Below are 55,144 nucleotides of genomic sequence, written 5' to 3'. Positions count from 1 at the left end.
CCAGAAACACACCTCCGATCTTCAACGACCAGCTGACCGGCGGGCGAGCATGGGCAGGAATGCCTTCGCCGAGCGCCGATTCCGCGTCGGCGACCTGCTTGCCGCCGACCTTGCCATGGCCGTTGCCCGCCATGAACGCTGCCAGCCCGGCCCGCCCGCCGACGTACCCGATCACTCCGGCCGTCAGGACAATGAGCGGGAACGGGAGATGGAACAGGAAGAGCCCGATAAAGGCGGCGGCGGCGAGGCCTATCATGACCTTGTTCTTGAGCGCTCGCTTGCCGACCCGGATAACCGCCTCGAGCACGATGGCGAGGACGGCGGCCTTCAGACCGAAGAAAAGCGCCTGCACCGCGCCGACATTGCCAAAGATTGCATAGATCCAGCTCAGCGCCATGATGGCGAGGACGCCGGGCAGTACGAACAGCGTGCCGGCCACGAGCCCGCCTCGGGTTTTATGCAGGAGCCACCCGATGTAGACGGCGAGCTGCTGGGCCTCCGGTCCTGGCAGCAGCATGCAGTAGTTCAGCGCATGCAGGAACCGCGTCTCGCCGATCCAGCGCTTCTCCTCAACGAGGATGCGATGCATTACCGCGATCTGGCCGGCCGGGCCACCAAAACTCAACGCAGCGACTCGCGCCCAGACCCGCACTGCTTCGCGGAAGGGGATGCCATGCGAAGGTTCATCCCCCAGCGCATTCGGATGGACGGCATGGACGCTGGTCATTGGTTCCCCTCACCCGCGCTTCTGGCGGAAATACTGGTAGAGATTGTCGAAGACCGGGCCGCCCTGCCCGATCCGCTGCTCGTCGCCCTTATTCGTCATGGCGATGCCCGCGATTAGGCTGGCAATGCCCGTCGTCTCGTCGCGCCCGAACTTGCCGTCCTTGAGGTCGATATCATGGACGATCTCGGCGATGGCCTGCAGCGCCGGGTCGTCAAGCCCGGCCCGGGTGAGCAGCACCTCGAAGCTGCAGCGGTCGCCCTCATGGGTGATCTCACCGTCAAACATATCAAAGCGCAGCTCTCCCGGTTTTGCCGCATAGCTCTTGCCCGGGACGAAGCGGATGACGGCGTCTGGATCAATGAAGCGGCGGATTAGCCAGCTGCAGGCCATCCGGTCGACGTGCACGTCGCGGCGTGTCACCCAGATCCGGCCCTTGAGGTCAGTAATCGGCTCAGTCGCCTTTGACTCCTCGGTCATGGGCCGGTCCTCCACGAGATGCGTCTCCAGCTCGGCGAGCAAAGCCTCGACCGCGAGGCGACCCGTGGCGCCGAAGAAGTCGATCGTGTCCACCTCGGCGAGCCGCTTGCGTATTCGGCCGAGCTGCGACCGTGTCTCCGCACGCTTTTCCGGCGTGGCGTTCGCGCCGATCTCGGCGGCGAGACCACGCGCTTCCTTGGCGACCTCCGCATAGTCGGCATCACGCGCCGCATCGAACAGCGCTTGGACCTCGGCATCCGACAATCCGTCGACGAGACGCGCCTCGCACACCATCGCCTCGCCACCACCCGCGACGATCTCCTTCAGGAGCCACTCGAAATCCTCCTGCGTCTCGGCATTGGCCGGCAGTGCATAGACGGTGCTTTTCACCGCGACCGCGCCGATGCCTTGCAGCCGCCGCCAGATCTTCACCCGGAAATAGGCCGGCTTGCTCGGCAGCCGATGGATAAGGAGCAGCCAGCGCTGTTCCGTCGTTTCCCCCTCACTCATAAGTGAACCGTATCACGTGCACAAATAAATGCAACACTTGTATCATTTCACATTCGGGCGTAGCGTTGACCTCCTTATGGCAGTGGGCCTTGTGGGCTTGTTGCCGAATCAAGGGAGACAAGGTCATGAAATGGGTTACCCGCGAACGTCCGGTCATCGACCGTATTGCTTGTCCCTGGCTGATCGCCCGCTTCATCGACAAGGAGCCAGAATTCCTGTTCGTGCCGCCGGATCGGGTGATCCCGGTTGCCCAGGAGACGGGCGCTACACCGTATGACGTGCCCGGTGTCGAGTTCACGCATGTGGGTGACGGCTGCAGTTTCGATACCTTCGTCTCGAAATACGGCCTCGAGCGCGATCCGGCGATCGTGACGATCGCCTCGATCGTGCGCGGCGCCGACACCGATCGGCACGATTTGACGCCACAGTCTGCGGGGCTGCTTGCGATCTCGATGGGGCTCAGGGACGTGACGCCCGACGACCAGGAAGTGCTGAAGCACGGCTTCGTCATCTACGACGCGCTCTATGCCTGGGCTTCGCGCCGCAAGGCGGAGACGCACAGCTGGCCACCTGCCATGAAACCAGCTGTGGCTTGACCGGTGGGCGATTGGGGGCAGAGAACTCCCATGCAAGCAAAACTCATGAGCGGCGCAATGCTGATTGCGGTCTCGGCGCTGCTCGAACCGGCATCGGCTGCACCCAATTGGCAAATAGTCGCGCAGACACTCGGCAAATCCGGAACGGAAATGCCTGGCGGCGTTTACAGGGTGGGCTTGCCACGAACCGACCTGAAAGTATCCCTCGATGGGATATCCCTGAAGCCAGGATTTGCGCTCGGAGGCTGGATCGCGTTCGAGCCAATGGTGAACCAGGCGATGGTCATGGGCGACATCGTTCTGACGCAGGACGAGGTGAACCCGGTCATGAAGAAGCTACAAGAAGGTGGGATCGAGATCACTGCAGTGCACAACCACCTGCTGCGCGCGGAGCCGATGACGCTCTACATGCACGTGTTCGGCCAGGGTGATCCCGTCACGCTCGCCACTGCGCTTCATGCCGGATTGGCGTTGACAAAGACCCCGATGGAGAATGCCGCGTCCGGTGCCTCGCAATCGGAAGCATCCACCCAGCCGATCGACACGGCGGCCGTCGACAAGGCCATTGGCTACAAAGGTAAGGTCAATGGCGGCGTCTACCAGTTCAGTATCCCGCGCGCCGAACCGGTCAAGGAAAATGGTATGGACGTGCCGGCCGCCCTGGGCTCGGCCTTAGCGATCAACTTCCAGTCGACGGGCGGTGGCAAAGCAGCGATCACGGGTGATTTTGTGCTGACCGCCAAGGAGGTCAATCCGGTTCTCAAGGCAATGCAGGATAACGGCATCGAGATTACCGCGCTGCATAGCCACATGCTCGATGAAGAGCCGCGGCTCTTCTTCATGCATTTCTGGGCGAATGACGACGCGCAGAAGCTGGCAAAAGGCCTGCGCGCGGCCCTCGATAAAGTCGCCGTCAAGAAGAGCTAGATATTGGGCCTCCGCGCGATCGCACGCCGGGAGGGAATCAGCCGATGTTGATGCGAAGCCGGATGTCTGACAAGGCGCAAATCGCTACACGGCAAGAGGGAGGATATGCCCTTCAGGTCGGTGCGTTGACCAAGCGCTATGGCGAGCAAACCGCGTTGGCGGATGTTGCCTTCAACGTGGAGGCCGGCGAAGTTCTCGGTCTTATCGGGCCGAACGGCGCCGGCAAGACTACGCTGTTGGAAGCGATCGCCGGCCTTCTTCCGGCCGACTCGGGAACGATTCTCCGGCACGGCGCCTCTCTGCCGCCTGCATCGCGCCGCAGGTCGATCTTCTTCCTTCCCGACGGCCTGCGGCCCTGGCGCGACCAGTACGTCGAACATGTTCTTGCGTTCTTCGCTGATGTCTACCGGACATCGCACCTCGACGTCGCGGAGACAGTCGGGGCCGTCGGACTTGCACCGGTGTTAATCAAGCGCGTGTCTGAATTGTCCAAGGGGTATGCCCGTCGACTGATGCTGGCGCTTGCCCTGATCACGCCGCATCCCTTGCTGCTGATGGACGAGCCCTTTGACGGCTTCGACTTACGACAGACCCGCGAGATCATGAGCGTGCTTCGCAAGGTCGCGGCGCAGGGGCGCAGCCTCGTCCTCGCGATACACCAACTGCTCGATGCCGAGCGCCTATGCGACCGTTTCGTCTTGCTCGCGGACGGCCGCGTACGCGGCATCGGATCCCTGAGCGACCTGCGGGCGCGTGCGGGAATTTCGTCCGGTGGGTTGGAGGAGGTTTTCCTTGCGCTCACCTGAGGCAGCCGTACCGCTCGGCGCTCCCTTCGGCCCCTTGCTGGCCAAGGAGCTGCGGGAAATGGCGAGCGGCCGGCCGCTCTGGATAATGCTGCTGATACTCTGCCCTCTCATCGGCTTCAGCTTCTTTCAGGCCGTATCGCTCTACAGCAACGCGAGCGCCACGGCGCTCGACGCGTCGGGGCTCGCGAGCGCGCTATCACCGCTTGACGGCGTGTTGGTCCCGACGTTCGGCGGCTTCTACGTCGCCGTCACACTGCTGTTTCCCTTTGTTGCCATACGCGTGCTCGGCAACGAAAAGGAGTCCGGCGCCTTGCGGCTCCTGATCCAACTGCCCTATCGAACGCCGACCTTGATTGGCGCGAAGCTGGTTGCCGTCTTCGCGGCCTGGCTCATTGCCGCGGTGCCTGCGATCTCTGCGCTCGCGATTTGGGCATTCATGGGCGGACATCTGTTCGTCGCCGAGACCTTGAATCTTGTTCTCGGACATCTGCTCTACGGGGTGCTGGTCGGCGCCATCGCTTTGTTCGCCGCTGCGCTTGCCGAGAGCGCGGCAACCGCCGCGATCGTCACGCTCGGTTTCACGATTGGATCGTGGGTCATCGACTTCGCGGCGGCCAGCCAACCCGACCTCCTTGGCTGGTCGTCGCGGCTGTCGCTCACGCAAACGCTGCACACGTTTGAGCTCGGATTGCTCTCGATCAGTCTTGTCGTCGGGGTGCCCGCTGCGATTCTTGGTTTTGCTGCGCTCGCTACCATTTGGCTCCCGACGGGCGTTGCCCTGCGCACCAAGGTTGCACGTTCGGTCGTCTGCATCGCCGCGACCTGCATTGTGCTGGCCGCTGCAGCCCAGATCAGATGGTCGGTGGATTCGACCGAGGACCGGCGGAACTCTTTCTCGCTAGCCGACGAGCAGGCGCTGGCGCAGCTCAGCAAGCAGCTGACCATCACCGTTCACTTGGTACCTGAAGACCCCCGGTATGCGGATTTGCAGACCAGCATCCTGTCGAAGCTCGAGCGGATCATTCCCCGGATTGTCATCCGTCCTGCAGGCGACCAGCAGAGCGCTGTCGGCAGCGCAAGCGACGAGTCGTATGGTGAAGTGGAGTACAGCTACGGCGGCCGGTCGGCTGTCAGCCGATCGACGGGCACCGAGGAAATTCTGCCGCTCCTCTACGGGCTCGCAAACGTACCCCTGCTCGCACCGGTCACAGGAACCGACGACTATCCAGGTTATCCGCTCGTCGCCGCGCCCTGGATCGCGCTTCCCTGGTTCCTTGGCGGCCTGCCGCTGCTCATCGGGGTCGCCTGGTGGCGGTGCCGCCGGGTACCGACCATCGAATACGCTTCAAGCCAGAAGGAGATCAGCCGTGAAAATCTCACATAGCCTCGTGACAGTCGCCGTAGCTGCCGGCCTGGTGGCCTTGCTGCTGCCAGCTTCTGCCGGCCAGCGCAGCATCGTGAACTTTTCGGACGAGGAAGTTGGCGCAGATTCGAAGGCTATGCCCGGCGTGGTGGGCATTTGGCGGATTGAAACTGAAGGCGACAACAAGGTGTTGGCCGTCGATGGCCGCCAATGGAAGGAGGGGCAGACCTCCGCCGGCCTCGCCGACAAGGCACGGGCGCTCTATGGCGAGCGGTATGCCGAGTTTCTCGACCGCGTCCAGGCTTATGCATACTTCCCCTACGCAGTCTTTGAACGCACGCCAGATTTCCGCGATGGAGAGATCAGCGTCCGCTTCGAAGGCATCAGCGGCCGCATCGACCAGGGTGCAGGGATATTGTTCAACCTTAAGCCCAATGGCGACTATCTCACGATTCGCGCCAACCCTCTGGAGAACAATCTTGTCTTGTGGAGGTTCGAAAAGGGGAAACGCTCGTCGGTGACCTGGGTCAAGAACACCCCAACCTCAACCCATGAATGGCACGACCTGAAGGTGCGCATCGCCGGCACCAAGGTCGAAGGCTATGTCGACGGCAAGCTCTACCTGCAGGACACGCTGCCTGAGCCCGTGACCGGGCGTGTTGGCTTGTGGTCGAAGGCCGACAGTCACGTGTATTTTGATGACTTCACCGTAACTCCGGCTGGTTAGGCGGTACGCTTTCAACCAGCTTTCAAAGCTATCGGCGGTGCGGTGCGCCGGAGTCCGGTCTTCCGGGCGCCCGCGTTTGGCCCGGTAACGGGTGATTATTTCCATCGCAGACGAGACTCAAAAGGCGGGCCGGGCTTTTGCGAACCGACGCGTTCGGAACGATCAAAGGTCCGCTTCGTTCTGATCGGATGGACTGGATTAGACTAGGCCTCCTGGCGTTGGCGGGGTTCCTCACCTGGACACTGAACACCCTCTCGGCCGGAGGCGGAGGTCTATTGCTGATCCCCGCCGTGACTTTCATCACAGGGAGCGCGGCGGTTGCGCCGGTCATCACCTTGACCGAGCTCATCGGCAATCCCATCCGCGCCCTGGCCTTCCGGCGCGACATCGATTGGAGCCTGGTCCGTTGGTACCTGCCCGGCGCCATCGCCGGTGCCGCTGCGGGCTCCTGGCTCTTCGCCAACAGTCGGGCGGAATGGCTCCAGATACTCATAGGGATCTATCTGATCAGTGCAGTCTGGGAATTTCGCGGCGGCGCGCGCGAGCGGAGCTACCGAGCCCGCCGCTGGTGGTTCCTCCCGGCCGGCCTGATCGTCGCGCTGTTGTCGGCGCTGATGGGCACGGTGGGACCCGTCTTGAATTCGCTCTATCTGAACTACGGTTCGGAGAAGGAGACGTTGGTCGCCACGAAATCGGTGAACTCGTTTGTGACCGATGTCGTCAAGATCGCGGTATTCACCGGACTCGGCGCGCTCGGTGGTCAGGCGGCCATGTACGGCGCAGCCGCGGGTTTGGGCGCTGCGCTTGCCAATCTGCTGGCCAAGCGCTGGCTCGAACGCCTGAGTGGACGACAATTCCGCGGCCTTGTGGTCGCGCTCATGGCTGTGAGTGGAGCGCTGATGATCTGGAACCAGCACAGCTTCGTTATGCAGGCCTGGCGCGCGGCCACGGGAATGTCTTAACAATGTCGCTGTTGGCTGGAGCGCTGCGCCGTAGCTTGGTTGGCCGGTCGCGCGATGCGCAGAAGCTGGCGAAAGGCCTGCGCGCAGCCCTCGACAAGGTCGCCGTCAAAAAGAGCTAGCGCTTCCCGTCCGCGCGCATCATACAGGGCTCTTCGAACCAGCCGACCTAACCAGCTCAGCTTCGAGAAGCTTCGTGAGATTAGATCACGCTCAGGGTCACGGCGGCAAGAACCAGATAGCGGCCGACCTTGGCGGCAGTGACCAGCAAAAGGAAAACCCGAAAAGGCTCGCGCAGGACGCCCGCGACGACGGTTAGCTTCGCGAATCGTTCAGGCGCAGAAACGACATTTTTCAGATAATCGGGCGGCGGCCGCTATCGGCCAGATGACAGGCTGCAACGCCGCCATGCGGCACCGATCGCAGCATCGGTTCCTCGACCCGGCAGACATCGATCGCCACCGGACAGCGCGTGTTGAACCGGCACCCCGGAGGCGGCGCGCTGGGACTTGGCGGATCGCCGGCGAGAATGATCCGGCGGCGCCCGGCTTCGATGCGAGGATCGGGAGAAGGAACAGCCGACAGCAGCGCCTGGCTGTAGGGATGGGCCGGCTCGCGAAACAGCGGGCGGGTCAGGCCGGCTTCCGAGATGCGGCCGAGATACATCACCGTCACGTTCGAGCAGACCTCGCGCACGATCGCCAGATCATGCGCGACAATGACAATGGTCAGGCCAAGCTGTTTCTGCAGCGACGTGAACAGGTTGACGATCTGCGCCCGGATCGAAACGTCGAGCGCGCTAAGTGGCTCATCGCAGACCAGTATGGACGGCTTCAGCGCGAGCGCGCGCGCAATCGAAACGCGCTGCCGCTGGCCACCGGAGAGCGACCTTGGCAAACGGTCGAGCACCGTCTCAGGCAGCGCAACCAGATCCAGAAGCTCGGCGATGCGGCGCCGGCGCTCGACTGATGAACCGAAGCGATGGATCTGCAGCGGCTCCTCCAGTGTCTGGTAGACGGACTGGCGGCGGCTCATCGACCCCAACGGATCCTGGAAGACGAACTGGACTTCGCGGCTGAACGACTTCCTGTCCGATTTCAGCCATTCGGTGCGATCCCTTCCCCCAATCAGGACAGTGCCTTCGCTCTCCTTCTGCAAACCGACGATGGTGCGCGCCAGCGTGGTCTTGCCGCAGCCGGACTCGCCGACGATGCCGTGGAACGCGCCGCGCGCGACCGTCAGGTCTATGCCATCGACCGCCCGCACCGCGCCGGTGCCCGAACGGTTGGCAAAATGCACCTTCAATCCCTTGACCTCGATCGCCGCGGCATCAGACATGGAGGGCGATCCCCTCTCGTTTCAGCACGACCGGGCAAGCCACACGGTGCGGGCTTGTCGACGCGGATATCGTCTGCAACGGCGGCCGGTGCTGCCGGCAACCGGCTTCGACCAATTCGCAGCGCTCGGCAAACCGGCAACCCGGTTCCAGCCGGATCTGGTTTGGCGGCAGGCCCGGTATCTCGCGGGTCGCCGCGCGTTCGTCGGCGCGAAAATCCGGCACCGATGCGAGCAGTCCGCGCGTATAGGGATGGACCGGCCGGGTCAGCACATCCATCGCCGTCCCCTCCTCCGCCACCTGGCCGGCGTAAAGCACGATGACGCGGTCGGCGACGGAAGCGACCACGCCGATATCGTGCGTGATCAGCACGACCGCGATGCCATCCTCCCGCTGGATCTGACGGATGAGCTCCAGGATTTGCGCCTGGACCGTGGCGTCCAGCGCCGTGGTCGGCTCGTCTGCGATCAGCACGCGCGGCCGGGCCGCCAGCGCCAGCGCGATCATCGCGCGTTGCAGCATGCCGCCCGACATTTCGTGCGGATAGCGGTTGTAGCGATCCTCGGGGTCCGGAATGCCGGAGCGTGCCAGAAGCGAGACCGCTTCCTTGCGCGCGGCCTCATGCGATAGGCCGGCGAAGCGGCGCGCCTGGCGGGCCAGCTGCGGGCCGATTTTCAGCATCGGGTTCAACGCGCTCATCGGGTCCTGGAAAATCACGCCGAAATAGCGCCCGCGCAGGTCCGACAATTGCCGTGAACCGATGCTGAGCAGTTCGCTTCCGTCGGCTCGCGCCGATCCCTTCATGTCCACGGTCACGCCCTCGGGCAGCAGGCCGAGCGGACCGAGCGTCATTACGGTCTTTCCCGAACCGCTTTCGCCGACGACCGCGACCGTTTCTCCGGGATGGACGTTGAACGACACCCCGTCCACCGCCCGCACCGAAACGGTGGTGGCGTAGAGGTCGATGACCAAATCTTCGATCGAATAGATCGGCTGAGCGTCGCTCATGCTGAAGTCGTTCCCGTTTCGACGGCGTTACGCTCGGCTTCTTCGCGAGCGCGCGCCTTTCGGCGTCTGCGCAAGGTCGCGCCGCGAACCGGCCGCGGCACCTTTTGCAATGCGAAGGCTTCGCCCAGAAGGTTAAAGCTGACCACGACCAGCGTCAGCGCCAGACCGGGCAGCACGACGAGGCGCGGCACCTCCTCGATGTAGCTCATCCCGTCGACCAGCATCTGACCCCATTCCGGTGTCGGCGGTGCGACGCCAAGTCCGAGAAAGCTGAGCGTGGCGATGGCCAGCACAAGCGCGCCGGCGTCGGCGCTTGCATAGACGACGACGAGGGCAAGCACATGCGGCAGGATATGGCGGCCAAATATCCACAGATGGCCGGCGCCCATCACGCGGGCCGCCTCGATATAGGGCTGCTGCAGCTCGGCGGTGACGACGGCGCGGCTCATGCGGGCATAGTTCGCCCACCACGCCAGGGTGAGCGCCGTTATCATCGACCAGTAGCCGGTGCCCAGAATGCCGATCAACGCCAGCGCGATCACCAGGCTGGGAAGTGCCAGCGCAATATCGATGATGCTGATAAGGACGAGCTCGACACGGCCGCCGACATAGCCGGCGAAGGAGCCGATCGTGACCCCGATCGCCAGCGCGGCGACAAGCACGATCACCATCGCCACCAAGGAAATGCGGGCGCCACCGACGATGCGGCTGAAGACGTCTCGGCCGAGATAGTCGGTGCCGAGCCAGTGGTTCCAGCTCATGCCCTCCAGTGTCGCCGAATAGTCCTGCCCACTTGGATTGTAAGGCATGATAGCAGGAGCGAAGATGCCGATCAGCACAAAGCCGATTACGGGGAGCAGCACCGGCCACGGCCAGTCCTTGATGTCCCTGATAGCGGAAATGTTCATCGCCTCATGCTCCCCGCGCCCGGCGCATTCGCGGATCCGCGACGATGCAAATCATGTCGACGATGAAATTGACCATGACGAAGAAGACGACAAACAGCAGCAGCACCGACTGCATGCCGATGAAGTCGCGGAAGCGGATCGCCTCGATGAAAAAGGCACCGACGCCGCGCAATGCAAATACCGTCTCGACGACGATCGACCCGATGATCATCAGCGTGAATTGCGCGCCGAATGTCGTCAGGAACGGAATGGCGATGTTGGGCAGCGCCTCGCGCAGCAGCACCTGCGTTCTGGTATAGCCCTTGGCGAAGCCGGTTGTCGCAAACGGCCGCGACATCGCTTCCTGGAGGTTGACCCGAACGACGCGGCTGAGAACGGAGGCCGGGAACAGCGCGATCGTCACCCACGGCAGAAGCCATGAGGTGAAGCCGCTGGTCCCGAAGGTGGGTACCCAGCCGAGCATCACCGAAAACACGATGACCAGCAGCGCCGCCACGAAGAAGTTCGGGGTCGACGCGCCGATCAGCGAAAATGCATGGAGGAACCTGTCCATGAAGCCGCCATTGCTGACGGCGCCGGCAATGCCGAGCGTGATCGAGAGAATGAAGGCGAGAATGCCGCCGCCGGCAAGCAGAGCCGCCGTCATCGGGATGCGGGCGGCAAACTCCGACGAGATCGGCTTTCCCGTTCGCAGTGAGATGCCGAAATCGCCGGCCAACGCGCCGGAAAGCCAGCGTCCGTAGCGGATCGGCAACGGGTCGTAGAGACCGAGCTCGTTGCCGATCTTGGCGATCATTTGCGCGTCAGCGCCGGGACCTGCCGCACGCTCGGCAATGAGCGCCGCAACATTGCCCGGAGCCGCCGCAACCAGGGCGAATGTCAGCGCGGATGCCGCCAGGATCAAAAGGCAGGCAAGCAGCATCCGTCGCAGGATCGTGCTTTTCATCGTCAGGCCTCGCTTGGGCTCGAAGTCTTCAGGCCTTCAGCGTTATCGCCTTGAACGGCAGGTCATAGTCGGTCGCCGGAAGCGAGAAATTCTCCGCGCGCGGATTGTGGGCCCACAGCCGCTGGCTGACGACGAGCGGACAGATGGCGGTGTTGTCGTAGAGCCAGTCGTAGAGGGCCTGCATCTTCAGGTCGCGTTCGGCGCCGCTCGCCTCGAGCGCAGCCTTGACCACGCCGTCGAGCGCGTCCGAGACATAGATCTTGCCGTCAGGCCCGCTGTCCGCCGTCGAGACGAAAGCATTGCCAAGGGTCCCGTGAGGGTCATAGGGAGCGCCATAGGTGGTGAAGAAAGCGAGATCATAGTCGAAGGCGGGGCGTCGTTCATGCATGGTGGCGTTGTCGACAGAAGACACCTGGACCTGGAAACCGACCTCGGACAACTGGCCTTGAATCATTTCGGCGATGCGCCGCGATCCCGGTAGGGACTCTTCGGAAACCAGAAAGTCGATGGTCAGAGGAGAGCCAGCCTTGGTCCAGGCACCGCCGCTGTCGACCCAGCCGCCATCGGCGAGGATCTTCTTGGCCGCCGCCACATCACGCACCGGCACGTCATGCCGCTTGCCCGACGAGGGCACATTCGCTGGGAACAGATCGGCGGCCGGGTCGGCAAAGCCCTCGAACAGGACCTTGGCGATCGCCGCCCGGTCGACCGATGCGTAGACGGCATCGCGAACGGCCTTGTCGGCGATGATCTTCGACTTCGGCGAATAGCCGAGCAGCATCGTCGCGGTGCCCGGCTCGGCAACAACCTTCATGCCGTCGCTTTCCAGCGCGCGAGCGCGGCGCGGCGACAGCGTCGCCACCCAGTCGCCGCCGATGACATCGAGGTCGCCTGAACGAAGGCCATTGGCGCGGGCGAGTTCATCTGGAACCACCTTCAATTCCATGCGGCTGAAGAGCGGCTTTTCGCCCCAGTATTTGTCGTTGCGAACGAGGCTGGTGCCGCTCGAATCATATTTTTCGACGATCCACGGACCGGTTCCGATCGGCGCCGTCTGCTTGCCATCCTTGTCGACTGCCTTGGGCGACAGGAAACGAACTGGGCGGACGATGGTGAGTTCAAGCAATGCGGCCGGCACCGGCCGCTTCAGCTTGACCGTCAGTTTGTTCGGCCCATCGGTGACGATGCTGTCGTACGCATCGGAGACGCCAATCCAGGAGAAGTCGCTCACCCCCATCCATCGCTTGAGGTTCCATTCGGCTGCGGTGGAATCGAACGGCGTGCCGTCGCTGAAGGTCACGCCTTCACGCAGATCGAAGGCGATCGAAAGCTGATCGTCGGCAATGGTCCATTTGGTAGCAAGTCCCGGCTCAAGCGCGCCGTTCTGGCCGTGGTGGATCAGCGCATCGAAGACGATGGTGTAGGTGCTCAGCGTTGAAACATTCTGCAGCAGCTCGAGATCACCGGTCTCCGCGGCGATGGCAATCTTCAGCGTGTCGTTGGTTTCGGAAAAGGCGCTGCGCGGAAAGGCGGCAACGAAGGCAAGGCCAGCGGTGGAGGCCAGAAAATTGCGGCGGTCGAGAGTGATCATTTCAGTTCCCCTTTTTTGATTGTTGGTAGCGATTGTACACATGCATTCCCATTTGTATAGACATATGCGACGCAAATCCAAGTTGGCGCGCAGCGTTGCGGCCGGCAAAGGAAAGCGCCGTCTCGCGTAATGTCGCCGTGCCGGCGCGGGTCTCGACAAGCGCTAAATCCAGCTCAGCGTCATCGCCGCCAGCGCGAGGTAGCGGCCGACCTTCGCGATCGTGACGATCGCAAGGAAGCTCCAGAATGGCTCCCGCAGCGCTCCCGCCACAACCGTCAGCGGATCGCCGACGAGAGGCAACCAGCTCAACAGCAGCGACCATCGTCCATAGCGCTGATACCATCGCATCGCGCGCGTCAACGCGGAGGGCTTTACCGGGAACCATTTGCGGTCGCGAAAGCGATCGATCCCCCGGCCGAGCCACCAGTTGACGATCGAACCGAGCACATTGCCTGCGCTTGCGGAGGCGATGAGCAGAGCCGGAGCATAGCTTTCCGTCAGAAGCAGTCCCGCAAGGGCTGCTTCCGATTGCATCGGCAGAATGGTCGCCGCGGCAAACGCGGTCAGGAAAAGACCGCCATAGATGGCGAGCTCGCCAGGCATTTCGAGCTCTCAGCTTGCCCTGGGCCATTTCGGGTGCCGATCATCGACGACATAGCCATGCGAATGCTCATAGCCCGCTTCCGACCATACTGCGTCGCCGATATGCCGGTCGTCCTCAGGCAGATCGACATGCGTATGTACAAGCACGTCGGGATCGTGTTTCGGCCAGAGCCAGATCGCGGCAAGCAGGGCTGCGGCGCCAATGATGCCGAGCAGAATGAAGGTGAAGGGCAATCCCATCGCCGCACCGACGCGGCCGGCAATGGGATAGGTGATCAACCAGCAGGCATGCGAAAGCGCGAATTGGGCAGCAAACAGAGCGGGCCGGTCGACGGCATCGGCGGAACGCCTGATCAATCGGCCCGAAGGCGTCTGCGCTAGCGAATAGCCGAGCCCCAGCACGAACCAGAGCGGCAGCAGCAGATAGTAGCTGCCGGCGAGCGGTCCCACCAGCACGCCCGCGACCAGGATCGCGGCGCCCGAGAGCATCGCAACCCGGTCCGGGACGTTCTCCAGCAGCCGCGGCAGGGCAAGGGCTGCAATCATCGATCCGCCGCCGAAGGCTGCGAGCGCCAGCGCCGTGTCGCTTTGCGAGAGGCCGAACTGCGCCTGCACCAGGACGACCGTGTTGACGATCACCATCGCGCTTGCCGCCGCGACGGCAACGTTAAGGGCCAGCAGCCCGCGCAATCGCGGCGTCGCCAGATAGATGCGGATTCCGCGCGTCGTGCGCTCATAAATGCCGCGCGGCTCCGAGGCTTGCGGGCTGGGCAGCACCACGGAGACGACCAGCGCCGCGGACGCCAGGAAGCCGACAACCGTACCGGCGAACAGGCCGTGGAAGCTGATGACGGAAAGCAGCGCCGCCGCCAGCATGGGACTGACGACGCTTTCCAGGTCGTAGGCCAGTCGCGACAGCGACAGGGCCCGCGTGTAGTCCTTCTCCTCGGGCAGCACGTCAGGGATCGAGGCCTGGAAGGCCGGAGTGAAGCCTGCCGACGCCGACTGCAGGACGAAGATGAGAAGATATACCTGCCAGACTTCGGTAACGAAGGGCAGGAACACCGCGACCGCAGCCCGGATGAGGTCGAGCGAAACCAGCATGGTGCGGCGTGGCAGCCGCTCGGCGAACGCAGCGGCGACAGGCGCCACGCCGACATAGGCGATCATCTTGATGGCGAGCGCCGTGCCGAGCACCGCGCCGGCATCGGCGCCGGCAAGATCATAGGCCAGCAGCCCGAGCGCCACGGTGGCAAGGCCGGTGCCGATCAGGGCGATGACCTGGGCCAGGAAGAGATGACGGTATGTGCGATTGGCCAGGACCTGAAGCATATTTGTCTTCTTGCAGCGGATGACGGTTCGTCGAGAACTGGCGCGAACGGCCTGCCTGTCTCAGTGATGGTGACCTTCCGGCTCGACCATCTTGAACGGCAGCACCTGCTCGCGACCTTTCGCGGCCAGGACCAACCTCGCCTGGAACTCATGCGGCTCGGCAGGGGCGACGGTGCTCTCAAGCCGATGATGGTTGTCGGCGGCGGGCTCGAGGCGAAGCGTCTCTGGCCCTTCGGGTCGATCGATGATCACCGTCGCCGTCAGATCGTCAGCGTGCCGATCGATAGTCAGCCGCATCCGCTCGCCGGCCGGCGTGTCGACGATTTCCAATGTCCCTTCAGCCAGATCGCAGGCGACCTTGAAGGGCTCCGGCGCATGATGGTGAGCATGAAATGTTTCTGCGCCAGTGACGGCCGGCCCGGCCGGGCTCACCAGGCGGACATTGGCTTCCGCCAACGCCGGCAAGTGGGCGAACAGCTCCTGCTTGAGGGCTTCGGTTACGCCCAGTACGTCCTTGGCCGTCGCCGTCTCCGGTACACTGACGGCGACATCGGCATGCAGACGATGTCCGATCCAGCGCGCCTGCACGCTTTCAACGCGCCCAATGCCGGACACGTGTTCGGCGGCATGATGGATTTCATCGATGATGCCGGGCTCGACACCATCGAGCATGCGGGTCAACACGGCTTTCGACGACTGCCAGACGATGGCGAAGATCGCCACGGTGATCAGCAGCCCGACGATCGGATCGGCAAGCGGAAAGCCCAGCCAGACGCCGATAGCGCCCAGGACAACCGCCAGGCTGGTAAAGCCATCGGTGCGTGCATGGTAGCCGTCCGCGATCAGCGCCGCGCTGTTGATCTCGCGGCCGACGCGGATACGAAATACGGCGACCGCTTCGTTGCCGATGAAACCTATGAGGCCGGCGATGGCGACCCAGCCAAGAAATGCGATGGGCCGCGGATTGATCAGGCGGTCGATCGCCTCGTAGCCAGCGACGATGGCGCTGAAAAGAATGATGAGAACGATGACGATCCCGGCCAGATCCTCGACGCGGCCCAGGCCGTAGGTGAACGTCTTGCTCGGTTTGCGGCGGACCAGCATGAAGGCGATCCACAGCGGGACGGCAGTGACCGCGTCGCCGACATTGTGGATCGTGTCGGCCAGCAGCGCCACGCTGCTGGAGAGGAACACGACCACGAGCTGAAGCGCTGCCGTAATGGCCAGAACGACGAATGACCATTTGATCGCCCAGATGCCGCGCGTCGTCGTGGCGATTGTCGGATCGATGACGCCGTGCGTGTGGCCATGGCCGCCCTCGCCATGGTCATGTCCGTGGCCGCCCATGCCTTGCGTCATCGGGCCGAAGCCTGACCAGTCGCGTATTCTATCCATCATGGCGTTTCTCACAGGTACTTGGTGATATCCTTGAACTCGTCGATCGATCTGCGCTGCTCGCGCGCCAGCGGCCCGACGACGTCTTCAAGACAGTGGTTGAGATGATCCTGGATCAGGGTTTTCTTGGCTTGCGAAATGGCCTTCTCGACAGCATGAAGCTGCTGGGCGAGGTCGAGGCAGGACCGGCCCGCCTCGATCATTTCGATGACGCCCTTGAGATGTCCGCCGGCCCGTTTCAGGCGTTTGACGATATCGGGATGGGTTTCGTGGATGTGAGGTTGCTCGCCCATGTTTCGATACTATCCTCCCGGAGTGGATATGCAAGTCTCAAAGAGGCCTCGATTCTAATGTAGCAAAAACCATTCGTTAAGATTTTAGAGAATAATCGCCGTTCATGCCGAATCGGATCCACAGCACAGCTTTTTGTCTGGTCATCGTCTTGGCGATGATGTTCGGCGTGCTCCGTCCTTTCGGCTATTCGACCTCACACGATCCGATCGCGGTTGCCGCGGTTGAACGTCACGGCGGAGCCGCCGCGCAGATCGAAGATCATGGCCATCCACACGATGATTGGGTTTCGGGCGAGCAGAGCTCTGACCATTTTCACGGGCACAATGCGGCAGACCACTCGCACGAGACGGCGAGTAGACCCTCCGACTTCGCACCGACCGTTCCACAGGTCGAGCGCAGCTGGCTGAATTCTTCGCCGACCTTCATTGATCCTGGCACGGTATTTCCGCTCGAGCGCCCGCCGAGGCCATTCCTCGCCGCATGATCGATGTCGCTCACGCGACAAACCCTCAACGACGAAGATTGGAAATTCTATGCAAGGACCCTTCGACCGGGGTCGGTCACGCTCGCGCCGCGCGCGTTGGCAACCCACCCTGCCGCTGCTTATCGCTCTCATGACCCTGCCGCTCCTGGGCGGGGCTGCCTTCGCCCACGCCGTGGCCGAGGGCGACAAGGGCTATATCCAGGAAATCTCGGGCATCAACGTGCTGCCCTTCATCTATCTCGGCGCCAAGCACATGGTGACCGGATACGACCACATCCTGTTCCTGTTCGGCGTGATCTTCTTCCTCTACCGGATGAAGCACATCGGCATCTATGTCAGCCTGTTCGCGCTCGGCCACTCCACGACCATGCTGCTTGGCATCTACTTCAACGTCGGCATCAACAGCTACATCATCGACGCGATCATCGGCCTGTCCGTGGTCTACAAGGCGCTCGACAATATGGGCGCTTTCCAGCGATGGCTCGGCTTCCAGCCGAACACCAAGGTCGCGACGCTGGTCTTCGGTTTCTTCCATGGTTTCGGCCTGTCGACGAAGATCATCGAATACAACATCTCGCCGGACGGCCTGGTGCCGAACCTTTTGGCCTTCAATGTCGGCGTCGAGATCGGGCAGCTCCTGGCCCTTGGCGCCATCCTGATCGTGATGGGCTACTGGCGCCGGACACGAAGCTTCTGGCGCCACGCCTATACCGCAAACGTCATCATGATGACGGCTGGATTCGTGCTGGTCGGATATCAGCTCACCGGCCTGTTCGTCGCCGCATAAGGAACCGCAATCATGTACAACACCGACCTTCCCAGCCGCGCCGATTTGCCGACGTCAGCGCAGCTGAAGCGCTCCACCTTCATTGCCGCGCTGACGGCGTTCGCCTTGCTCATCACGGTCGTCATGCCGTCCGAGTATGCGATTGACCCGACTGGAGCAGGCAGATTGCTCGGCCTCACCAGAATGGGCGAAATCAAGACACAGCTGGCAGCCGAGGCGGCAGCCGACGAAATGGCCAGCACGAAGGCACCAACCGAGCGGATGACGCAAATGGTCCCTCCGGCCGAATTGATGGCGCGCATGGACCGAATTGAAAACCTCCTCGTCGCCCTGACCGCCGAACGGCCTGCTTTGCAGCCGTCGCCAACTGGGGAGGCCGTATCCCAAGACAATGTGACAGTTGGAGAGATCGCTCCTGCCGAGGCTCCGGCCATTGCTACAGCGCCTGCCACCGAAGCAACCTCGGAAGGCCCGATCCAGCCAGATGGAAGGCAAGACGAGCTATCCTTCACGTTGGCGCCAGGCCAGGGTGCCGAAGTCAAGCTCGTGATGCGGCAGGGCGCCAAGGCAAACTTTTCCTGGACAGCTGACGGTGGCGTGGTGAATTTCGAGACGCACGGCGATGGCGGCGGTCAGTCCATAAGCTACGAAAAGGGTCGCAGCGTTCCAGCTGACGAAGGTGCCATTGAAGCCGCCTTCGATGGAAATCACGGTTGGTTCTGGCGCAACCGCGGTGGCAGCGACGTGACCCTGACGATCCAGACTGAAGGCGACTACATCGACATCAAGCGTATGATCTAGCGCATACAGGGTCGCCCGGCGCCACTTCGAGCGTCGGGCGTCACCTATCCGTCTGTTCCACCGACGAGCGCAGATGCACGTCGAAGGTTTGCGCCGCGACGAAGACACGGCTGACCTTCAGGTAAACGGGTCTTGATCCACCGCTCGATCTGGTTCACGGCATTTCAGCCCGACGTGATCTGCCAAACGGCTACGCCGGCAAGAGCCAAGCCGGCAGCGCCCTCAATGGCTCGGGAAATGGCATCGAACAGGCGTGGCCGGCTATCGAAAAAATGCACCAGACGTTCACGAAACAGGATCGACAGCACCGCAACGCAAGACAGCGTCAGCGCCACGCCAGCCATCATGGTGATTGCGAAAAGAATGCCGGCGACCGGAACGCCTCTGGATATCGCAAAGGTCATCACGAAAAGCGTCAGCGGGCATGGGATCAGGCCGGCCATGACGCCGACGGCCTCGCCCTCATGCTTGTGGTGATGGCCGTGGCTCAATGCGCGCCAGAGCATCCAAATGCCGATCAGGCCAAGCAGGCCCCGACTGACGTCTTCCAGCAGCGGGGCGCGGCCAACACTGCCCAGGGCAATCGATACCAACGGCAACGAGAGCGCCGCGATCAGCACGGCAATCGTTACATGCGTGAAGGAAAGTGTCAGCGACACCAGAAGCCCACGCCGGACGCTGGCATCCGATCCGGCGAGATAAGTGGCCAGCACGGCTTTGCTATGGCCCGGCGTCAGCGCATGCGCCGCGCCAAACAGAATGCCCATGGGCAGAAAGGCCGTGAAGGCCAGCCAACCGCCGCCGGCCGCAAGCAGTTTGATCTGCTCGGCCAGTGCCAAGTAGATCGTGCGTTGGAACTCGACCAGCGTCTGGAACATGGCCATCGAACCGGCTCCGGGTCAGCCGCACGTCAATTCGAGGCGCGTCGCGAAAATCTTGCCGAGATCGGTCCCCGTCGGATCACTGAAGAACGCGTCTGTCAGGCTCTTCTGGTTCTGCGCGATGGCCGTGTCCGGATCTGGACGGACGACGGAACGTGAGCAGCCTTGCGGCAGACCGGCCACCGCAAGCTTGTCGTCGTCGGTAAAATCGATTGCCGTGTAGAAGGTCGGATCGTAGACACCGATACTGACTTTTCCAGCAAGGGCCAACGGGTCCTTCGGCTGCGTTTCGAACTGGACGACGAGTTGATCGTTTTCATAGCTGACGCTGAACTTCGGCGGTGGCGCCATCGTCACGTCCTTGCCGTTCAAGGTCACCATCTGAAAGTAGTTGTACTCGGCCAACGACGCATGGACGGTGAGAGCGACTTCATCGAGTTCCTTCGCATCAAGGACAAGGTCGGAATTCTTGTCGAATTCCATCAGCACAGTGCTGGAAAAGAGGTCGTCGAAACGCCAGAGATGCCGAAGCGACTTGACCGTCCTGTCTGGACCGACGGTGAGGTCCAGCTTCGCTTCGGCAAAGACATGCGGATGGGCGTTCGCTGCCGCGGTGGAAGCGAGCAACAGCGCCGCGCCGGATACCATGCCTGTCAGTTGCATTTTTCGCTCACATTTCCCTCGTCGATTCCGAATCAGGCAGGACACCTGCCATTGCAAGCAGGCCGAAATGGGACGGGCCAAAGCCCATACCACCTTGATCGATCAGGGCTGTGTTGTTTCACTTAAGGAGGCAGCTACCCAAGGTCGCCCTTCAGCCAATGTTTGAGCATGATCACCGCGATACCAGCAAGGATTGCCAGCACTATCATCCAGATGATCTTTTGCCGATCGCTCAATTTCCCGCTCCTGATCGATTCAGAGCATTCCTATCGCGAGTTCCTTGCAAACGCAAAAAGCCCCGCGTCCCGTGCAGATAACACCAGCTGATCCGCCCTAGTCGTCGGCGATCGAGCTTGCAATGACCGTGTTCGATGTGATCCGGGACCTCGGGAACGTCAAATGGACAAGCTGCTTGCGATTGCCGGCTGTCAATATGTAGAGTTTGGAAACTTGCATTCCGTTTCTGTCCTCGCCGATTGTTTCGGCATCCGTCCGGGCGAAGAAACGCTCCTCGAATGGCGCGCGCTCGACATCGAATAGCTTTATGGAGCAAGTTTGCACGGACTTGCCATTCAAGTGGCTTTTGTCACCGCGATCATGGTTTTGGCCGGGAGGTCGTCACCGGTCGCCTCCCAGCCCTGGAAGGCGTCTACGTCACCGACGGGGGCAAGTGCTGCGTCGCCGGACAACGGAGTTCATCCGCGTCTTCTGGCCGCAGCGACGGTTCGTTCGAAGTCAGGTCCATGGGCAAGACAAATACCGTGAAAAGCTTCCAACGCCAGATCGACACTATCGGCACGCACCAGCGGCGATCTCAGGCATATAGCAGCGAACGCCGGGATAAAGAGGGGCTTCGACATCAGCACACCGCAGGGTCAAAAAATGGACCCTCTGGCACGTTAGTCAAGAGTGCCATTTAGCGGGCCCAGCGGCTGCGACGAGATCGACCTGCATCCGACTGTCGGCGGCTGCGCCGTCGCCCCGTAGTATCATTCGCCAGTTATTCTCCGACGCGGTCCGCATTGAAGACCCGCGATAGCCGTCGAACTTGTATGTCCATTCCCTCGGCCCTCGGGAGGCTTCTCCACCAGGGTGGGGATCAAAGGAGCGATGAACGCTAGCCGGCTGGGGCTGGCAGTTACTCGTTTACGCATGGAATCGTGTCTAGGTCGCAGGCATATATCCGCGCTCCACACGTCCTAACGTTGGTTGAGATCGGCAGCCAGACCGGCCAGCCACTCTGTGCGCCAAGCGGATAGAGGTGAGTGTCGATCGCGAATTGCAGAAACGGTTGCCAGCCGATAATTGCAAAGTCAGCGCGTCACGCGTACGGATCCATAAGCCCCAGCGCGCTTACATCCATAAGCACCCCAAACCCAATGATCTGCTCCAGCGCAACGTTGCGAGACAATGTTCCCAAACTTTTGGCCGGTTCGGACTTCATGCGGCTGACCAGGGCGTATCGATTGTAGACCGCCAAACCGACCATCGCGACGAATAGGCTGATCTTGAACAGGAGAATTCGACCGTAGCTGTTGCGCGGATCGGGGAACGAGCCAAGCATTAGCCAAGTGGTCATAGCGCCCGTAAAAAAAATGAGCGCAACCGCCACCATACCAAAGCGGGAGAAGCGCCACAGGACGGTTTCCACGCCTGCGACTTCGGATGGATGCCGCTGCGCTGCCGCGATTAGCAGGCCGAGGGGCAGGAGGCCACCTATCCACGCCCCGGCACTTGCAACATGGAGAGCTTGAGTCAGTGAGGCTAGAAGGCCCAACGCCGCCGCGTGGCCCTGCCAACCCTCACAGGTCAGTAGCAAGAAAGCCGGCCCGACGACCAATTCGGGCCGCCCCGAGAAGCTGATCACCAGGAGCAGGAGAACGAGCGAAAGGCGAACAAACCAAACAGTTCCGAAGTCGCTTTCCATGAGAACGCCGTGCAAGGTGTCAACCATACCCTCGCGTCCGGAGAGCCCGGCCGTAAAGCACAGCAGCCAAATTGCCGCGAAGATTGCGGCCGCAAGTGCGAGGGCAGGATTGATGTTACGGGGTAGAGGCGCAAGCGCGGGAGCCGCGGTTCTGTCTAGCGCATAGAAAGGGAAGAGTGCCGACCCGAATAGAATCATCACTGAGAGGAAGTAGACCCACCGGGCGAAGGCCAGAGTGCCATCAACGTCCATTTCTACGGTCTGACTTCAAATTTGAAATTGCCCTTCACCTTGTGCCCGTCTGCTGACAGCACGTGCCAATCAACTTGATAAACACCCGGCGCAAGGGACCTTGATACAGGTGCCACCATGTCCTTATCCTGCACCGCGATCTCCGTGGTGATCTTCGCACCATCCGGCCCCGACAGATCGATGCCCGAGAATCGAGCCTCAATGGGTTCGCTAAAGCGCAGTCGAATCTCAGTGGGCGGAGCGGCAATGGTGCTATTGATCTCTGGAGTAGCCTCGACCAATCGAGCATGCGCAAGCGCCTGGCCGGATAATGGCACGCTCCACAGCGCAACTGTGGCGATCATTCGGATAGTTCGGTTCAAGGCGAACTCCTCCCGCGACGACGGTCATCAAAGACTATGCACTTTCTGACGAGTATACGAATTTGTTCGTGTTGCAGGGCCGCCACCGTTCGAGCTGTCACGAAATTTTCCGTTTGCCGGAAAAGTGATGGGAGATCAGGCCAACACGTTACCGACCGCCGAGACTCTCGATTGAAGGTCACGGACGCCGCAAGCGTTTGTAATTATCAGGACAAGCGCGGGCCAAACAAGCGTTTGCGCCCGCGTGACTCCGTTTCAGCTACTTAACCGGGATCATGAGATGTGCGTATGGAGTGCCCGGCCACATCACATAGGGCTTGGATGTGTCAGGCTTGGGGTCCGTCGGATAGCCCTGCATCATGTCCATTGCGTTGACGATCATCACATGCGGGCCGGTCTCTATCCAATTGTTGCCTTCCTCGGGCTTCGTCGCATAGGGATCGGTGTTGCTGCCATCGGTACCGCCGGACAGCATGTACATGAAGCCGACCTTGCCCTTGGGCGGTTCCTTCTTTTCCATCCATGCCATCGCCCATTCCATCGCGTTGGCATCGCCGCACATTGGGTCCGGGCCGGGCGTGGACGGGCTGTCTGGCATGCACCAGAAGCCGTTCTTGCCCTCGCGCAGGGTGCGCATGGCGCCCTTTTCATCCGCGGCGTAGACCGCAGCGCCGCTTGCCACGGCAGGGGGTGCAGCAGATTCAGCGCTCTTGATCATCGCAGCGTCGTCGGCGGCTGCGCCTTGCATCGTAACCAAACTGCCTGCCGCCAAAAGGGCAGCGACCGTCAGAAGCCGTTTCATGGCCGTTCTCCGGTTTGAGTTGATCTTGTGCATGACGTCCGACGCACGGCTTTCCAGAGCCGTTTGTCGGTGATCAAACAGTAGCAGATTACATGCCTCCGGACAATTTACGTTTTAGCGCTGTCTAATGTCTTTGCAGGGGGCGTGCTATTAAACCTTCAAATCGGTCACGAAACTCCTGAGGGTTCACTAACCAAGATGGTGCTGTTCAGCGGCCAAATTTGCGCGGTTTCCCAGCAACCTTGCTTGCGTCGTCAAATCGCCACCTGCCCTAACCCTAGATTAGCCCGCGCATCGTCAGTTCAGCCTTCAGATAGGCATAATAGATCGGCGCGGCGACAAGACCCGGCATACCGAACCAGGCTTCCATGAAAACCATCGCCAGAAGAAGCTCCCAGGCACGCGCATTGATCCGCGAACCGATGATCTTGGCGTTTACGAAGTATTCGAGCTTGTGAATGATGATGAGAAAAGCAAGCGAGCCGAGCGCTGCAAGGAAGGAGATGCTGAGGCTGACAACCACGATCACCGTGTTGGAGATCAGATTGCCGATGACCGGCAGAAGGCCGGCGACGAAAGTCAGCGCTATCATTGTCCTGATGAATGGCAGATCGATGCCGAAGGACGGCAGAACAGCGACGAGATAGACCGCCGTCAGAAACGTATTCAACGCCGAAATCCGGATTTGCGAGAACACGATGTTGCGAAAGGCCTTGCTCAGAATGTTGACACGATCCGCCAGCGCGACCGCCAGTGGGCCGGGCTCGCGCGATGGCGCCGCCGAGCTCACCGCGATCAAGCCGCCGATCACCATGCCGACGACAATGTGGACCACCAGGACGCCAACATCCCGCCCAACGAGTTGAAGCTGGCCGGCATGTTCGCGGAGCCACCGGGCCGCGAAGACTTCCAGTTCCTCGATGTTTGATGGAAAATAGGCCATCGCCCAGGTCGGGAGATGGACGCGCGCGGTATCGATGATCTCGGCCATCTTCTTGAGGAGCGTCACGACGTTCTCCGAACCGCCAGTCAATTGCGACATGCCGCTAAAGATAGCGGCGGCTATCAGGAGCGTGAAGATCAATGTCACCAAGGTCAGCGCAAGGCTTTTCGTCAGGCTGTTGGAGACGCCGATTCGATGGAGCATCGGTGCGGCGAAATGAACGATGTTGAACACGAGAAGGCCCGAAAGCAGTGCCGGAAGCAGTCCGAGTTCGAGAACGGCGACGAGCGCTATAAGCGCAAGCAGGCACGACGCGAGATAGAACCATGAGAAAGTCAGCACTTTTCACCTGCAGAAGCAGCCAAGTCCTCTCCGGGTTTCATTAGCTTTGATACCCGGTGATGCGCAAGCGAACACGCGTTCAACACGTGTGTAAGGCTAACCGCCTCGCAGATCCCATGCTTGCGCGCCAGGTCGCCCGTTTTTGCCCCGCCTCATGCTCACGCAGGACCGCGATGATCAGCTCTTCCGTAAACCGCATTCTCTTCATCAGTCCGCCCTTCAATCGAGGCCGGACTTTAATCTCAGATGGAGGAAATTGCCCGTGGCAGGTCAGCCGCTCGAGGATGTTTATGCCGTTGGCAAGAATGATCCTCTTCGTGGTGAAGCCGAAGTTCATTCCGCCGCGAAGACCATCAGATCCTCGAAGGGGAACTCGACATAGTATTGGCCGGACGGAAGGGCGTCCCGGGAATAGGTCCGGATGGTCAGGTCATTGCTTTCGAAAATGACTTCATGCCGATCGCCAAGGAAAAGGCTCTCGACGCAGGTCATGGCGATACGTCCAGGGCCGTCCTCCCCGGACCACGTCACCCGCTCAAGCCGGACGAGTGCGGTGACTTTGGCGCCGACGGTCAGCTCCTGCTGGGCGCTGCCCACAAGATGGATGCCGTTGGCGACAATTTCCGCACGGTTGCCGTTGATGGCGGTGACCACGCCGTCAAGGCGATTGCTGGCACCCATGAACTCTGCTGCAAACAGGCTCTCCGGCTTGTTGTAGATTTGCTTGGGTGTTCCGTCCTGTTCGATCTGGCCGCCGTTGAGCAGCAGGATGCGGTCGGCGAGCGCCATCGCTTCCACCTGATCATGGGTGACGCACAGCGCCGATAGCCCGAGATTGGTGATGAGGCGGCGCAGCCAGATCCGCGCTTCTTCGCGTAGCTTGGCGACCAGATTTGAGAGCGGCTCATCGAGCAGAATCACGTTCGGCTCGTAGACCAGCGCACGGGCCAACGCCACGCGCTGCTGCTGTCCGCCGGAGAGCTGATGCGGATAGCGCTCGCCCAGTTTGCCGAGGCCGATGCTGTCCAAAGCCTTCTGGACGCGGCTCGCAACATCTGCCTGGGATACTTTGCGCAGCTTCAGGGGATAACCCACATTCTCGGACACCGTCCGATGCGGCCACAGCGCATAGGACTGGAATACCAGCCCGAGACCGCGCGTTTCCGGCGCCAGATTGATGTTCTGCCCGGCATCGAAAAGCGGCTTGTCACCGAGCAGTATCTTGCCGCTGTTGGGTGTCTCCAGACCGGCGACCGCTCGCAAGAGCGTCGTCTTGCCGGACCCGGACGCGCCGAGCAAGGCGACGATCTGACCCGGTTCGACCGAGAAGGACACACCTTTCAGGATTTCAAGGTTGCCGTAACTGAGGCGCAGGCCGTCTATGACGATGTCAGTCATTGAGGCGGACTCCAAAGCGCATCGCGAGGGCAAGACCGGTCACGATGATGACGGTGTTGATGACGGCGAGAGCCGAGACCAGATCGATCGCGCCGGTGCCCCAAAGGGAAACCATGAGCGAGCCGATCACTTCGGTTCCCGGTCCGAGCAGATAGACGCCCGTCGAATATTCACGGGCGAAGATCAGGAAGATCAACAGCCAGGCCGAGAACATGCCGCCGCGGATGAGCGGCAGGGTGATGTCCCTGGCAACCTGGCCCTCGCTGGCACCAACTGATCGGCCGGCTTCCTCGAGCTCCTTGCCGATCTGCAGGAGCGTTCCGGAAATCAGCCGCATGCCATAGGCGAACCAGACAATGGTATAGGCGAGCCATACCGAGATCATCGTGGCGCGCAGGGGTGCGATCGGCTTGAAGAACAGAAATATCCACAGCATGGCGAGGCCAGCCACAATGCCCGGCATCGCCCGCGGTATCATGGCCACGTAGTCGACGACTTTGGTCAGGGGTGCGCTCGAGCGATGACCGGCGAGTGCCACGGCAGTATAGGCCGCGATCGAAGCCGCGCCGCCGACCACCGCGACGCCGACCGTGTTGACAATGGCGCTGACGACATTCGGATAGTCAGCGAGATCGCGATAGTGATCCAACGTCAGCACCTGGAAGATATTCACCCCGACGCCCCAGCTTGTCACCAGTGAACGAATTGCGACGCCGCCCACCGGTATGATCACGGTGGCCGCGAACCAGGCCACCACAAGCGCGAAGGCCGGCCAGCGAAGAGCGCCCAGCCGGATGGGGTTGTGCCGACTGCCCTTGCCTTTGACGGACACATAGCGGCTGGCGTTGCGCAGCATGTAGCGCTGCAGCACCACCAGCGGCAGCGCGATCATGATGATCGCCACCACCACTACGGCCATCAACTGATAGGAAGGAACACCGAGCTTGTTGGTGAGCTTGTAGAGATAGGTGGCGAGAACCAGCACGCCTTCCGGATCGCCAAGCACCAGCGGCAGGCCGAAAAGTTCGAAACCGAGGAAGAACACCAGAACCGCCGCATAGAGCACCACCGGCATCACCATGGGCAGCGACACACTGGCGGCGACGCGCCAAGGGCCAGCGCCGGCGGTGCGTGCCGCCTCTTCGAGGTCGGCGCCAACGTTGCGGAGCGCCGCCGATGCATAGAGATAGACATGTGGGACATGGGTGAGCCCGGCAATGATCGCGATCGATGTCACCGAATAGACATTCCAGGGCACGTAGCCGATCATCGACTTGACCGCCAGCGAGACGAAGCCGACTGGTCCCAGTGTCATCACATAGCCGAAGGCCAGCACCACCGCCGACATGAAAACCGGGATCAGGATGATCGGCTCCAGCCAGCGCTTGCCCGGCACGTCGGTGCGCACGATGATGAACGCCAGCAGGATTCCCACCGGAACTGCGATCACCGTCATGCCCACCGCGAGCTTGAGCGAAGTCGTCAGCGCTAGCCAGAAATCCGCGTCCGCGAGGATGAAGCTGTAGGCGTTCAGCGACAGATGCGCGGTTTTCTGGAAGAAAGGCGCGGACAGAAAACTCTGATAAATGATCAGGGTGACCGGTGCCAGCACCACCAGGATGGCGAGGAGGTTGGTGCTGACACGAAAGACACGGAAGGGCATGATCGCCTCGAACAAAGCCGGGGGCCGTCCGCTAGCAAGAGCGCAAGCGCGCCGTTCCGATGGTTCTCAATAGCAAGAAGGGTGAGAGAGCCGACTGTGGAGGCACTCCCGATCAAGCGATTACTCGCCCTTCATGGCTTTCTGCCACTCGTTGAGGAACGCCAGCCGTGTCGTCTCGTCGAGACCTTCGAGCAGCTCGTCGTCGAGCGCGATCGGGTGAACGTTTTCACCGGCGGCGGCCTTTATGGACGCCAGCGTGGTTGCCCCTTCAACGTCATCACGAACGGCATAGAGCTTGATGTCGTCGGCGATCAGCTTCTGCGCGCGCGCCGACAGCAGATAGTCTACGAATAGCTTCGCAGCATTGGGATCCTGGGCTTCCGCCGGAATGACGGTGGCGCGGGTGGTCACCAGGACATAGTCCTTCGGGATTATCACACCGAGGTTCTCGTCCTTGGCCTGCTTGGCGAGGCCATATGAGCCGAAGATGCCATAGGCGATGGAATGTTCGCCAGACGTGACCTTCTCGATCATCGAGCCGGCGGAGCTGTAGAGCTTGATATGGGCCTTGCCAAAAGCCTTGTTAAGCGCCCAGGAATCGGTCCAGTTCTTGGCGTCCTGGTTGTAGAAATAGAAGCCGACACCGGATTTTTCCGGATCGTAGGACGCGATCTTGCCATCATATTCTGCGGTTTTCCCGGTCATCAGCTTGAGAAGATCGGCGTGGGTTGCGGGAACATCGCCTTCAGGCACGAGACGCTTGTTGTAGACGAAAGTCACCGGGTCGGCGGTGGTACCATAGACCATGTCCTTGTAGGACGCCCAGGCCGGAAGGTGGGCCGCCTCCACGGATTTGTATTCCTGCGCATAGCCGTCTGAGGCAAGTTTGATCTGCAGATCCGGAGCCGAAGACCATGCGACATCTGCCGTGCCTTGGCCCGAAGCGGTTTCGGCAATGACGCGATTGTAGAGTTCGGTGGAATTGAGGTCGGAATATTCGACGGCGATGCCGGGGAACGCTGCTTCGAAGTCCTTGAGCAAGGGCTGGACCAGCGCCGCATCGGTCGTTGAATAGATGCTTAGGTGTCCTTCCGCGGTGGCGGCGGCCACCAGATCCTTGTAGTCGTCCGGATACCCGGCGGGGATCTCGGCAGCGGCGGCAAGCGTCGCGAAAGCGGCTGACAGCGAAAACGCGGCCATCATCGTCGCAAGACGATTTTTCATTAGGGTCTCCTCCAAGTTCGCCTAAATCGTACTCCTCCAGGCACAAAGGCGAGTATCATCCTGACCTGTCACCAACCTGTCACGGCGATGTCGAGGTTTGCTCAGCCGACTAGGCCCGATGGGTCGTGATCAGATTGTCGACGACAGCCGGATCGGCCACATCGACGTATTGCCGAATTTTTGAAATCTTGGGACGGCATCCTACGCGTCACGGTCGCTGGCCCTGCGCATCGATCATGGACTTGCTCCAATCCTCGATGAAGCGGCGGCGCAACGCCTCGTCCTGTACGGCAAGTAACGCAGGGCCGATGCGTATGGCGCGCGCGATACCAGACTCCCCAAGTTTTTCCGGGCCGTCCGCTCCCTCAGGCAATTGCCCGTTCTCGGCAAAGAAGAAGGCGCTATCCCTGGCAACCTTCTGTCCTCGGGCTGACAGAAGGTAGTCGAGAAATCGTTTGGCAACGCCCATATTCGGCGCCGTCTTCGGAATGAGCGCGCCACGACTGAGTATCAGCGCATAGTCCCGCGGGACAACGACCCTCAAATCGGAATTGCCCCTGGCCGCGGCGTAGGCATATGACCCGATCATATTGTAGCCTATATACAGGCTCCCGTTTGCAACGTCCTGAAGGGTCTCCGCGGTGCAACAACGCACCACAGTTTCCGCTCGGCTCATGCTTTCCAGAAGCCGACCGTAGACCGCCGTCGTCTGCCGCGCATCACTGAACGCCAATAGGTAGCCGATGCCCGAAAGTCGGATGTCGAACGTTCCGACCCGTCCGCGATAAAAATCGATCCGCCGCCTGAGAAGATCGGCGAGTTCGATGTGGGTGCGCGGTACGTCGCCGGACGGCACGAGGCGGGCATTATAGACGAAGACGGCCGGTTCGTAGGTAAAGCCGAATACCTCGTCGCGCCAGTTTGCCCAATTGGCGACATGCGCGGTTTCGGCCGACACGTGCGGCGCCGCGCAGCCGTCATTGGCGAGCTTCACGAGTTGGTCGACCGACGGAGACAACAAGATGTCGCCCAGCACCGCGTCCGTCCGACAGGCTTCACTGGCACTCCTTTGCAAGTCGTTGGTGACATATTCAACATACTCGACGGCCACGTTGGGGAAAACGGACTGAAAATCCCGGATCAGTGGTTCCATAGCCGCCAGATCGGTCGCGGCGTGGATCGACAGTCGGTCCTTCTCCGGCTGAGACGAAGGGAAAAATGCGCTGCTTCCTTCAGCAGCTCTTGCCGCGTGACCGATGCATAGGAGGACGGCAGCCATCAAACCGAATGTCGGCAATGTTCCCGTTATCATCCGGTCTTCTCCGTGGCGATGGGCAACGTCAAGGTGACGGTGAACCCTTGCGTGCCCTTCCCGCCATCCTTGCTTGTCTCGCGAAAGGTCAGCGCGCCACCGTGAGCCGCCGCAACCTCCGACGCGATGGCGAAACCAAGACCTGCGCTGCCGTCATGAGATTTGGACGTTTCGAAGCGCTGCGTGACCCGCTCCCACTCGCCCGGCGGAATGCCCGGTCCGTCATCTTCGACCTCGAGATGGGCACGCGTACCGTCCCTGCGTACTCTGACCTCAAGGCGCGACACCACTCCATGACGCAAGGCATTGTCGATGATATTGACGATCGCTTCGCGAAGGCTGACGGCGTCCGCAAGCACGACCGGCTCGTCGTCAGGCGCCTCGAAGGAGACGATAATGTCCGGATCGATAGTTATCGGAACCGCCGCACGGAAAGCGCGCCGTGCGACATCTGCCAGACCGTGCGGCTGAAGCTGCACGGAATCGGCACGATGGATGACCATGGCGTGGCTGAGCAACTGGTTGGTCAGGCGCGCAAGTTCGCTGGCGCGCTGCTGTACGCGATCGAGATGCTGGCGGCTCGACTTGTCCAGCTTGGCTTGACTCAACAGATCGAGCTGCGCCGTTAGCGCTGTCAGCGGCGTTCTGATCTGGTGCGCCGCGTCGGCGATGAAGCGCTGCAGGAGTTTCACGCGCTCGTCGAGCCGACTCATGAAATAATTGATGGAAGTAACGAAGGGCCGCAATTCTCTCGGTACGACGACCGTTACCGGCGTCAGGTCTTGTGGATCGCGACGGCGGAGCGTCGCTCCGAGATGCTTGACCGGTTGCAGAGAATAGCGAATAGCAATCATCGCTCCAGCCAATGCCAATATGCTCATGACCGCCAGGAGGACGGTCGCCCTGAGAGTCAATTCACCCGCGAGCGCGCGGCGGGCTTCCGTGGTCTGCCCAACGATGACATGCGCCCAACCGGATACGGCTGGATCGGACAGTGCGCGCGCCACCACCGCAATCCGAACCGGTTCGCCGCGATAATGCGCCGATTCCAATACCGGGACATCGTGTATTGCGGCCAGATCAACTTCTGTTTGCAGATCGGCATAACCTGTCAGCGTCGCGCCGGAAGGGCCGATCACGCGATAGAAGATGCGATCGCGGCTGGCGAGGCCCAGAAGTTCAAAAGCTGATACCGGCAGGTTGATGATGAGCGAACCGGATTCAACCGTAAGGCTGTCTGCCATCTGGATGGCCGCACCAAGCAGAAGCCGGTCATAGGCGTCATCGGCGGCGGTACGTGCGTAGTACGACGCCGCACTCACCAGAAGAGCCGCACCCAGGCCCAGCACCAGCGAGATGCGGACCGCCAGGCGCGTGAAAAGGGAAGGCTCAGCCGGTATCATCGGAAGCCAGCTGATATCCCACGCCCCGCACGGTAACGATCTGCGCCTTGGCGCCTTCCAGCTTCTTGCGCAGCCGCCCGACATAAAGTTCGATCGCGTTCTGATTGGCCGGCTCGTCAAACCCGAAAAGCTGATCGATAAGTTCATCTTTGCTGAAGACGCGGCCTGGCCGCGACGCCAGTATCTCAAGCAACGTCATCTCGCGTCGTTTCAATTGCACCTCGCGCCTGCCTACTCGCACTGAGCGGCTGCCGCGGTCGAGCACGACATCGCCACACTGTACGATGTTGGTCGCCTCGCCGCTTTTCCGCCGGAGCAGAACACGGGCGCGCGCTTCCAATTCCCGGAAATCGAACGGTTTGACCAGATAGTCGTCGGCGCCGAGATCAAGCGCGCCAACGCGGTCCTCTATCTCGGAACGGGCCGTCAACATCAGAACCGGGGTCGTATTCCTTGCCTGCCGGAGCCGTCGAACGATTTCGAACCCGTCGAGGCTGGGCAGCATGACGTCGAGGATGACGAGATCGTAGCAGGTGAAATCGAGGATCTCTGCGGCAGCACGGCCGTCCGTCTCCCAATCGACTGCGTGGCCGATCGTTTCGAAGCGGCGGCTGATAGCCTCGCCAACGTCGCGCGTGTCTTCGACGAGGAGAATTCGCATGCCGGAGCATTTGCACGGAAGCAGCCGCCTATCAAGCGTCACCTCTTTGCGGAGAGGCGCTTGACATCATCTGCAGATCACGCGTTGGCTTCAGCCCTGTTACCGTCAGCAGTTCAAGCTATCCAATCATTTGAGCTTTATCGACGGGCTGCGTGATGGCGTCTGCCTTCATGTGATCTGCGCATCCACGCCAAGAACGCGGCGCGTCGGTACATGACCCGCGCTGCAAGCCACGGCTGGACCACGCACTTTGCCGCATTCAACGTATTCGACCGCACCGTGATCAGTCGCTAGTAGATGCACCACCATCGCCATCAGGGGATTATGCTTCTGGCGATCGTGATGCTGATAGCGATTGCGCAATGCCATCATTTGCGCTTCAGAGACGTATCCAATTGCGTCATTAAGAGGATATCATGCCGACAGGCGATGGCAGTTTGAGCGACATTCTTGGTATCTTATCGGTTCTCCTACTCGTGGCCGCAAACGGCTTCTTTGTCGCCGCCGAGTTTTCCCTGGTCGCCGTGCGCCGAAGCCGAGTTGCCGAACTCGCTGCGGCTGGGCGGCTGAACGCGGCAGCGCTCCAGCGGGCCGTCGACAATCTCGATGCCAATCTGGCGGCGACCCAGCTCGGCATCACCATTTCATCGCTCGCGCTCGGCTGGATCGGCGAACCTGCTCTCGCGCATCTCGTCGAGCCTCTCTTGATCGGGCTGCTCGGGTCGTTGGCGACTGCGGGCTCACACACTGTCGCCGTCGCGATCGCTTTCATCATCATCACCGCGCTTCACATCGTGCTTGGCGAGCTCGCACCAAAGAGTCTGGCGCTCCAGCGCAGCGAAGACACTGCGCTCTGGGTCGTGCGTCCGCTCGGTCTGTTCCTCTTTCTGCTCAGGCCGGCGATTCTAATGCTGAATGGTCTCGGCAACCTCGTTCTGCGACTCTGCGGCCTGCGCCCGGGAACCGGTGAGGATTCATTGCACTCGCCAGACGAGCTGAAGCTTCTGATCTCGGCCAGTCAGGAAGGCGGGCTGTTGCAGCAGGCGCAGCGGGAGATGGTCGAGCGGGTCTTCAATATCGGCGAGCGCCGCATCAGTGACATCATGACGCCTCGGCCGGATATCGACTGGATCGACGTGAATGATGACCGAACCGAGATTCTTCGTACGATCCGCGATTGCCGCCATGAGCAGCTCCTTGTCGGCAAGGGCGGTATCGATGAACTGCTCGGCATGGTTCTGAAGAAGGACATGCTCGACCAGGTTCTTGACGGGCAGGTTCTCGATCCGATGGCGATCATCCGTGAGCCGCTCGTCGTTCATGAATCAACGCCGATTTTCAAAGTGCTGGAGCAGTTCAGGAAGGCGCCCGTCCGCATAGCAATGGTCCTCGACGAGTACGGAAGTCTGGAAGGAATTGTTACCCAGACCGATTTGCTCGAAGCCATCGCCGGCGACCTGCCCAACATCGAAGGCGAAGAGCCGGATATCGTCGAGCGTGAAGACGGCTCCCTTCTCGTGGATGGTATGATGTCGGCCCAGGACGCGTTCGATCGCCTTGGTTTTCGAGCACGGCCAACTGAAGGCGACTTCCATACGATCGCAGGATTTGCCCTGTTTCGACTAGGGCATCTGCCTGAGATCGGGGAACATTTTGATTATGGCGGCTGGCACTTCGAGATCGTGGACATGGATGGCCGGCGGATCGACAAACTGCTCGCACGAAGGAACTCTCCCACGGGGCGGCAAGAAACATCGGAGTAAGAATGCCCGGATTCCTGCAAGACAGGCGTCGTCATTTTCATTTTTGCGTGGTTGCTCGGCGGGGCCCTTCCTTTATCCCGCAAACCCGGCAGTCGTGGTGGTGATTCTGCCGTTAGTCATGATGACGCGACAGTTGGTTGCCTGCGTGGCTCCCTTCCCTGATGGCCTTTGGAACGGCTTGGGCTACCGGACGGATGGGTTTCGCCTGTATTAAAAAAACTCGCCAACTTGTCCAAAGTGTCAACGGAGCATTGCCCTTGCCTTATCGCCGCTTGGAGTGTGATCGGCAATCGTGGTATCGCAATGCCGGGAGGCGACGATGCGTGTCATTTTCCGATGTGATCCAATGTTGGTCGAGCATTTGCCACGCCCGATCCTCGCGCGCGGCGCGTTGCCGGATTGGCTGCGCACAATGCCCGCTACTTCCTTTTCGGCGATCCACGGCCGCGACATTCGCACGCTCAAGCAGTGCCCGCCCGTTATCGATGCGATGACCTATGGCTTCATGATCCTCCTGCCGTGCGACGTCATCGCCGACAAAGGGACCTTATCCTAGGACTGGCAGATTCCGGACCCGGTCACCGGGAACCACCCCCGAGCGCCTTTGAGCTTCCACACGCCGGGGCAACTCGCAGGCAGCCCGTTTGCCACTCCCGGTCAAGCCGCCCTCAAATTCAACAGCTTCTGGACCATACAGGTCGAGGACGGCTGGTCGCTGTTCGCGACGCATCCGGTCAATCGCGACGATCTGCCCTTCAGGCTGGTGACGGGCCTGGTGGATTCCGACCGGTTCAACGATGGAGGCATTAATTTCCCGGCGGTCTGGACTGAGCCCGAGTTTTCTGGCTTGCTCAGGAAAGGAACCCCGGTCGCGCAGTGCTTTGCGGTTCCACGGGTTGAGCCGCAGCTGGAATACGAGGTGTTCGATGAAAAGCGGCAGGCATCGTATGCGCAGACGGTCGCCGATGTCCTGTCAACGCCCGGTGTGTACCGCAAGCGGTTTCGCGCCAGGCGGGGACGCTCCACCAGCGAGTGAGCGACGCAGCGCTTCCTCATCAAGCCATAGCCGGCCGCTGGACGCCGATGTGAGTGCCATGGCGATGACGCCGAACGTGGATGGGCGCAGACTGTAGGCAATCGAATACGCAGCCATGGCCCCGTCGAGGTCGCCGACTTCCTGCAGGACGACACCCAGATTGACGGCAGCTTCCGGGGCGTCCGGGCTCATCTTCAGCACCCGCCGATAGGCTTGAGCGGCGCTGCCGAACTTGCGCATGTCCTGACGCACCAGCCCGAGGTCAAACCACGCAGCCGGATGCCCACCGCCGGCGACAGCGCGTTCGAGGAAGCCCTCCGCTTCGGCAGGCGCACCGCGTTGCCAGGCAAGGCGCCCGAGGCGCGCCGCTGCCTCCTAGGATTTCGGATCCCGCTGCAAGACAAGTGTCCAGCATTCGCGCGCGGCCGGGGCGTCGCCTGCCTGATCAAGGGTACGTGCTCGCTCGATGAGGATTTCCGCCTGCAATGATAGCTTGGCTGCGCGATCCAGCTGTTGCAACGCCGCTTCAAACCTGCCTTCGGCCCGGGCAATCCTGCATGCCAGAATCAAGGCAGGCACATTGTCCGGGCGAACGGCAAGGCTCGCTTCGATGCGCGCGCACGAGCCCCCGGCATGTCTGCCCTTGCGAACAGGAACGCCGCCAGAAGATGGCAAAGCGCTGGATCGCCCGGGTGCTGCCCCAGGCCCAATGCGCACAGATGCATCGCTTGGTCGTGATTACCGGAATTGAAAGCAGCCACCGCCCGGCGGATCAGATCGCCACTATCGCTTTGATTGTGCGCGTTGTTGCTCGGACGCTCACTGGCAGTCATGTCCTCAAGCGCCCGATGTCGATTCCAATCATGTTTGGCGGGGCCGCTTGCCATGAATCGAGCAGAGTAGCCGATTTGGAGCCTCGCTTGTCATCACGCTTAACCGCTTCCAAAGGCAAGAAGGCCACAATCCGCCCCAACTGCTGCTCCCGTGCCCTTGGGCACACACGCTCTAGTGACGACCATTCTATGAGCGCGCTTGTAAATATTGGCTACTCGCAAGGGATGTCCATAGGCGTTCGTCAAATTCCAGCAAAAGCGGTCTCATGTTGACCAGCTTTTCCGGTGTAAATCTGGTCAGCGGTCCAGAAACAGCCAGCGCTCCGGCCAAGCCCTCGCTGCCTGAAAAAACCGGTACGGCCATCGTCGCTGTTTCAGAATCTCCCTCCCCGAGCGATACAAACGGAATCTTCGCCATAAGAGCTATTCGCATTCTAGGCTTAGCGAGACTAAACCGAGCAAGCACTTGGCCAGCTGCATGATGGTCAAGCGAAAGCACATCGCCCTCTCGGATTTGATCCCGGATCAAATGGCGACAGTCTGCACGAAACAGGCAAATGCTGCGATTTCCCTCCTTTCGAAAAAACGATGCGCTTTCATTCGCCCGTTCAACAAGGCTCAAAAGGAGAGGCCGAACGAAGGCCTCCATCTTAAAACGACGACGGTAGAATGAGCCCAATATCATCGGCGTAGGGCCGGCAGCAAAGCGCTTGTCCGCCATGCGAACAATGTAGCCACTCCGGACAAGGGATTCCGTTAACCGAAGGATCGTGCTTTTGTAGAGGCCTGGTCTAGAAGAAATCTCGGCCAAGCTTAAACCTTCGTCGCGCTCTGTGAAGCACCCGAGGATCGAAAGCGCGCGATCGACAGCTTCAACCCCTCCCGCTCTTGTGTCTGCTTGGAGCCTGCCGGACATAATGTAGGGAGCACAACACTGGCGCGTCGGTTGCGGCAGGCTGCGTTACAGCTTCGCTAGGCATCCAGGTTTGGCCGGTATCCGGATTCAGGAAGGATGATCGCAGAACGCGGATCTCCAGATGTCAAACCCCGATGGTCCCCGGCGCGGATCGTGAACAGCGGAGTTTCCGCCACATCCTCGGCTGCCGCTACTGTCAAAACAATGCTTGCGGGCGCCACTGCGCTCATGGCAACAAACGGGCTAATCTTTGTTGACATTTCTCGTCATCGATGCCTGCCATTATAGCCACGACCGTTCAGGACGGAATCGATGCGGCGCAAGATCGCCTTGGAATATCGAGGTAGGCGATAGCGAACCTCGGTCGTCTGAGTATTTTGGCGGGCTGAACTAGGAGGCTTGAGGTGTGTAACACGCGTTGGGCCATTGGTCGCTCGACAGCGGCCGAAATCATGGAGCTGAGGTTTGATGAATAAGATTGCCTTACTTCCTCTGGTGACGTATCCGGAAGCGAATTCCACCAAAATCGCCTTAAACGCAATCGCGGTGGTCAAGCACATTGGCGCGGCGCTTCACGCATTAACGATCAATGTCGATATCCCGGGTATTTCCAACCCGGTGTCGAGATACTTGATCAACCTTCCCGAAATGATCCGGGAGACAGAAGCGACCAGCCGCAAGCACGGGCTCGATTTGCTGGAGGCATTGAAAGCTGAAGCGGCACGTGTCGGATCGTCCCTGACAACCGAGGAGATTGCTGTTCAGCCGGCATCTGTCAGCGATGTTGCGGCAGTGAAGTCACGCTATTTCGATTTTGCTTTGATTGGGTTGGAGCCAAATAACCAGACTGCGCGCATGACCGTTGACGCGGTTCTGTTTGGTTCGGGCCGACCGACCATAATTCTGCCGGAAAGCGCAAATGTTGGTGCAATCGATCATGTTATCATCGCTTGGGATGGGAGTCGCGTTGCGGCCCGGGCCGTTGCCGACGCGTATGAGTTTCTGCAATGTGCGGCAAAGATAACCGTACTGACGGTGACAATCGAAAAGCCGCTGCGCGATATTGGCGAAAGCCTTGCTTTAAGCCTGAGAATGCGTGGCCTTCCCGCTGAGGGAGTCTCAATCGATACGGAAGATCGCCCCATTGGCGTTACGCTTCAGGAGCGCGCTGTCGGCATGGGCGCCGATCTGCTTGTCATGGGTGCGTACGGCCATTCCCGGATGAGAGATTTTGTCGTGGGTGGCGCAACCAAGGGCGTTCTGGGCGATCTGCGCCTGCCTGTCCTTTTGTCGCACTAGAAATCTGCAAATCTGGCCTCGAGTAGCGGCGGCAAGTTGGCTCCTACGGTTGCGCCAGCGGCATCAAAGGAACCAGCTACGAGTTCAAGACGAAACCGTGCCTAATTCTCTTGAGTTGCGGATTGTTTCGCCTTCGAAATTCGAACTCGAACTGAACTGGGGAGCATACCCGTTCGCGCCGCCTACGATTGATTCCTGCCCTTGCCAGAGGCAGACAATGACGGTCCGCCTTTGGTGCCCATCAAATCCACGCCTGCAGCCATTTGAGGCCGAAGGCGCCGGGAGCCAGAATACCTGTGGCCCAGACGAAGGCTGAGGTGATGTTGGCAATCTGAAACGTCAAGGCGGGCATCTTACAGATGCCCGCCGCCAATGGCACGGATGCGCGCAAAGGACCGAAGAAGCGCCCAAAGAACACCCCGGCCACCCCCCATCGCTCGAAGAACAGGTGACCGCGCGGAATGAGGTTTGGATAACGTGACAGGGGCCAATAGTGCGAAACCCCGTTTCCCAACCGCGTGCCGATCCAGAAGGACAGCCAGTCCCCCAATGCCGCCCCAATGGCGGCGGCAAGCCACAGGGGCCAGAATGCGATACCGCTTTCGCCGATGAGAAAACCGACACCGATCAGGATCACGGTTGCAGGCAACAACAGAGAGATGAACGCCAGCGATTCCCCAAAGGCCAGCACGAGCACCAGCGGAACACCCCATGCTTCATGCGTCCGGATAAACGCGATCGTCGCTTGCGTGACCTCATCGAGGCTCATTCATCACTTTCCAATTCGCACCAAGCGTGACCGACGGTTGACATCTCACCATATCGGTCCCTCTGGCAAAGACCTGCCGCGCAGGAAACCGAAATCGTGCAGACGTGTAGCGGCCGAGCAACGCACACGGCGCAAGTAACCATTCAGAAGGATCTTCCTCCCGCTCTGATTGACAGAACCCACGGGATCGACCTTAACTCATTCTTAACAAAGGTGGTTGGGCGGGTCGGATGAGTTCCTCACGAGTGCGGTTGTGCGCACGGTTGGGCGGCGGTGCGGTCGTTGCAATCATTGCGATAATGTCCACGTGGTCGGCGGCGACGGCTTCACAGTCGATGCCGATCGGTGGCTTTACCTCGCAGCCGATCGGTCACTACGATTTCTGCAAATCCCATCGGGCCGAATGTGAGATCCGCTCACGCGACAATGGTCCGGAGCACATGACCGGAAAACTCTGGCGGCAGATTACGAGCGTTAACCTGACGGTCAACAACAACGTCAAGCCGATGAGCGATCTCGACCAGTACGGACAGGACGAATTCTGGGCTTATCCGGACAGTGGTTTCGGCGATTGCGAAGACTATGCGCTGGAAAAGCGTCGCCGTCTGATAAACCGCGGCATTCCTGTGTCGGATCTGCTGATGACGGTTGTTCGCAAGCCCGACGGCGAGGGTCATGCAGTGCTGACTGTTCGTACCGACACGGGCGACTTCATCCTCGACAACCTCACCGACACGGTGCGCCGCTGGGACCAGACCGGCTACCGCTTCCTGAAGAGGCAAACCGGCACCGACACGGGGCGCTGGGTCTCCCTCGATGGCGACAACCCGCTGGTCAGCGCAATCAAGTGACGGTAGTGTAACAGTTCACCCCAAAGTTGACGCCTTGCCGAAAGAGATCTCTGTGGCTGATGCGCAGCCTGCTCTTCGTCTTAGGTCGGAGTGTTCGTCGTTGTTAAGGCTTTGTGTCCGGCTTCGCCTGATTGCTGCTCGCCCCCTTCGACGAGCACACTCAATGGTGCTGTCGCCTCCGGGCAGCCGCTCTGAATTTTTTTCCATGACGAAATGTTGAGAACCATGTCGCATTGCGCGAGTTCCGGTCCAGACGGCAATTGCAGACAGGCGAATTCACCGTGATGGAACGTCCGGCCGTTGGCGAGGCACTGACATTCTGCCCGCGCGGGCGTTGCAACAAGCGCCACGAAAACCAGGATGCAAGAGGCATGGAACGTCCTCATGCGAAATCATAGCACGATCCGGAGCGGGCGCCAGATCGCCCAGCATGAGCTACAGCGCCGTGATGATGACCAACGCAATCGCGACCGCGGTGGCATGGGAACCGGCGTTGGCGAGCGAGCCCGGGAGGCCACTCAGCAGAGGCTCGATCAGATGCACAGATCAGCACCCGTCGCCGGCCGCTCCGGCGCCCGTGAGCAGTAGCGCCATTAGTGCGGCGAGAACTCGGACGCTCCGCCTCGCCCAATTTCGACCCTCTCACGCCCTCGGCAACGCAACCCTGGATGAGGACCGGGTCATTCCACACGCAAATAACCGGTCAGGCCGCTCTTCTGATGTTCAATGACGTGGCAATGGAATGCCCAATTACCCGGATTGTCAGCGACCAACGCCACTTCCATCACTTCTTGCGATTTAAGAAGGGCCGTATCTGTTACAGGCGACGCAATTTTGCGCTTGTCGGAGCGTAGCAGACGGAAAGACATACCGTGCAAATGGATCGGATGATCGTTCGGCGTTTCGTTGCGAAGGCGCAGAACATAGCTTTTGCCTCGTTTTAGAGCCGCGAGCGGATCAACTGGCCCCGGCGCGTCCCCTCGCCAGGCGACGCGGTTGATCGACCAGAAGGTGTAGCCGAGCGTGCCGCAAACACCCGGCGCCGGCGCATCACCATTGGGCGACCAGCCAAAGACGAAGTCCATTGTCTCGGGATCGGCAAGATCCGGCTCCGGTACGCGATTCGGCCGCAGCGGCTTGAGTTCGCCAAGCGTCCGCCCCGCGCTGGCGCCGATAGGCCGGAATCGGACGAGAACGCGAGGTCCCTTGGCTGTTCTGAGATTCAGGCTGACGATCTCGTCTTCGCCATCAGGCACGCGGAGGGCGACATCGGCGCGCTGGCCGGGCGCGATGACAATGCCCCGAGGCGCAACAGGCTGCGGCAGCGGGTTGGCATCAAGAGCGATCACTTTGGCCGTTCCGCCATCGAGGTCATAAGTGCCGATACGGGTGACATCCGTGACTGCCAAACGCAGGCGCACAAGGCTGCCCGCTGGCAGATCGTAAATCGGGGTGACTTCCCAATTTACCGTCGAGACCGTACCCAGCGTGCCGCCGCGCGCAGCGTTGCGTGCCTTGAACAATTCGATGAACTGGCCGTCTTCGCCGAGACGGAAGTCGCGTATATTGAGCGGCAAATCCTGGTCGAAACCGGCATCTTCGTCATCTTCGACAACAAGCATGCCTGTCAGACCGCGGGCCATCTGATCGAGCGTGTTGCAATGCGGATGATACCAATAGGTGCCGGCATCCGGCGGTGTCAGAGTGTAACGGAAGCTTTCGCCCGCCGCGATGGGACGCTGGGTGAGATAAGGCACGCCGTCCATGGCATTGGCGATGCGCAATCCATGCCAGTGCACACTCGTCGCTTCATCGAGATCATTGACCACGTCTATGGAAAACGGCCTACCTCGCAATAAACGCAGAGTGGGCGGCGGCCCGCCCGCACCGAAACTCATCATCCCTTTGGTGACGGTGCCGGGCAAAATCGACCGACTGATCGCTGAAACCCGCAAGGTCAGATCGGCTGCTACGGCCCTGCCGGCAATCAGCCCGCCTGCAGCGCCGACAGCTACTGCTGCCGTGCCGCCCAGCAAGAATCCCCTGCGCGACATTCCCGACATGAAGCAGCCCTTTCAGTGGAGTATAGCGGACGTGGTGTTGTTGTCTCTTCGTTCACGAATTTCGAACCCTGGCAATGATTCAAGGTCAAGGTGGCGTAGTCTCCGAAGGACTTCAACTGAAGTTGGAGTTTCACTTGCTTTTTGATGATTGCCACACAACGTCGCACTGAGCCGCGAGGCGTCTACGTGGCAGCTCTCGCCGAACGGCGTGTTGTGGGTGTAGCGTGCCCGATTGGCAGGAGTTACGACGCAAGCTATCCCCTTGCCGGAAATGGGCTCGCCTGAAATAGCACATTTGAAGCGGCCACCGTCTCTTAAACGCCCATAAACGCAAACGCCCATAGACGCTCATCACTCGTCAGCGCTCTATCTCGGCCCATTTCTGCTCGCCGCAGGATCGGTGCAAATACGGTCATCCAATTTCAATAACGGAACCCTGTAATGCTGCCGTCACATACGGTGGCTAGGCGGATGCAGGGCGCCCTGCCCGTCCAACCTCTGGAGACAACCATGCGCGCTTTGCCGACTGTCATGGCGCTTGCGGCCCTGCTGGGCACGCAGCCCGCTTTCGCCGAATTCGTCACAGCTTTCGATTTTCCGCAGCCGAAAGACACCAGCGAATTTTACACGGTTATCGAGATTCCGGCGGGAAGCATCACCAAATATGAGATCGATGCCGAGACAGGCCATGTCGTCGTCGATCGATATCAGTCCATGCCGGTCGTCTATCCGGCCAACTATGGTTCCGTTACCAGTTCGTTGGGCGGCGACGGCGACCCGTTGGATGCGCTTGTCTTCACCCGGGAACCCGTTGTGCCCGGTGCTCTGATCAAAGTCCGCGCCATCGGCGTGCTCAACATGGTCGACGGCGGCGAAGCGGATGACAAGATCATCGCTGTGCCGGCTACGGATATCGATCCGCAATATGACGGGGTCAAGACCATCGATGATCTTCCGGCCATCGAACGACAGCGCATCGAGGCATTCTTTCGAGTTTACAAGCAGCTACCTGAAGGCCGCAAGGCCGTTGAGCTGAACGGCTTTGGTGGCGCCAACGTCGCCATCGACATGGTTGGCAAAGCCATTGAAAGCTACCGGAACAAGAAGGACTGACAGGAAAGCAGAATCTCAACAGGAAGCTCATCCATAGGGCTGGTTCCTAGCGGTGTTGGAACACCGCTAGGGTATGCGTTGGGCTTGCGTCGCACTGTTGGATGCGCGCAAACTGCGCTTCGCTTTAGCTCCGGGCGTTTGCTGTTGATAAAGCCAAATCGTTGGCTTTATCTCCGCCTTCGCCTGGTTTCTGCTCGTCCCCTTTGACAGGCAAGCCAAACGGCGCCGTCGCCTCGGGGCATCCATCCTGAATTTTTTTCCATGACGAAATGTTGAGAACCATGTCGCACTGCGCGAGTTCAGGACCTGACGGCAATTGCAGACAAGCGATTTCGCCGTGATGGAAAATGTGGCCGTTGGCGAGGCACTGGCATTCGGCCCGCGCGGGCGTTGCAGCGAGCGCCGCGAAAACCAGAATGTAAGAGGCCGGGATCGTCCTCATGCGCAAGATCATAGCACGATCCGGAACTGTCGCTAGTGTGAACGCTTCACAAGTAACTCGGCGGAGAACTCGTACCGCGGGCGCTCACGATCCTCAATCGTCGTTCGCGTCGGGTTTTGCCCTGTTGTCCGTATTTTGTGGCCCGAATCAAAGGCACGGCCAAGCGACCAAAATGACCAGCAAATCCATCGGCATGCCGCGCCCAACGACACCTGCCAAACTGCCGGCATGCATGACGAGCAGCGTTGTTCGAACCGACGGCCGCGATGATGCGCGACACGTTCAGGTTGAGGGAATGCGCGGGTCCTGAACGAGATAGAGCCGCGCAGTCGGCGTGAAATCAGTCACCAGGAATGAGAACGAAACCGTGCTCAGCGGATCGACCTCGCCTTTCCGGAACAGAAGATGGTCATAAGGTTCGAATTCACGACTGAATTCGGCGAAACTATCGGACCGAATTGCATCCGTTTCGCGGCGCGCCTGGTCGAACGAAAGCCCGTCGCTGGAATCGCTTGGCTGGTTGAGAATCTCCTGCAACTCGAACTCGAATTCGACCCAGGCGTGACCGCTGTTGTTGAGGGCAACGATCCTTAGGGAAATGAACCCGGTGGCATAGTTGCCGGAGGCACCGAATGGCTGAACCGGCCGGATGGCGCGTATGGTGAGGGTTACCGGGCTTGCCGACTCGAGTTCCTCGGTGATCACGACGGGATCGGCCCTTGTTCCGGCTCCCGAAGCGGCAATGATCCGGAATCCGCCGAGTTCGTCGGAAAAGGAGTAGGCGCCTGCTTCAAATATTCTGGGCCTTGTGCCATCGGCTCCAGCGAGGAGTCCGCTTGCTGCGAGCACGGTTGCGAATATCCCTACCAGACGTGCGCCTGATATTCGGGTTGACGAGTGGTGCCACATGGCTCGAAGTATGAACGACATTCCCGCGGCCGCATACTGGAATGGCTCAGGCGAGAGGCTATGATGGTTGGATTTGGCGCCGTAGGTCGAGGCATTCAACCGGATCGGTCGCCACAAACCAGCGGAGAGGTTGTCGCTGCCGGCGATTGCGCGAGAGGACGTACCGATGTTCGGACTTGGCATGACCCACCTGTTGGTTATCTTCGTGGTGGCGCTGGTTGTTTTCGGCCCGGAGGAGCTTCCAAAAGTCATGCGATCGGCGGGGGCAATGATGAAGACATTCAATCGGATTGCGGGCGATTTTCGAAAGCAGTTTGACGACGCCGTACGTCAAGCCGAGAAGGAACTCGACCTGCAGGAAACCCGCTCGATGCTTCAGAATGCGATGGAGGACGTGCCGCGAAGCGCTGACAAGGCCATAGTAGGGAAGGACAGCAATCTCGATCCGGCCGCTGAGCGGGGCGCAGAATCTGAACTGACATCGGTCACGGCCAAGGATGCGAGGTTTAATGCCGAAACGTCATCAAACCAGTGATCGGGCAGAAGAGCAGTCGCCCATCGGAACCATCGCGAGGCTCCCAGCCGCTCCACCTTCACCGTTTCGGTTTCGCCGACTGCGCGCCGGGACTCAAAACCTCATCTCGGGCATTCCCCTCGCTGTAAAATCCCTTCACAGGTTACCATTGTTCCACCACTGCCGTGCTGCAGCCGTGCTCTGTTTGACAATCGCGTTGCTGACTGCGGCGGTCACCGACGTCGGCTCCGCTTCAGCGCATCGCAACGCGCTCTGGCAGGTTGTGCAGACCTGCGCTCTTGCCGCAGCGCATCTTGGCAGCGCTTTCCCCTGCGAGGAAGTGATCCTGCCCAGGCAGGGCGTGCCTGGATCAGCTCTCATTAAATCACCCCGATACCGGACCGAGTTTCTGTTGACGCCACTTACGGCTGTTGCCGGCCTTGAAAGCCCGTCTGTCCGTTGGCAGGGCAGTTCCCAACTCTGGAATCGGGCATGGAAAGCACGAAGCAAGGTCTCGGCGAGCCTCGGACGTCACCTTCCACGAACGGCCATCGCCATGGCTGTGAATTCCAGGACTGAGCGATCCCAGGATCAGTTCCACATCCATATCGATTGCGTTGCGGTGTCGGTGGAAAAGAAACTTGTCCTGAAGGGGCCGAAGGTGGAAGGTCCGTGGCAGCTTCTCCCTTTGGCTCTGATGGGGAAACGCTATTGGATCAAGGCAGTCGACAAGCCGGATTTGGAAACGACCAACGTAGTCGGCATCATCGCTTCCGGCCTGCCGCAGGCCCGGGGCGCCATGCATCACGTAAATGTCGTCGTCGTTGGCGCCGAACTCGCCGGCGCAAGACCGGGATTTTACATCCTGACCAATTGGGAAAGCTCAGCGGCCGAGCGCCTTTTGGATCACGACTGCACCTCGCGTTGAGCGCCCACGAGGCAACGGGCGAAGCAATGGCCGCACCCGGACACTCGACGGAAGTCTCAAAGCAGTCTTCGCGGAATGGTATCCGGGCATGGCAAACGACAATCCAAGACCCGATCAGCGCAGCAAAGCTGCGTGACCGCCCCACAGTTCCTCATGCTCTCCTATCTGCAGGCCCGCACCGGCTAACGTCGGCTCTTCGACGATCCGATGAAGCGACAGCCCGAGACGAGCTGCGCACCACGCAAAGGAAGTGCAATTGGCTGAAATCGGGTGGAGCGAGGCGGCGATCCTAGGAGTGGTTCAAGGACTGACGGAATTTCTTCCGATCTCCTCAAGCGCGCATTTGCGGATCGTTGGTGAATTCCTGCCACCGGCCGGCGATCCCGGCGCCGCATTTACCGCCATTACGCAGATCGGGACCGAGATCGCGGCCCTGATCTATTTCCGCCATGACATCATCTGCATCATCGCCACATGGCTGCGTTCCCTGGCCGGCCGCCGTGAACGGCTGGACCCGGATGCCCGCATGGGATGGCTGGTGATCATAGGGACCCTGCCGATCGGCATCCTAGGACTATTGCTGAAGAACCTGATCGAAGGTCCGGCCCGCAACCTCTATCTCACGGCAACCATGTTGATCGTCTTCGCGCTGGTTCTCGCGGCCGCCGACCGGCTGGGCGCCAAGCGCAAGGCTTTGCGCGATCTGGGCTGGCGGGACGGCCTTCTGTTCGGCGCCGCCCAGGCGATGGCCCTCATCCCGGGCGTTTCGCGATCGGGAGACACTATAAGCGCCGGACTGCTGATGGCTTACACGCGAGAGGCCGCCGCCAGGTATTCGTTCCTGCTGGCGATACTTGCCGTGCTCGCCTCAGGCTTCTTCCAGCTCTATGCGAGTTGGGGGGCAGACAGTCCGGTCGGCGCCGGTCCGACCGCGCTGGCCACCCTGCTGTCCTTCGCGGTCGGCTATGTCGCGATCGTGGGTTTTCTGAAGCTAGTCTCGACGCGCAGCTACATACCCTTCGTCTATTATCGGATCGGGCTCGGCGCCTCGATATTTCTGCTTCTTGGCGCCGGTCTCCTGTCAGCGTCCTGAGATTATTTCGTGCCGCTGACGAGAATGTTCTGTTGGGATTCGATCGCTTCCCAATGGCCGGAGTTGGATCGCGACTGGCGCTTCAGGTAGGTATATCCGGTGTCCGACCACAGCAGGACCTTCGGCTCCAGATTGTCGAGAATGAAGTCACCGGCGGTCGTGTTGACGCTCAGCATCGCGTGCCCCTCGCCGCTCGACTGCCTGACCACCGTTATCCAAAAGGTTTTGCGGGGGCACGCCCTGTCTCATCAGTTCGCGACGTTTTTCCAGCACGATGTCGTCGCAGTCGCCAAATCCCTTATAGGGATACTCCCATTTCTCATCGACACCGGGTATCTATGTCCGTCATGGCCATGATCGTCGTGTTGGCCCTGTTGTTGATTTCGATCAGCGTCTCACACAAGGAGCGGGTCAGTTCGACGGGCTTCGGGTCGCGCGTGACGATCGAGCAATCATCGCGATAGTTCCGACAGTATTCGTAATGACCGATCGCTGCGTTGTCCGTCCGTTTGTTCGCATGAATGTGAGCTGCCCTGCATTCGCCGAGCATGACCGATGACTTTTGCGATCGCTCGTAGGCGTCAACGTATCCGTAAACCACCGCGTCAAGCCAGTGAGCGACATGGAACACAATGGAGTTCCAGAATATTGGTCCTATCCTGACGATAATCTGGGTGATTGCGAGGATTATGCACTGGAAAATCGGCGAACGCTGATGCGAAAGGCCTTCGCGTCTCCAGTCTGCTCTTGACGGCAGTGCGCAAGTCCGATGGCGAAGGGCACGCTGTATTGGCGGTTCGAACCGACAAGGGCGATTTCATTCTCGATAATCTGACCAATAGGGTTCGTCCCTGGTACGAGACGAACTATCACTACCTGAAGCGCCAAGCGGAATACAACACGAGACGGTGGGTTTCCATCTTAAGCGAAGACAATCTTCTCGTCGGCGCGCTTAGGTAACGCGATGCCGAACATTTTTTCCAGCGTCCTTGCATCCGAACACCTTGCCGGCTCGCAAAACCTCCGCCTCTCTGTTATAGGCTCGAAAGCACACTGCCATGACCATATGACGGCACACCCTGCATCCCTTCACGGAGCCGGAGGCTGCCAACGGAGCCTCATGCCAACAGCCAAGCTGCAGCCCTTTTTGATGACGGTGACGATCGTTGCACCTTGTGTCGGAACGGCCCCAGCCGTGGCGCAGACTGTCACAGTCGTCCCGACGGGCAATCGTCTTGCCGAGCAACCGGTGATCCCAAGAGCGTCCGCGCTTCGTTCCAAGGCATTCAACACGACGTACGAGGAGAAGTATCGGGCCATAACCGCCTTGATACGGGACGACCGCAAGCTCGTCGGCAAGATCAGGAAGGCGGCGCTCGCCTATGGCATCGATCCGATCCACATCGTCGCGGCTCTCGTCGGAGAGCACACCTACAATATCAGCGTGGTCGACTCGGTTCAGACCTATTACGTCAAGGCGCTCGCCTATGCCGATCTGAAGTTCTCCTTCAGCTACAGGGGCACTCCGGTCCAGTCATTCGTCCAGCGGCCCGAATTCGCATCCTGCGCTTCTCTCGAAAGCAGCGCGCTGATTTGGAGCTGCCGTGACCAGGTCTGGGAAGAGACATTCCGGGGTCGCAAGGTCGATGGCGTCGACTACGAACCCATCACGTTCCAGCGGGCCTTCTTCCAACCCTTCTATGCGGGGCAGACCTTCGGCCTGGGACAGATAAGCCCGCTTGCAGCCCTGCAGGTCACAGACATGGTCAGCCGGGTCAGCAAGCTTCCCCGATTGTCGCCCGATCGCCCGCAGGCGATCTATCGCGACGTCATGGATCCTGATCGCAGTCTTGTTTACATCGCCGCGATCATCCGGGATTCGATCGATGCCTATCGGGAACAGGGGTTCGATATATCCGGTAATCCCGGAATCACCGCCACGCTCTACAATGTTGGCCAGCCGCGCAGACGTGCACGTGAGTTGAGGCAAGCCGTGACCGACAAGACCGGCCGCACCCTGCCCGTCGAGAACTATTACGGCTGGCTCATCAACGACAGGCTCGAAGAACTCAAGGCGCTTCTCACCGATGGCACGAAATGATCGTGGTTGGTGGCCGGACACTCGCGAACCTGCGTCGGATGGCAGGACAGATTTATGCCGGAAAAGCTGGCTGTCATGAGACCAATTCCGCTTGCATTTGGCGAACATCTATCGACATCAGATGGAAGCAAACAGTGCACTCAAGCGAACTCATAAAGCGCGCCGGAATTGCCGGTCGCGTGCAAGATGGCCAAGCGAGGTATCGTGTGTCGATTACCATGCGGCTCCAAACTGAGAATGGCTTACCCAGCGCGACGTTCTGAAAATCACATATTTGAAAGACAAGGTGGCGTTTGGCATGCGCCTCTACGGCTTGACTGACTGAGGGGGTGACATCGCCATGCTTGATCCGATCGTGAATTTCTTCACCCGGATTTTCCAGTGGATCGGCCGCGGCATCGGCTTAGCCATCGGCGTCATCCTGTGGCCGTTCGTGTGGGCCGGGCGTTGGTATACGCAGCGCGGCTGGATCCTGAAGGCAGTGGTCGGCCTGGCGCTGCTGATGCTGATCGGCCTCTACGCCAATTTCTTCTACGCCACCCAGTGGTGGAACAATTTCAACCCGAACTATCCCGACACCTATATATTCGAGAAGCGCAACCTGTCGGCCGGCGAGCAGGTCGCCGCCGGTGCCAGCACCGACGCCGCCAGGACCTGTGGCAATTCGGCGATCGCCCAGTTGGCGGCCGACCTGACCGACTTCAACGTCAACCAGAATGCCTGGGTGTCGTCGATGATCCTCTACAAGCTCGGCCTGTTCGGCATCGACTGGGACCACACGCCGTTCATGGACAACAAGGCGTCGTTCCAGCGCGGCATCAACCAGGCGGTGCGGCGCACGGCGACCGAGCTTGCCGACAATCTCGGCCGCGTGCGCACCACCTCGCAGATCGACGCCGACCTGCAGGACGCGCGCGGCAATCTGCAGTTCGATGAGGAAACCTGGTATTTCGGCCTGAACCCGTTCGGGCCGAAGACGCCGACGCCGAGCTACTATCGCGACGCGGTGCGCAAGCTGCGCGCCTTCAACGCCCGGCTGGAAACCTGCCAGACGGTGTTCGATGCCCGCGCTGACAATCTCAAGCAGTATATCGACCGCATCTCGTCCGACATCGGTTCGACCTCGGCGATCCTCAAGGAGCGCGCTGAGCACTACAACAATGGCTGGTTCGATTTCCGCGCCGACGATCGCTTCTGGTTCGCCTATGGCCAGCTCTATGCCTATTACGGGCTGATGAAAGGCGCCGAGGCCGATTTCGAGGACGTGATCAACGAAAAGCACCTGCAGAGCCTGTGGGACACGATGGACTCGCAGTTCGTCTCGGCGCTGCGCATCCAGCCCTTCATCATCGCCAATGGCCGCGAGGATGGCTGGCTGTTGCCGAATCACCTAACGACAATTGGCTTCTACATGTTGCGCGTGCGCTCGAACCTGGTCGAGATCAGCAACGTTCTTGCGCAGTAACTCGGTGGATGAAGCGCTCGAGGGCATCGAGGCATTGGGACCGGTAACTTCTCTGGGGTGAGCGCGGCCACGATTTGTTAGCGCCGACTGGGCCATCACCGTTACTTTGTTTAAGGCGGCGGCGATGGCGGTGGAATGGACGATCACGATCGAGAGCAGGAACGAATTCGGCGATGTCGAAACGAGGTCCGGATCGACAAAAGCGATGAGCGTCCGCGTGGCGGAGACCTTGACCTGTCGATCAAAGATGGCAAGAAGATCATGGCCGCCCTGCAAACAGTGGTCGCGACCTAGGAGGCGAAAACCTACACCCTGTTTCGACGGGTCTGTCCGGATTGCCACAATTTTCGGCCGGTCAAGGACTATACGACGCGTCGAATTCAAACGGTGTTCGGCACAGTGGAGGTTCGCAATCCCCGCTGGGTGTTGTGCCGGGATTGCCATCCAGGGATGGACGCCGCATCCAATGGTATCGAGGTTCCCGACCTGTTGAGGGAAGTGCATGAATGGACCGGCTTTGCGGATAGCTTCACGCATGTTCGCACCGGCGACGTCCCAAGAGATGTCTCGGCCATGCTGGCCGGCGTACTGGCGGATGCGACCAACCTTGGTCCGAAACGGATGGCCAGCGCGTCCAAAGGCATCAGCGCTCACCAGATCAGTTGGATGAGAACCTTCCATGCACGGTCGGAGACCTACCGCGCGGCGCAGGCCTGCGTGACGGACGCCCACACCCGCCATCCGCATTCTCGCCTTTGGGGCAATGGCACGACGTCATCATCTGACGGCCAATTCTTCCGCGCGAGCGACCGAGCCGCAAAGCGCGGCGACATCAATCTGCATTACGGCAGCGAACCCGGCTCAAAGTTCTACAGCCACCTTTCCGATCAGTACGGCTACTTTAGCATTCTGCCCATCAGTCCGACCGAAAGTGAGGCTGCTTATGTGCTCGATGGGCTATTCGATCAGGACACGGTCCTCGACATCCAGGAACACTTTACCGATAGGGGTGGCGCGAGTGATCACATCTTCGGTCTGTTCGCCCTCATAGGCAAACGCTTCGCGCCGCGACTGCGCAACCTCAAGGACCGGAAGTTCCACACGTTCGAGAAAGGCGATGCATACCCGGCGCTGTCGAACCACATCGGGGCGCCGATCAACACCACCCTGATCCTCGAGCACTGGGATGATCTCCTCCATCTGGCGGCGTCGATCACCACGCGATCCGTAGTGCCGGCCACGATCCTGAAGAAACTATCCGCATCTCCGAAGGAAAGCCAACTCGCACGAGCGCTACGGGACTCGGCCGGGTCGAGCGATCGCTGTTCATGATCGAATGGTACTCAAGTTCGGCGGCGTTGCCAGGCCGGCCTCAACAAGGGTGAGGCTGCGCATAAGCTGAAGCGCGCCGTTTTCTTCCACGAGCGTGGTGAAATCCGTGACCGGTCCTTCGAAAGCCAGGCGTTCCGCGCCTCCGGCCTCAACCTCGTCGTCAGTGCGATCGTAGGAATGCGGTCTATATCGAACGGGCCCTTACCTACTTACGCAAAACGCATCGCGAGATTCCGGATCATCTGCTCAAGCACGTATCGCGGCTGAGTTGGGAGCACATCAACCTGACCGGCATCTACACCTGGGATGCAGAACATCAGATGCCTGAAGGATTCCGTTCGCTCAGACTTCCGGCTCGGTTACGCCACGCCGCATGACGTTCATGCTCCGTTCGACGTTAGCGTGTCGCTGGGAACGGTTCTTGTTCCGACCCCCTACTCGCTGGGTTACACAAGCAGCCAACTGTTCCGACGGGTCCTATTTCCCCAGGTGGCCCTCACGGCAATTCCCGAGCTGACCACCTCGATGATGGTCATCATGAAGGCGCTTTCACTCGGATTCGCCATCGAGGTCGTCGATATCTTCGCGCAGTCCCAACTGATCGCCGCGCTGAACTTCTACTACCTCGAAGCCTTTGTGATTGCCGTCGTGATCTACATGGTGATCGCCTATGTCGTCATACAGATCGCCGACAGGCTGGAGCAATCCCTCCGGGTGTGGACGTGAGGCATGCATGTGGGACAGGATCGCCAAGCTTCGGGATTACTCTCGTCACGGTAGGGGCCGCCGACCGTCGCGCGCGCTGGGCGCGCTATTTCTCATCGCCGTTGGCCTCTATGTCGGATACCATGGCTGGACAGGACTATCCGCCGCGGGGGCCTGATGCGCTCATGCTTCAACTCAAGACCGCAATCCGAGATAGCGAGCCAATCATGAAATCCGAGACAGCAGCCACCGAAAGCGTTGAGCCGGCGCCTAAGACGGTTCCATCGGGTTGGCGAGTGTTGATGACGCGCGAACGCTGGACCGAAGTCGCGCGCATCATTTTTACCGGCTTGATGGCGTTGCTGTATTGGCAGCAGCTCATTCCAATACAAGCCTTGTGGGTGGCGGTTGCCATCGGCTTGTATCCGCTTGTCAAAACCGGCGCCGTTGATCTCGTAAAAGAGCGCAAGATCGGTACCGAAATATTCGTCACCATTGCCACGGTGGTGGCGCTGAGCGGAGGCGAGACCGTCGCCGGCGCGGTCCTCATGGTGATCATTTTGATCGCGGAGTTCATCGCCGATCTGAATATGGAACGAGCGCGAGCCTCGATCAAAGACCTGATCGGCTCAGTGCCGCAGGTGGCGCTTGTGCGGGACGCAGGTGGCGAACGCATGGTCCCGATCGAGAATTTGCGCGCGGGCGACGTTGTCTTGGTGCGGGCCGGCGAGAAGATCCCGGTCGACGGCACCGTCGTCGGTGGAGCGGCTTCGGTCAACGAAGCATCGATCACAGGAGAGAGCATTCCCAAGGACAAGAGCGATGGCGCCGATGTCTTTGCCGGAACCATCGTCGAATCCGGCGCCCTCGACATCGAGACCGAGAAGGTTGGTGCCGACACCACCTTTGCCCGCATCATCAGTCTGGTCGAGAATGCCGAAGCGGAAAAGGCACCCGTCCAGAAACTGGCGGATAAGGTCGCGTCATGGCTGATCCCGGTCGTGCTGATCTTCCTCGTTGCGGTTTATCTTTATACCCGCGACGTTCGGATGATCGTCACTCTGCTGATTTTCACATCACCTGCCGAACTCGGATTGGCGACTCCTCTGGTGATTATCGCAGCCATTGCGCGAGCCGCACGCAGTGGAATTCTGGTCAAGGGGGGCGTCTATCTGGAGTCTTTGGCCAAGGTCGACGTCCTGGTGTTCGACAAGACAGGCACCCTGACGGCGAACAAGCCCGAGGTTGTCGGCGTGGAGATGCAGGACGGCACGCTTTCGGAAGCTGATCTGATCAGCCTTGCCGCCGCCGCCGATCGGCGCTCCGCTCACCCCTTGGCGAAAGCGGTCGTCAACTATGCCGCCCGGATGAAAATCGATGTCCCGGAACCGGAGCAGTACGAGCAGTTGCAGGCGCGCGGTGTGAAGGCGACGGTCTCCGGACGCACCGTGCTGGTCGGGAATGCATTGTTGTTGCGCGAGGCCGGCGTGCCGCTTTCCGATGCGATCGAAAAGGGCGGACAGACGCCGGTTCACGTCGCGGTCGATGGGAAATTCGCTGGCGTGATTTTTATTGCCGACACATTGCGACCAGGTGCGCGCGAAGCGCTGGCAAAGCTCCGTGCAACCGGGGTCAAGCGCATGGTGATGGTGACGGGTGACAATGAGGCCACCGCGCGGACCATCGCCAACGAGCTCGGCGTGGATGAAGTGCGTGCCAATCTGATGCCGCAGGACAAGGTCGCCGCCATCGCCGAATTGCAAAAGCAGGGCCATCGCGTGGCGATGGTCGGCGACGGGATCAACGACGCGCCGGCGCTGGCACGCGCCGATGTCGGCATTGCGATGGGGGGCGGCGGCACGCAGGCAGCGCTGGAAGCCGCCGACATCGCATTGATGAAGGATGACCTGGCAAGAATTGTCAGCGCCCGCGCGATTGCGCGACGCGCTTACCGGACAATTCAGGAGAATATCTTCGTCGGCGTTGGTGTTGTGCATGTTTTGGGCATTACCGCAGCGCTGATGGGCTGGATCGGTCCTATCCAGGCAGCGATTTTGCACTTGGGGCCAGATGTCCTGGTGTTCCTGAATTCGGCAAAACTGCTGCGCGTTCGAATCCAAGATGTTTAAGCGCATCTCTTTGAAGCCTAAGGCTTCGAACCGAACTAGCCAAAGCGGTCATTCGATTCGTCCGATCGGATGACTGCTACTGGCGCATGTGGTCGGTTGGCGCGTTCATAGATCAGATTGCCTGATGAGGCTCGGGAAGGTCCGGCCGGGGGTGGAAAACCGCCGTTCAGCGCCCTATGCGAGCACGAAATTCGGCAGTCGAATTGGTGCGTGGAAACGGTTCGGAAGGCAACTGTACATCGAGAAAGGCACAAAGCGGCTCCCATCCTTCGGAGACTTGATACGTGAGAAGGCGTTCAGGCGGCAGCGTTGATTTCACGGAAGCGTTATGTGCTTCATAGACAGCGATTGCGTGATCACGGTTATCAAATCGACCGCCAAAGACAGCGTTTCCAACCACCGCCACACCAAAGGACTGTGGATCATTGGTAGCAGCATCCATCGTGAGCCCTATTGTTTGCGCCATGCTGTCA

General features: G+C 60.4%; 61 protein-coding genes and 5 pseudogenes (1 of these 66 cut by a window edge). 28 read left to right on the top strand and 38 right to left on the bottom strand.

Annotated features, from left to right (window positions below):
- Nucleotides 1-727 carry the 5' portion of a chromate efflux transporter gene (gene chrA / locus NKJ55_RS24060; protein ID WP_352452043.1) on the bottom strand. 683 nt of this gene lie to the left of the window's left edge, so only the first 727 of its 1,410 coding nucleotides appear in the window; the start codon lies at nt 725-727; the stop codon falls past the left edge of the window.
- Nucleotides 728-736: 9 nt separating this feature from the next.
- Nucleotides 737-1,714 carry a chromate resistance protein ChrB domain-containing protein gene (locus NKJ55_RS24055; RefSeq protein ID WP_352452042.1) on the bottom strand — a complete coding sequence of 326 codons (978 nt, stop codon included), beginning with the start codon at nt 1,712-1,714 and terminating at the stop codon, nt 737-739.
- Nucleotides 1,715-1,839: 125 nt separating this feature from the next.
- Between NKJ55_RS24055 and NKJ55_RS24050 the strand changes: the two genes are divergently transcribed.
- The 6 genes from NKJ55_RS24050 (at nt 1,840) to NKJ55_RS24025 (ending at nt 7,095) form a co-directional block, all read left to right on the top strand.
- Nucleotides 1,840-2,310, top strand: coding sequence for a chromate resistance protein ChrB domain-containing protein (locus NKJ55_RS24050; RefSeq protein WP_352452041.1), 471 nt, complete (start codon nt 1,840-1,842; stop codon nt 2,308-2,310).
- A gap of 30 nt (nt 2,311-2,340) precedes the next feature.
- Nucleotides 2,341-3,237, top strand: a complete 897-nt coding sequence (locus NKJ55_RS24045) for a DUF1259 domain-containing protein (protein WP_352452040.1) — start codon at nt 2,341-2,343, stop codon at nt 3,235-3,237.
- Between the two features lie 125 nt (nt 3,238-3,362).
- Nucleotides 3,363-4,043: an ABC transporter ATP-binding protein gene (locus NKJ55_RS24040; RefSeq protein ID WP_352452039.1), complete on the top strand. Its 681-nt coding sequence runs from the start codon at nt 3,363-3,365 to the stop codon at nt 4,041-4,043.
- Entirely contained in the window at nt 4,030-5,427 is a 1,398-nt protein-coding gene (locus NKJ55_RS24035) for an ABC transporter permease subunit (protein WP_352452038.1), read from the top strand. Before NKJ55_RS24040 ends, NKJ55_RS24035 begins: the two co-directional genes overlap by 14 nt.
- The gene (locus NKJ55_RS24030; RefSeq protein ID WP_352452037.1) at nt 5,411-6,133 is read left to right on the top strand and encodes a LamG domain-containing protein; all 723 of its coding nucleotides are present in this window, start codon (nt 5,411-5,413) and stop codon (nt 6,131-6,133) included. Before NKJ55_RS24035 ends, NKJ55_RS24030 begins: the two co-directional genes overlap by 17 nt.
- Before the next feature lie 188 nt (nt 6,134-6,321).
- On the top strand, nt 6,322-7,095 hold the full coding sequence (locus NKJ55_RS24025) for a sulfite exporter TauE/SafE family protein (RefSeq protein ID WP_352452036.1): 774 nt from the start codon (nt 6,322-6,324) through the stop codon (nt 7,093-7,095).
- A 199-nt stretch (nt 7,096-7,294) separates the two neighbouring features.
- On the opposite strand, the pseudogene NKJ55_RS24020 reads toward NKJ55_RS24025, so the two are convergent.
- From NKJ55_RS24020 to NKJ55_RS23975, 10 genes and pseudogenes are all read right to left on the bottom strand, one after another.
- A pseudogene (locus tag NKJ55_RS24020) lies at nt 7,295-7,411 on the bottom strand (YqaA family protein); the annotation flags it as partial.
- A gap of 35 nt (nt 7,412-7,446) precedes the next feature.
- Nucleotides 7,447-8,430: an oligopeptide/dipeptide ABC transporter ATP-binding protein gene (locus NKJ55_RS24015; protein ID WP_352452035.1), complete on the bottom strand. Its 984-nt coding sequence runs from the start codon at nt 8,428-8,430 to the stop codon at nt 7,447-7,449.
- A complete protein-coding gene (locus tag NKJ55_RS24010; protein ID WP_352452034.1) occupies nt 8,423-9,436 on the bottom strand; it encodes an ABC transporter ATP-binding protein in 1,014 nt (337 codons plus the stop codon). Before NKJ55_RS24010 ends, NKJ55_RS24015 begins: the two co-directional genes overlap by 8 nt.
- Nucleotides 9,433-10,344, bottom strand: a complete 912-nt coding sequence (locus tag NKJ55_RS24005) for an ABC transporter permease (RefSeq protein WP_352452033.1) — start codon at nt 10,342-10,344, stop codon at nt 9,433-9,435. The genes NKJ55_RS24010 and NKJ55_RS24005 overlap by 4 nt, the downstream gene beginning before the upstream one ends.
- A 4-nt stretch (nt 10,345-10,348) precedes the next feature.
- Nucleotides 10,349-11,290: an ABC transporter permease gene (locus tag NKJ55_RS24000; protein WP_352452032.1), complete on the bottom strand. Its 942-nt coding sequence runs from the start codon at nt 11,288-11,290 to the stop codon at nt 10,349-10,351.
- A gap of 28 nt (nt 11,291-11,318) precedes the next feature.
- On the bottom strand, nt 11,319-12,881 hold the full coding sequence (locus tag NKJ55_RS23995) for an ABC transporter substrate-binding protein (RefSeq protein WP_352452031.1): 1,563 nt from the start codon (nt 12,879-12,881) through the stop codon (nt 11,319-11,321).
- Between the two features lie 162 nt (nt 12,882-13,043).
- On the bottom strand, nt 13,044-13,484 hold the full coding sequence (locus tag NKJ55_RS23990; RefSeq protein WP_352452030.1) for a YqaA family protein: 441 nt from the start codon (nt 13,482-13,484) through the stop codon (nt 13,044-13,046).
- Nucleotides 13,485-13,493: 9 nt separating this feature from the next.
- Nucleotides 13,494-14,816 (bottom strand): MFS transporter, encoded by a 1,323-nt coding sequence (locus tag NKJ55_RS23985; protein WP_352452029.1) that lies wholly within the window; start codon nt 14,814-14,816, stop codon nt 13,494-13,496.
- 60 nt (nt 14,817-14,876) lie between these two features.
- Complete coding sequence (locus NKJ55_RS23980; RefSeq protein ID WP_352452028.1) at nt 14,877-16,214, bottom strand: cation diffusion facilitator family transporter; 1,338 nt, start codon at nt 16,212-16,214, stop codon at nt 14,877-14,879.
- Nucleotides 16,215-16,222: 8 nt separating this feature from the next.
- Nucleotides 16,223-16,504: a metal-sensing transcriptional repressor gene (locus tag NKJ55_RS23975; protein ID WP_352452027.1), complete on the bottom strand. Its 282-nt coding sequence runs from the start codon at nt 16,502-16,504 to the stop codon at nt 16,223-16,225.
- Nucleotides 16,505-16,608: 104 nt separating this feature from the next.
- Between NKJ55_RS23975 and NKJ55_RS23970 the strand changes: the two genes are divergently transcribed.
- The 3 genes from NKJ55_RS23970 to NKJ55_RS23960 are packed head-to-tail and all read left to right on the top strand — an operon-like array spanning nt 16,609 to nt 18,577.
- On the top strand, nt 16,609-16,989 hold the full coding sequence (locus tag NKJ55_RS23970; RefSeq protein WP_352452026.1) for a hypothetical protein: 381 nt from the start codon (nt 16,609-16,611) through the stop codon (nt 16,987-16,989).
- A 49-nt stretch (nt 16,990-17,038) separates the two neighbouring features.
- Nucleotides 17,039-17,776, top strand: a complete 738-nt coding sequence (locus NKJ55_RS23965) for a HupE/UreJ family protein (protein WP_502904507.1) — start codon at nt 17,039-17,041, stop codon at nt 17,774-17,776.
- Nucleotides 17,777-17,788: 12 nt separating this feature from the next.
- Nucleotides 17,789-18,577: a hypothetical protein gene (locus NKJ55_RS23960; protein WP_352452024.1), complete on the top strand. Its 789-nt coding sequence runs from the start codon at nt 17,789-17,791 to the stop codon at nt 18,575-18,577.
- A 164-nt stretch (nt 18,578-18,741) separates the two neighbouring features.
- Here NKJ55_RS23960 and NKJ55_RS23955 read toward each other — a convergent pair whose 3' ends face one another.
- Both NKJ55_RS23955 and NKJ55_RS23950 read right to left on the bottom strand, forming a co-directional pair.
- On the bottom strand, nt 18,742-19,455 hold the full coding sequence (locus tag NKJ55_RS23955; protein ID WP_352452073.1) for a HoxN/HupN/NixA family nickel/cobalt transporter: 714 nt from the start codon (nt 19,453-19,455) through the stop codon (nt 18,742-18,744).
- A gap of 21 nt (nt 19,456-19,476) precedes the next feature.
- On the bottom strand, nt 19,477-20,121 hold the full coding sequence (locus tag NKJ55_RS23950; protein WP_502898301.1) for a DUF1007 family protein: 645 nt from the start codon (nt 20,119-20,121) through the stop codon (nt 19,477-19,479).
- 399 nt (nt 20,122-20,520) lie between these two features.
- Between NKJ55_RS23950 and NKJ55_RS23945 the strand changes: the two genes are divergently transcribed.
- Nucleotides 20,521-20,661 (top strand): hypothetical protein, encoded by a 141-nt coding sequence (locus tag NKJ55_RS23945; protein WP_352452023.1) that lies wholly within the window; start codon nt 20,521-20,523, stop codon nt 20,659-20,661.
- 781 nt (nt 20,662-21,442) lie between these two features.
- Here the strand turns inward: NKJ55_RS23945 and copD are convergent.
- The 11 genes from copD to NKJ55_RS23890 form a co-directional block, all read right to left on the bottom strand.
- Nucleotides 21,443-22,300 (bottom strand): copper homeostasis membrane protein CopD, encoded by an 858-nt coding sequence (gene copD / locus NKJ55_RS23940; protein WP_352452022.1) that lies wholly within the window; start codon nt 22,298-22,300, stop codon nt 21,443-21,445.
- A gap of 2 nt (nt 22,301-22,302) precedes the next feature.
- Nucleotides 22,303-22,662, bottom strand: coding sequence for a copper homeostasis periplasmic binding protein CopC (gene copC, locus NKJ55_RS23935; RefSeq protein ID WP_352452021.1), 360 nt, complete (start codon nt 22,660-22,662; stop codon nt 22,303-22,305).
- Between the two features lie 259 nt (nt 22,663-22,921).
- Nucleotides 22,922-23,464, bottom strand: a complete 543-nt coding sequence (locus NKJ55_RS23930) for a hypothetical protein (RefSeq protein ID WP_352452020.1) — start codon at nt 23,462-23,464, stop codon at nt 22,922-22,924.
- Nucleotides 23,465-23,741: 277 nt separating this feature from the next.
- Nucleotides 23,742-24,749, bottom strand: coding sequence for an AI-2E family transporter (locus NKJ55_RS23925; protein ID WP_352452019.1), 1,008 nt, complete (start codon nt 24,747-24,749; stop codon nt 23,742-23,744).
- A 333-nt stretch (nt 24,750-25,082) separates the two neighbouring features.
- Complete coding sequence (locus tag NKJ55_RS23920) at nt 25,083-26,147, bottom strand: ABC transporter ATP-binding protein (RefSeq protein ID WP_352452018.1); 1,065 nt, start codon at nt 26,145-26,147, stop codon at nt 25,083-25,085.
- A complete protein-coding gene (locus NKJ55_RS23915) occupies nt 26,140-27,810 on the bottom strand; it encodes an ABC transporter permease (RefSeq protein ID WP_352452017.1) in 1,671 nt (556 codons plus the stop codon). The genes NKJ55_RS23920 and NKJ55_RS23915 overlap by 8 nt, the downstream gene beginning before the upstream one ends.
- A 120-nt stretch (nt 27,811-27,930) precedes the next feature.
- A complete protein-coding gene (locus NKJ55_RS23910; RefSeq protein WP_352452016.1) occupies nt 27,931-29,034 on the bottom strand; it encodes an ABC transporter substrate-binding protein in 1,104 nt (367 codons plus the stop codon).
- 208 nt (nt 29,035-29,242) lie between these two features.
- Nucleotides 29,243-30,346 (bottom strand): ABC transporter substrate-binding protein, encoded by a 1,104-nt coding sequence (locus tag NKJ55_RS23905; protein WP_352452015.1) that lies wholly within the window; start codon nt 30,344-30,346, stop codon nt 29,243-29,245.
- Nucleotides 30,343-31,833: a sensor histidine kinase gene (locus NKJ55_RS23900; RefSeq protein ID WP_352452014.1), complete on the bottom strand. Its 1,491-nt coding sequence runs from the start codon at nt 31,831-31,833 to the stop codon at nt 30,343-30,345. Before NKJ55_RS23900 ends, NKJ55_RS23905 begins: the two co-directional genes overlap by 4 nt.
- Entirely contained in the window at nt 31,736-32,410 is a 675-nt protein-coding gene (locus tag NKJ55_RS23895) for a response regulator transcription factor (RefSeq protein WP_023722098.1), read from the bottom strand. Before NKJ55_RS23895 ends, NKJ55_RS23900 begins: the two co-directional genes overlap by 98 nt.
- Before the next feature lie 168 nt (nt 32,411-32,578).
- The gene (locus NKJ55_RS23890) at nt 32,579-32,782 is read right to left on the bottom strand and encodes a hypothetical protein (protein WP_352452013.1); all 204 of its coding nucleotides are present in this window, start codon (nt 32,780-32,782) and stop codon (nt 32,579-32,581) included.
- A gap of 44 nt (nt 32,783-32,826) precedes the next feature.
- Here NKJ55_RS23890 and NKJ55_RS23885 point away from each other — a divergent pair, with 44 nt between their 5' ends.
- From NKJ55_RS23885 to NKJ55_RS23875, 3 genes are all read left to right on the top strand, one after another.
- Complete coding sequence (locus tag NKJ55_RS23885; RefSeq protein ID WP_352452012.1) at nt 32,827-34,173, top strand: hemolysin family protein; 1,347 nt, start codon at nt 32,827-32,829, stop codon at nt 34,171-34,173.
- Between the two features lie 319 nt (nt 34,174-34,492).
- A complete protein-coding gene (locus NKJ55_RS23880; protein WP_352452011.1) occupies nt 34,493-34,729 on the top strand; it encodes a hypothetical protein in 237 nt (78 codons plus the stop codon).
- Nucleotides 34,730-34,777: 48 nt separating this feature from the next.
- Entirely contained in the window at nt 34,778-35,209 is a 432-nt protein-coding gene (locus NKJ55_RS23875; RefSeq protein WP_352452010.1) for a hypothetical protein, read from the top strand.
- Here NKJ55_RS23875 and NKJ55_RS23870 read toward each other — a convergent pair.
- Nucleotides 35,147-35,449, bottom strand: coding sequence for a tetratricopeptide repeat protein (locus NKJ55_RS23870; RefSeq protein WP_352452009.1), 303 nt, complete (start codon nt 35,447-35,449; stop codon nt 35,147-35,149). The two genes, NKJ55_RS23875 and NKJ55_RS23870, sit on opposite strands and share 63 nt — an antisense overlap.
- Between NKJ55_RS23870 and NKJ55_RS23865 the strand changes: the two genes are divergently transcribed.
- Complete coding sequence (locus NKJ55_RS23865) at nt 35,423-35,698, top strand: hypothetical protein (RefSeq protein ID WP_352452076.1); 276 nt, start codon at nt 35,423-35,425, stop codon at nt 35,696-35,698. The genes NKJ55_RS23870 and NKJ55_RS23865 overlap by 27 nt on opposite strands.
- 77 nt (nt 35,699-35,775) lie before the next feature.
- Here NKJ55_RS23865 and NKJ55_RS23860 read toward each other — a convergent pair whose 3' ends face one another.
- From NKJ55_RS23860 to NKJ55_RS23850, 3 genes and pseudogenes are all read right to left on the bottom strand, one after another.
- Complete coding sequence (locus tag NKJ55_RS23860) at nt 35,776-36,042, bottom strand: hypothetical protein (protein ID WP_352452008.1); 267 nt, start codon at nt 36,040-36,042, stop codon at nt 35,776-35,778.
- A 187-nt stretch (nt 36,043-36,229) separates the two neighbouring features.
- Entirely contained in the window at nt 36,230-36,763 is a 534-nt protein-coding gene (locus tag NKJ55_RS23855) for an IclR family transcriptional regulator (RefSeq protein ID WP_352452075.1), read from the bottom strand.
- Between the two features lie 12 nt (nt 36,764-36,775).
- Nucleotides 36,776-36,958 (bottom strand): annotated as a pseudogene (locus tag NKJ55_RS23850) (helix-turn-helix domain-containing protein); the annotation flags it as partial.
- Between the two features lie 468 nt (nt 36,959-37,426).
- Here NKJ55_RS23850 and NKJ55_RS23845 point away from each other — a divergent pair.
- Nucleotides 37,427-38,257: a universal stress protein gene (locus NKJ55_RS23845; RefSeq protein ID WP_352452007.1), complete on the top strand. Its 831-nt coding sequence runs from the start codon at nt 37,427-37,429 to the stop codon at nt 38,255-38,257.
- A 241-nt stretch (nt 38,258-38,498) separates the two neighbouring features.
- Here NKJ55_RS23845 and NKJ55_RS23840 read toward each other — a convergent pair whose 3' ends face one another.
- Complete coding sequence (locus tag NKJ55_RS23840) at nt 38,499-39,026, bottom strand: DedA family protein (RefSeq protein ID WP_352452006.1); 528 nt, start codon at nt 39,024-39,026, stop codon at nt 38,499-38,501.
- A gap of 230 nt (nt 39,027-39,256) precedes the next feature.
- On the opposite strand from NKJ55_RS23840, the gene NKJ55_RS23835 reads away from it, so the two are divergent.
- Entirely contained in the window at nt 39,257-39,877 is a 621-nt protein-coding gene (locus tag NKJ55_RS23835) for a transglutaminase-like cysteine peptidase (protein ID WP_352452005.1), read from the top strand.
- A gap of 80 nt (nt 39,878-39,957) precedes the next feature.
- Here NKJ55_RS23835 and NKJ55_RS23830 read toward each other — a convergent pair whose 3' ends face one another.
- Together NKJ55_RS23830 and NKJ55_RS23825 are read right to left on the bottom strand one after the other, a co-directional pair.
- Entirely contained in the window at nt 39,958-40,263 is a 306-nt protein-coding gene (locus tag NKJ55_RS23830) for a hypothetical protein (protein ID WP_352452004.1), read from the bottom strand.
- A 294-nt stretch (nt 40,264-40,557) separates the two neighbouring features.
- On the bottom strand, nt 40,558-41,913 hold the full coding sequence (locus NKJ55_RS23825; RefSeq protein WP_352452003.1) for a multicopper oxidase family protein: 1,356 nt from the start codon (nt 41,911-41,913) through the stop codon (nt 40,558-40,560).
- Between the two features lie 498 nt (nt 41,914-42,411).
- Between NKJ55_RS23825 and NKJ55_RS23820 the strand changes: the two genes are divergently transcribed.
- Complete coding sequence (locus NKJ55_RS23820) at nt 42,412-43,053, top strand: inorganic diphosphatase (RefSeq protein ID WP_352452002.1); 642 nt, start codon at nt 42,412-42,414, stop codon at nt 43,051-43,053.
- Between the two features lie 124 nt (nt 43,054-43,177).
- Here the strand turns inward: NKJ55_RS23820 and NKJ55_RS23815 are convergent, their stop codons facing one another.
- Together NKJ55_RS23815 and NKJ55_RS23810 are read right to left on the bottom strand one after the other, a co-directional pair.
- Nucleotides 43,178-43,507: a hypothetical protein gene (locus tag NKJ55_RS23815; RefSeq protein WP_352452001.1), complete on the bottom strand. Its 330-nt coding sequence runs from the start codon at nt 43,505-43,507 to the stop codon at nt 43,178-43,180.
- A 270-nt stretch (nt 43,508-43,777) separates the two neighbouring features.
- Nucleotides 43,778-44,344 carry a hypothetical protein gene (locus tag NKJ55_RS23810; protein WP_352452000.1) on the bottom strand — a complete coding sequence of 189 codons (567 nt, stop codon included), beginning with the start codon at nt 44,342-44,344 and terminating at the stop codon, nt 43,778-43,780.
- A 226-nt stretch (nt 44,345-44,570) separates the two neighbouring features.
- Between NKJ55_RS23810 and tatB the strand changes: the two genes are divergently transcribed.
- The 3 genes from tatB (at nt 44,571) to NKJ55_RS23795 (ending at nt 46,939) form a co-directional block, all read left to right on the top strand.
- Nucleotides 44,571-44,939 (top strand): Sec-independent protein translocase protein TatB, encoded by a 369-nt coding sequence (tatB, locus tag NKJ55_RS23805; protein WP_023680209.1) that lies wholly within the window; start codon nt 44,571-44,573, stop codon nt 44,937-44,939.
- On the top strand, nt 44,914-45,846 hold the full coding sequence (locus NKJ55_RS23800; RefSeq protein ID WP_352451999.1) for a CDP-diacylglycerol diphosphatase: 933 nt from the start codon (nt 44,914-44,916) through the stop codon (nt 45,844-45,846). The genes tatB and NKJ55_RS23800 overlap by 26 nt, the downstream gene beginning before the upstream one ends.
- A 265-nt stretch (nt 45,847-46,111) precedes the next feature.
- Complete coding sequence (locus NKJ55_RS23795) at nt 46,112-46,939, top strand: undecaprenyl-diphosphate phosphatase (RefSeq protein ID WP_352452071.1); 828 nt, start codon at nt 46,112-46,114, stop codon at nt 46,937-46,939.
- Between the two features lie 2 nt (nt 46,940-46,941).
- Here the strand turns inward: NKJ55_RS23795 and NKJ55_RS23790 are convergent, their stop codons facing one another.
- The 3 genes from NKJ55_RS23790 to NKJ55_RS23780 are packed head-to-tail and all read right to left on the bottom strand — an operon-like array spanning nt 46,942 to nt 47,570.
- On the bottom strand, nt 46,942-47,115 hold the full coding sequence (locus NKJ55_RS23790) for a transglutaminase-like cysteine peptidase (RefSeq protein WP_352451998.1): 174 nt from the start codon (nt 47,113-47,115) through the stop codon (nt 46,942-46,944).
- Nucleotides 47,087-47,275: a transglutaminase-like cysteine peptidase gene (locus tag NKJ55_RS23785; RefSeq protein WP_352452070.1), complete on the bottom strand. Its 189-nt coding sequence runs from the start codon at nt 47,273-47,275 to the stop codon at nt 47,087-47,089. The genes NKJ55_RS23790 and NKJ55_RS23785 overlap by 29 nt, the downstream gene beginning before the upstream one ends.
- The gene (locus NKJ55_RS23780) at nt 47,259-47,570 is read right to left on the bottom strand and encodes a transglutaminase-like cysteine peptidase (protein ID WP_352451997.1); all 312 of its coding nucleotides are present in this window, start codon (nt 47,568-47,570) and stop codon (nt 47,259-47,261) included. Before NKJ55_RS23780 ends, NKJ55_RS23785 begins: the two co-directional genes overlap by 17 nt.
- On the opposite strand from NKJ55_RS23780, the pseudogene NKJ55_RS23775 reads away from it, so the two are divergent.
- From NKJ55_RS23775 to NKJ55_RS23740, 8 genes and pseudogenes are all read left to right on the top strand, one after another.
- A pseudogene (locus NKJ55_RS23775) lies at nt 47,562-47,899 on the top strand (transglutaminase-like cysteine peptidase). The gene NKJ55_RS23780 and the pseudogene NKJ55_RS23775 sit on opposite strands and share 9 nt — an antisense overlap.
- 190 nt (nt 47,900-48,089) lie before the next feature.
- Nucleotides 48,090-49,040, top strand: coding sequence for a DUF1402 family protein (locus NKJ55_RS23770; RefSeq protein WP_502896191.1), 951 nt, complete (start codon nt 48,090-48,092; stop codon nt 49,038-49,040).
- 340 nt (nt 49,041-49,380) lie between these two features.
- The gene (locus NKJ55_RS23765; protein WP_352451995.1) at nt 49,381-50,505 is read left to right on the top strand and encodes a DUF2333 family protein; all 1,125 of its coding nucleotides are present in this window, start codon (nt 49,381-49,383) and stop codon (nt 50,503-50,505) included.
- A gap of 135 nt (nt 50,506-50,640) precedes the next feature.
- Nucleotides 50,641-50,799 (top strand): hypothetical protein, encoded by a 159-nt coding sequence (locus NKJ55_RS23760; protein WP_352451994.1) that lies wholly within the window; start codon nt 50,641-50,643, stop codon nt 50,797-50,799.
- Between the two features lie 156 nt (nt 50,800-50,955).
- Nucleotides 50,956-52,104 (top strand): annotated as a pseudogene (locus NKJ55_RS23755) (Tn3 family transposase).
- Complete coding sequence (locus NKJ55_RS23750) at nt 52,026-52,214, top strand: Tn3 family transposase (protein ID WP_352452069.1); 189 nt, start codon at nt 52,026-52,028, stop codon at nt 52,212-52,214. Before NKJ55_RS23755 ends, NKJ55_RS23750 begins: the two are co-directional and overlap by 79 nt.
- 58 nt (nt 52,215-52,272) lie before the next feature.
- Nucleotides 52,273-52,563 (top strand): annotated as a pseudogene (locus tag NKJ55_RS23745) (ABC transporter permease subunit); the annotation flags it as partial.
- 206 nt (nt 52,564-52,769) lie between these two features.
- A complete protein-coding gene (locus NKJ55_RS23740) occupies nt 52,770-54,671 on the top strand; it encodes a heavy metal translocating P-type ATPase (protein WP_352451993.1) in 1,902 nt (633 codons plus the stop codon).
- A 166-nt stretch (nt 54,672-54,837) separates the two neighbouring features.
- Here NKJ55_RS23740 and NKJ55_RS23735 read toward each other — a convergent pair.
- The coding region (locus tag NKJ55_RS23735; RefSeq protein WP_352451992.1) for a sulfotransferase at nt 54,838-55,144 on the bottom strand (307 nt) is incomplete at its 5' end.

Source organism: Mesorhizobium sp. M0106, assembly GCF_040322715.1.
Classification (GTDB): Bacteria; Pseudomonadota; Alphaproteobacteria; order Rhizobiales; family Rhizobiaceae; genus Mesorhizobium.
Note: the sequence above shows the minus strand (reverse complement) of the source record. Positions and strands in the feature narration are given on the sequence as shown.

Bases quoted from the DNA above. Each gene is read 5' to 3' on its own strand.
- NKJ55_RS24055 (WP_352452042.1), bottom strand. From the start codon at position 1,714: ATGAGTGAGGGGGAAACGACGGAACAGCGCTGGCTGCTCCTTATCCAT.
- NKJ55_RS24050 (WP_352452041.1), top strand. From the start codon at position 1,840: ATGAAATGGGTTACCCGCGAACGTCCGGTCATCGACCGTATTGCTTGT.
- NKJ55_RS24045 (WP_352452040.1), top strand. From the start codon at position 2,341: ATGCAAGCAAAACTCATGAGCGGCGCAATGCTGATTGCGGTCTCGGCG.
- NKJ55_RS24025 (WP_352452036.1), top strand. From the start codon at position 6,322: ATGGACTGGATTAGACTAGGCCTCCTGGCGTTGGCGGGGTTCCTCACC.
- NKJ55_RS24015 (WP_352452035.1), bottom strand. From the start codon at position 8,430: ATGTCTGATGCCGCGGCGATCGAGGTCAAGGGATTGAAGGTGCATTTT.
- NKJ55_RS24010 (WP_352452034.1), bottom strand. From the start codon at position 9,436: ATGAGCGACGCTCAGCCGATCTATTCGATCGAAGATTTGGTCATCGAC.
- NKJ55_RS24005 (WP_352452033.1), bottom strand. From the start codon at position 10,344: ATGAACATTTCCGCTATCAGGGACATCAAGGACTGGCCGTGGCCGGTG.
- NKJ55_RS24000 (WP_352452032.1), bottom strand. From the start codon at position 11,290: ATGAAAAGCACGATCCTGCGACGGATGCTGCTTGCCTGCCTTTTGATC.
- NKJ55_RS23995 (WP_352452031.1), bottom strand. From the start codon at position 12,881: ATGATCACTCTCGACCGCCGCAATTTTCTGGCCTCCACCGCTGGCCTT.
- NKJ55_RS23990 (WP_352452030.1), bottom strand. From the start codon at position 13,484: ATGCCTGGCGAGCTCGCCATCTATGGCGGTCTTTTCCTGACCGCGTTT.
- NKJ55_RS23985 (WP_352452029.1), bottom strand. From the start codon at position 14,816: ATGCTTCAGGTCCTGGCCAATCGCACATACCGTCATCTCTTCCTGGCC.
- NKJ55_RS23980 (WP_352452028.1), bottom strand. From the start codon at position 16,214: ATGATGGATAGAATACGCGACTGGTCAGGCTTCGGCCCGATGACGCAA.
- NKJ55_RS23975 (WP_352452027.1), bottom strand. From the start codon at position 16,504: ATGGGCGAGCAACCTCACATCCACGAAACCCATCCCGATATCGTCAAA.
- NKJ55_RS23970 (WP_352452026.1), top strand. From the start codon at position 16,609: ATGCCGAATCGGATCCACAGCACAGCTTTTTGTCTGGTCATCGTCTTG.
- NKJ55_RS23965 (WP_502904507.1), top strand. From the start codon at position 17,039: ATGCAAGGACCCTTCGACCGGGGTCGGTCACGCTCGCGCCGCGCGCGT.
- NKJ55_RS23960 (WP_352452024.1), top strand. From the start codon at position 17,789: ATGTACAACACCGACCTTCCCAGCCGCGCCGATTTGCCGACGTCAGCG.
- NKJ55_RS23955 (WP_352452073.1), bottom strand. From the start codon at position 19,455: ATGTTCCAGACGCTGGTCGAGTTCCAACGCACGATCTACTTGGCACTG.
- NKJ55_RS23950 (WP_502898301.1), bottom strand. From the start codon at position 20,121: ATGCAACTGACAGGCATGGTATCCGGCGCGGCGCTGTTGCTCGCTTCC.
- NKJ55_RS23945 (WP_352452023.1), top strand. From the start codon at position 20,521: ATGGACAAGCTGCTTGCGATTGCCGGCTGTCAATATGTAGAGTTTGGA.
- copD (WP_352452022.1), bottom strand. From the start codon at position 22,300: ATGGACGTTGATGGCACTCTGGCCTTCGCCCGGTGGGTCTACTTCCTC.
- NKJ55_RS23930 (WP_352452020.1), bottom strand. From the start codon at position 23,464: ATGAAACGGCTTCTGACGGTCGCTGCCCTTTTGGCGGCAGGCAGTTTG.
- NKJ55_RS23920 (WP_352452018.1), bottom strand. From the start codon at position 26,147: ATGACTGACATCGTCATAGACGGCCTGCGCCTCAGTTACGGCAACCTT.
- NKJ55_RS23915 (WP_352452017.1), bottom strand. From the start codon at position 27,810: ATGCCCTTCCGTGTCTTTCGTGTCAGCACCAACCTCCTCGCCATCCTG.
- NKJ55_RS23910 (WP_352452016.1), bottom strand. From the start codon at position 29,034: ATGAAAAATCGTCTTGCGACGATGATGGCCGCGTTTTCGCTGTCAGCC.
- NKJ55_RS23905 (WP_352452015.1), bottom strand. From the start codon at position 30,346: ATGATAACGGGAACATTGCCGACATTCGGTTTGATGGCTGCCGTCCTC.
- NKJ55_RS23900 (WP_352452014.1), bottom strand. From the start codon at position 31,833: ATGTCGGGCGGCTGCGCAAGAAGCTGGAAGGCGCCAAGGCGCAGATCG.
- NKJ55_RS23895 (WP_023722098.1), bottom strand. From the start codon at position 32,410: ATGCGAATTCTCCTCGTCGAAGACACGCGCGACGTTGGCGAGGCTATC.
- NKJ55_RS23890 (WP_352452013.1), bottom strand. From the start codon at position 32,782: ATGATGGCATTGCGCAATCGCTATCAGCATCACGATCGCCAGAAGCAT.
- NKJ55_RS23885 (WP_352452012.1), top strand. From the start codon at position 32,827: ATGCCGACAGGCGATGGCAGTTTGAGCGACATTCTTGGTATCTTATCG.
- NKJ55_RS23880 (WP_352452011.1), top strand. From the start codon at position 34,493: ATGCGTGTCATTTTCCGATGTGATCCAATGTTGGTCGAGCATTTGCCA.
- NKJ55_RS23870 (WP_352452009.1), bottom strand. From the start codon at position 35,449: ATGCGCAAGTTCGGCAGCGCCGCTCAAGCCTATCGGCGGGTGCTGAAG.
- NKJ55_RS23860 (WP_352452008.1), bottom strand. From the start codon at position 36,042: ATGACTGCCAGTGAGCGTCCGAGCAACAACGCGCACAATCAAAGCGAT.
- NKJ55_RS23855 (WP_352452075.1), bottom strand. From the start codon at position 36,763: ATGGCGGACAAGCGCTTTGCTGCCGGCCCTACGCCGATGATATTGGGC.
- NKJ55_RS23845 (WP_352452007.1), top strand. From the start codon at position 37,427: ATGAATAAGATTGCCTTACTTCCTCTGGTGACGTATCCGGAAGCGAAT.
- NKJ55_RS23840 (WP_352452006.1), bottom strand. From the start codon at position 39,026: ATGAGCCTCGATGAGGTCACGCAAGCGACGATCGCGTTTATCCGGACG.
- NKJ55_RS23835 (WP_352452005.1), top strand. From the start codon at position 39,257: ATGAGTTCCTCACGAGTGCGGTTGTGCGCACGGTTGGGCGGCGGTGCG.
- NKJ55_RS23830 (WP_352452004.1), bottom strand. From the start codon at position 40,263: ATGAGGACGTTCCATGCCTCTTGCATCCTGGTTTTCGTGGCGCTTGTT.
- NKJ55_RS23820 (WP_352452002.1), top strand. From the start codon at position 42,412: ATGCAGGGCGCCCTGCCCGTCCAACCTCTGGAGACAACCATGCGCGCT.
- NKJ55_RS23815 (WP_352452001.1), bottom strand. From the start codon at position 43,507: ATGATCTTGCGCATGAGGACGATCCCGGCCTCTTACATTCTGGTTTTC.
- tatB (WP_023680209.1), top strand. From the start codon at position 44,571: ATGTTCGGACTTGGCATGACCCACCTGTTGGTTATCTTCGTGGTGGCG.
- NKJ55_RS23800 (WP_352451999.1), top strand. From the start codon at position 44,914: ATGCCGAAACGTCATCAAACCAGTGATCGGGCAGAAGAGCAGTCGCCC.
- NKJ55_RS23790 (WP_352451998.1), bottom strand. From the start codon at position 47,115: ATGCTGAGCGTCAACACGACCGCCGGTGACTTCATTCTCGACAATCTG.
- NKJ55_RS23770 (WP_502896191.1), top strand. From the start codon at position 48,090: ATGACGGTGACGATCGTTGCACCTTGTGTCGGAACGGCCCCAGCCGTG.
- NKJ55_RS23765 (WP_352451995.1), top strand. From the start codon at position 49,381: ATGCTTGATCCGATCGTGAATTTCTTCACCCGGATTTTCCAGTGGATC.
- NKJ55_RS23760 (WP_352451994.1), top strand. From the start codon at position 50,641: ATGGACGATCACGATCGAGAGCAGGAACGAATTCGGCGATGTCGAAAC.
- NKJ55_RS23740 (WP_352451993.1), top strand. From the start codon at position 52,770: ATGAAATCCGAGACAGCAGCCACCGAAAGCGTTGAGCCGGCGCCTAAG.